We start from the raw sequence: 47,318 nt of genomic DNA, 5'->3' as shown, positions 1-47,318 counted from the left end.
TAGGTGGCCCTGCCCAGCAGCAGCGTGTCCGCCTCGGCCTGGATAGCCATGACCGCTGCGCCCATCTCCTCGTTCATGTAGGGGAAGTGCCACGTCTCGGGCGATTCCACGACGCCGTCCAGCGAGACGAACAGCCCGGCAACGATCTTCCTCATGGTTGTGCGGGTGATGGTGGTCATGTTCCTGGTTCCCTTCGTGGCTTTGCCTACGCGTCGTTCCAGCGATGTGACAGGGAACGCAGGAGGCTAAGGCCCAGGCCGGGGTGGCCAGCCCGTCTACTGAGCCGGCTCGGCCTCGTCAGCCGGTCTGCTCGTCGCGGAACACCGCCTTGACGAGCTTCTGCTTCACCATCTCGAACGCCTCGGACATGGCGACCATGTCGAGCTCGGCTTCCCCGGTGGTCACCGAGGCGGTCATGGTCCTGCTGCCGTCGGGCGTGCTGTACATCAGCGCCGCCCAGCCCCAGAAGCCGCCGTTGTGATGGAAGAGGGTGCCGCCACCATCGGTGTCCTCCACGAACACCCCCAGGCCGTAGCCGATCGTGGGGTCGGGCTTGCGCATCTCGGCCAGCAGCGGGGCCGGCAGGAGCCTGCCGGAGTTCAGCGCGGAGAAGAACGTGTGGAGATCCTCGGTGGTCGAGATCATGTCACCGGCGGCGGAGATCCAGGAGGGGTTGAAACGGGTGGTGTCGACCGTCTTCCACTCCTCGCCGTCCTGGTAGCGGTAGTAGCCGTGGGCATGCGGTTCGGGGATGTCCGGCGAGGCGTCCGGCACCACCGTGCCCGACAGGCCGAGCGGGCGCAGGATCCGCGCCTGCATCTCCTCCGCGTACGCGCGGCCGGTGACCTTCTCGACCAGGAGTCTGGCCAGCACGTAGTTGGTGTTGGAGTAGCTCCAGCCGGTCCCCGGCTCGAACCGCGGCGGCTTGGACAGCGCCAGCCGTACCAGTTCCTCCGGCTGGTAGGTGTGGAACTGGTTGTCCACCACCCACTCCTTGCCCAGTCCGGGGATTCCCGGCGCGAACGTCCCGTCGGGGTAGTACTCGCCGGTGAAGTTGAACAATCCGCTGGTGTGCTGCAGCAGCATCCGCGCGGTGATCCGCCGGTCCAGCCCGAACTCGGGCAGGTGGTCGTCCACCGGGGCGTCCAGCTCGATCTTGCCCTCGGCCACCAGTTGCAGCACCAGGGTCGCGGTGAAGGTCTTGGTGGTGCTGCCGATCCGGAACAGTCCGTTCGTCGCCGGCTTGGCGCTCTGGCCCAGCTCGCGCACCCCGGCGCTGCCGACCCACTCGCCCTGCTCGTCGTTCACGCGCAGCTGCACCCCGGCGGCCAGACCGGAATCGACGAACTCCTGGATGGCCTTCTGCAGCTCCGGGCGAGCCTGGTCGGTCGTGGTCATGGTGGTGCTCCTTCGAATCTGATACTTCGGTTGAACGGGCGGATGCCGGCGTGCCGTCAGGCGGCGTCGAGGGCGGCGGTGATCTTGCGGATCATGTCGGCCAGGGTGGGGCTGGGCTCGCCCTGGTGAATCCGGGCGGCTGCCTCGATGGCGACGATGACGGTGTCGCGGAAGTTGCCGGCCTCGGCCGGGTCCTGCTTGTTGAGCAGGTTCATGGATGCGGTCAGGGCCGGCAGCACCTGGTCGGCGAGCTCGGCCACCGACTTGCCGTACAGGTCGATGTCCTTGCTCTTCGCGGCGAGGACGTGCCCGACCAGGCCGGTCGCGGAGGACAGAGCGATGGAGCCCTGAGTGGCGGCCTTGTGGGGCGAGCCGGCGACATCGGCGGCGGCCATCAGCGAGACGGCGCCGTAGGCGGCGGTGCGCAGGGTGGCCTTGTCCTGGTCGGTGAGGGTGATCGACATGGTGGTGTGCTCCTTCGGGAGTCTGTGTCGGGAGTCGGTCTTGCTTGTGCTCAGAGCATTGCCAACCGCCCTGATACGGGGTCGTTGCCGGGCTGACACGGCCGCTGACACGGTGCCTGGAGGCGGTGACGAGGGTCTGTGGCACGCCGGCGGTGTGCGCCCACCTTGCGCCCGCGCAGCAGGAGCAGAGTCAGTACGGCGGCGCCGAGGGGGAGATCGAGGGCATGGCGATTGTGCTGGGTGAGACGGGAGTCGACGAGCTGAGCGAGGTCGTGGGCGTGCTGCGGGAGTGGCAGTACGACGGGGCGTCGATACAGCTGCATCCGGGGGACCTGGGCTGGTTCTGGCGGTTCGGTGCGGAGGCGACGGCCGCGACGGTCCGGACGTGGAGCCGGGACGGACAGACTCTCGCCGTCGGACTGCAGGACCATCCCAAACTGTTGCGGCTGACGATCGCGCCAGACGCTCAGCGGGACGAGGAGCTGGCGCAGCAACTGGTTGAGGACGTGACCAAGCCGACGGTTTAGAGACGGTCGGGGGGGTGCGCATCCCCGCCGCCCCAGCGGTCACGCAGGGCACGGATCAGTACGGGCATGGCGGCCAGCAAGGCGATCCCTCGGAGCACCCCCGCAACGGGATAGGGGGCGCGCAACCCGAACGCGTGCGCCACCAGTCCGCCGGCCAGCGCCCCGAGCGGGATCAGTCCCCAGCCGAGCATCCTGTAGATGCTGTTCACCCGGCCGAGCATCTCGGACGGCACGATCTGCTGCCGGATACTGACGGTCACGATGCTCCAGAGCGTGATGACGAAGCCATTGATGGCCAGCAGGACGCCGAGCACCATCGCGTTCGGACTCAGCCCGATACCGACGAAGATGACGACGTTCGTGGCGAGCGCGGTGAGCAGCGCGGGAAGTGCGCCCACCCTCTTGACGACGCGCGCACTGACCAGGCCGCCGAGCAGGCTGCCGATCGCGGCGCCGGCAAGCAGCAGGCCGTAGCCGGGCGCGTCCAGGCGCAGTGTCTGAGTCGCCAGCAGGACGAGTGTGACGTTACCGAGTTGCCAGCAGAAGGTGTTGACTCCGAGAAGGACTGCGAGGGTGCGTAGCAGCCGGTGACGCGCCAGCCAGCGCAGGCCGTCCGCGATCGCCGTACGCATCGATGGGTGCTCGACCTGCCGGCGCGTACGCCTGGGTAGTGTCGCCAGCAGTGCGGCGGAGAGGGCGAACGAGGCGGCGTCCATCCCGAACGGCAGCGCCACGGCGACCACGAAGAGCAGGCTGCCGAGCGGTGGTCCTGCGAACTGCAGGCCGATCGTGGTGATCGTCTGCTGGTAGCCGTTCGCCTTGTGCAGCAGTGGTTTCGCGACGATGTCCGGCAACACCGCCTGCGCGGCATTGGCGAAGACGACCGCGCACGCCCCCAGTCCGAAGGCCATGATCGCGAGCGCCGGGATGCCGATCTGGCCGAACGCGGCAAGGACTGCGATGACGCTGACGATCACTGCCTGGATCGCCTGCGTACGCCACATGAGGCCGACACGGTCGTGCCGGTCGACGAGCGCGCCCGCGGGGAGAGACAGCAGCAACCAGGGCAGGTACGTCGCCGCCGATACGACCGACACGAGCCGGGGGTCGCGCGTGACCGTGACGGCCAGCAGCGGAACAACCGCGGCGAACGCCCCATCACCGATGCTGTTGATACCCGTCGACCACCACAGCCGCCAGTAGGCCGCAGACAAGCGCGGCCCGGCGTCGGTCTGCGTCAGCTCCCGTTTCATGCCGGGATCCTCCGGCGCCGGGCACCGTCACGACAGTATTGAGGCCATCGCTACATAGTGGATCCATGGCTTTGACGATCGATCTCGGAGTGGCCGAGCTGGCGGCGACGCGATTCGCGATCTCGCCGCTGTCCGAGACAGTGTCCAGCCTGCAGCAGCTGGGTGATATCGATCGGCACCCGATCAACCTGCGGTGGCTGCGGTGGGCGGCGGACGAGCTCGCCAGGCATCCACTCGATCTCTCACGTACCTTGCCGCTGCTCGTGAGCGGCCGACCGAGCTGGCCGGAGTTCCTCGTTCCCGCCCCGCTCGGCGCAGCGGCATCCATCGAGGACGACCTGGCAGCGTTGCAAAGGACGACTGCTCCTCAGGTACGGGCCAGCCTCCGGCGCGTGTTCGGCGAAGAACTCCCTGACGCCGTCGCCGCGCTCGCCGCGCAGCCGGCGGCCGGCCTGCGTGCGATCGCCGCGGAACTGCGTGCGGCACACGATCGGCTCATCGCGCCGCACTGGTCACGCATGCGGGCCGTACTCGATGCGGACGTCATCTATCGCGCCAAGCAGTTGGCCGCAGGCGGTGCCGAGAAGTTGTTCACCGACCTGCACCCTGATCTGCGATGGTGCGACGGTCGGCTGATATTGAAGGAAGTACGCTGGCGGACCGAGCGCGTCGTGAATCGCGGTCCGGGCGGGCTGGTCCTCATCCCCGTCGTTCTCGGCTCGCCCTACGTGCTGATCAAGAAGAGCACATCCACGCAGACTACGTTGCGATATCCGGCACGGGGCGTCGGGGCGTTGTGGACAGCGGGGAAGCAGGCGCCCGCGGATAGCGCGGTCCGGTTGCTCGGTCGGGCGCGGGCCGAACTGCTGGAGGCCCTGCGCTCCCCCGCAACGACGACGGACCTGGCTCGTGCGCTCGGCGTCACACCCAGCGCGGTGTCGCAGCACCTTGGCGTGCTGCGTGAGAGCGGGCTGGTCGCGCGCGAGCGATCCGGGCGCAACGTCCTGTATATGACGACTGCACTCGGGGTGTCCCTGAGCGGGAGAACTACCTAGTGCCTCCTGCGACTGCGGGCTGATCGATCAACGCACGCATGCGCGCCAACCGGCGGCCCAAAGCCACACCGCGCGGGCCGCGGATCAGCGAAGACCCGGCAGCGCAGATTTCCTTCCCCGCCAGGCTTGACCCTGCCCCTAGGTCAACCTTCGACGATAGCTTCATGACCAACAACGCGCTGCACACCATTGAAACCCCCATCCGCGAGCAGGTCGCGGCCTACTGCGAGGCCAACGGCGTTCCCGGGTTCGTCACCGGGGTCTACCACGCCGGCGAGCAGATCATCGTCACCCACGGCGTCGCGAACGTCGCCACCGGCGCGCCGATGCTCCAGGACACCGGCTTCCTGTTCGGTTCCGTCACCAAGGTCCTGACCACCACGCTGGTCCTCCAGCAGGTTGACCGCGGGCTGCTGGACCTCGACTCGCCGGTCGTGAAGTACCTTCCCGACTTCGCGCTGACTGTGCCGGGCGCCGCGGACAAGATCCTGGTCCGGCACCTGATCGGGCACACCAACGGCATCGACGCGGACCTGTACTTCCCCGATGACAAGGGCCGTGACGCCCTGAATGCCTACGTCAAGGGCCTCGCGAGCAACTGCGGCACCCTGTTCGAGCCCGGCGAGCAGCTCAGCTACTCCAACGGCGGCATGATCATCGCCGGCCGTCTGCTGGAAGTGGTGACCGGCCTGCCCTTCCACGACCTGCTGGCGCGCGAGATCTACGCCCCGGTCGGCATGAAGGACTCCAGCACCTCCGCCGAGCAGGCCATTCTGCGCAGCACGGCGGTCGGCCACTTCGTGGACCTGGAGACCATGGCGCCCAAGCCCACGAACATGTTCACGCTCCCCGACACCTGGGGCCCGGCCGGCGGCACGCCGATCGGCACCATCGCCGACCTGCTCGCCTTCGGGCGTACCCACCTCGCGGGCGGGGTGTCGCCTTCCGGCACGCGCGTCCTGTCGGCCGAGTCGACCGCCCTGATGCAGCAGGTCTCCTACGACATGGACAGCCCCAACACCCCGCCGATCGGCCTGGGCTGGGTGCTGTACCCGTTCGGCGACACGACCGTCCTGGCCATGTCGGGCGCCTCGCCCGGCGGGGTCTCCCTCCTGTGCGTGCTCCCCGAGCACGACCTGGTCTTCACCGCCTATGGCAACAACCCGGGGGCGATCATGCTGCAGGACCAGCTCCTGCAGTGGCTGCTGAGCGAGCATCTCGGCGTCCAGATCCCCAAGCTGGTCACCGAATTCGAGCAGGACGTCGACCTCACCCCCTACGTGGGCACCTACCGCTCCAACCAGCTCCGCGTCGACGTCAGCATCGTCGACGGCCAGCTCGAGGAGCGGACGACCTACGAACCGGCGGACGAATCGCAGGAGCGCATCTTCACCGAGTTCGCCGGCGGCACGACCTCCGCCCCGCCGCAGCGCTACGTGCCGATCCGGCCTGGCCTCTTCGCGCCGGCCGGCTACCCGCTGGAGGCGTTCGACGGGTACCTGCGGCTGCTGCTCGTCTCCTTCCACGACGTCCGCGACGGCCAGGCCCGCTTCCGCAACGGCGGCGGCCGCCTGACCCGCCGGGCGTGACCAGTTCCGCGTGACAGGATGTCCTGCATGCTCACGATTGGCCAGCTCGCGGACTACGCCGGAGTGACCATCAAGGCCGTCCGCCACTATCACGAGCGCGGTCTGCTCACCGAGCCCGACCGCGACTCGTCCGGCTACCGGCGCTACACCGCCGAGCACGCCATCAAGCTCGTGAAGATCAGGACCCTGGCGCACGCGGGTGTGCCGCTGGCCCGCATCAGGGGCCTCCTCGACGCCGAGCCGGAGACGTTCACGGCGGCCATCGCCGAGATCGATCAGGAGCTTGAGGACCGCATCGCGCAGCTGGGACGAACCCGCGACCAGCTCGCCCAGCTGCGCGGCGGCGACCGGCTCTTCGTCTCCCCCGAGGTCGCCGGCTTTCTCGACGACCTGCGCGAGTACGGCGTCAGCGAGCGGGCGATCCGCGTGGAACGTGACGGCTGGATCCTCATGCAGACGGCCTCGCCCGAGGACGCCTCGCTGTGGATCGCCGAGAAGCGCGAGCTCATGGCCGTTCCCGAGTTCCGTGCCCTCTATCTCGACCATGACGCCGCCTACGACTGGTCGCCGGACGACCCCCGCCTGCCCGGCCTCGCGGACCGTACGCGGAAGTGGTTCACCGAACACCCCGGCCGATCCGAGACCGACCCCGTCCAGAACGCGGCTATCGCCCGGCTGGCCAAGCGATCCCAGCCCGGAGCCTCGTCTCCGGCATGGGACCGCCTCGCCCAGCTCATGAACAGCCAGGCCCCGCCGTGAAATGAAGTCAGTGGCCAGGGACGCTGCAGGAGGCCAGCGACCCCAGCAGACCCAGGGCATACGCGGCTGAGCCTCGTCTCTCGGGTGTCGCTCATCAGAGCGTGCAGGGAGTGGCGGTAGAAATCAGGCCCGCCGTACACAGCACGTTGTTATGTCCGTGTTTGGCGTTAAAAGCGCGTATAGGCAGGACAGGTGGTCGCGCAGCCGGGAGCACCATGAGCACGTCATCCCCCATGCGAGGAGCTTGCTCATGACTGTTGTAGAGACCAGACCCGAGGAGCCTGTCGATACCGGTGACAGACATCGATTGTCGGTCGTCGGTGGGCTGGCGGCGTTGTCGCTGGACGCGATGGCCTCTGTGGCGTATGGGCCCGAGGCCATCGTGCTCGTCCTGGCGCTGGCCGGTGGGGCGGGGCTCGGGTTCACCATCCCGGTCACCCTGACCATCGCGGCGCTGCTGGCTGTGCTGACGTTCTCCTACCGGCAGGTCATCGCCGCCTTCCCCGAGGGCGGCGGCGCGTACGGCGTGGCCAAGACGTACCTGGGCCGGCGGGCCAGCCTGGTCGCCGGCGCCTCGCTGGTGATCGACTACGTGCTCAATGTGGCGGTCTCCGTCGCGGCCGGGACTGCCGCGCTCACCTCGGCCTTTCCCGCGCTGCTGCCGTACACGGTGTGGATCTGCCTGGGCGTGCTGGGGCTCGTCACGGCGATCAACCTCAAGGGCATCGCGCGCAGCGCGCACGCGTTCATCGTGCCGACCGTGATCTACGTAGGCGCGATTCTGCTCGTGGTCATCGTCGGGCTCGTCAGAAGCGAGCCGGCGATGGATGTGCAGCACCAGGCGCAGAGCCTGCAGACGGTTGGCGTGCTGCTGCTGCTCAAGGCCTTCGCCAACGGCTGCGCCTCGCTGACCGGGGTGGAGGCCATCGCCAACGCGGTGCCGTCCTTCAAGCAGCCGCGGGTACGGCGGGCCCAGCAGGCGGAGGTGGCGCTGGGCGGGCTGTTGGCGGTCATGCTGATCGGCATCGCCGCGCTGATCGAGAAGTTCGCCATCGTCCCTCTCGACGGTGTGACGGTGCTGGCCCAGGTGACGCAGGCGGCGCTGGGTGACGGATGGCTGTTCTATCTGGTGCAGTTCTCGACCGTGGTGCTGCTGGCTCTGGCCGCCAACACCTCCTTCGGCGGGCTGCCGGTGCTGGCACAACTCCTGGCAACGGACAACAACCTGCCGCACCTGTTCGCCCTGCGCGCCGACCGGCAGGTGCACCGCTACGGCATCGCGTTCCTGACCATCACCAGCGGCGTTCTGATCGTCATCGCGCGTGGCGACATGAACATGCTGGTGCCGCTGTTCGCGATCGGGGTGTTCGTCGGCTTCACCCTGTCGCAGGCCGGCATGGTCAGGCACTGGCTGAAGGACCGGCCGGCCGGCTGGCAGTGGCGGGTCGCGCTGAACGGCTTCGGCGCCTTCCTGACGGGGGTGGCCGCAGTCGTCGTGACCGCCTCGAAATTCACGGAGGGCGGTTGGCTGATCGTGGTCGCGTTGCCTCTCATGGTGGCAGGCATGGAGTGGGTGCACCGGAGCTACGTGCGCATCGGCAGGCGGCTCGAACTCGGCGCCACCCCGGCGCCACCCAGGCCGCGTCGCTCGCTCGTCGTGGTGCCCGTGCACGCCGTCACCCGGCTGACCCGCGACGCACTGGCCGCTGCGCTGTCGCTGGGGGATCGGGTGGTGGCCGTCAACATCACGCATTCCGAGGACGGGAGACAGGCGGACGCCCTCATGGACGACTGGGAGCGGTGGAACCCCGGAGTGAAGCTGGTGCAGCTCTACGACGCTCGCAGGCGGCTGGACGAACCGCTGGTCGACTACCTGGCCCAGGCGCCGGAGGCGCACGTGTTCGTGCTGATCGCCGAGGTCGAGCCGGAGCACGCGTGGCAGCGGGTGCTGCAGAACCAGCGCGGCGCGGTGCTGGCCAGAGCACTGCGCCGGCGCACCGAGGCAGTGGTCTGCCGCATGCGTTTCCGGGTGTCGTGACTGGATGGCCCCGCGTCAGCGCGGCCGAGCCGTACCCAGGACATGGCTGACGCGGCGGAACGCGAACCGCTCCACTCCGTGGACCGCGAAACCGGCATGCTGGATCGCGGCCAAGGTGTCACGGGCTGGATGGCAGCCCCCAAGCGCTCGTGACCACAGCGGGGAGACCAGGTTCTCGCACACCGCGATCACCTGGTTGCCCGGTCGCTGATGCTCATAGAACCGCAGCTCACCTCCCGGCCGTAGGACGCGACGCACCTCCTGCAGGGTCGCGATCGCCGACGGGGAACAGCAGAGGACCAGCGAGCTGACGACCGCGTCGCAGGAGGCGTCGGGAACCGGCAGCCGGGTGAGCCCGCCGTCCAGGACCCGCACCGGAGTCGTGACCAGGTCGGCAGCCAGCTGTGCGGCCGCCCGCAGGAAGGGATCGCCCTCGACCAGGACGATTTCCTCCACGTCCGCTGGATAGCAGGTGATCTTCACCCCGTCACCCGCGCCGATCTCCAGGACCCGGCCGGTCAGTCCGCCGAGCAGCCGCTCCCGCTGCGGCGTCGGCCTGCTCCCGATGCGGACCGGGCGCGGGTGGTGGAACTGCTCCATCCCACGGCCCAGTAGGCGGCGGCTGTCTTGTTGGGTGCTGGGTCCATGAGTAAGCACTGCTACGACTCCTCCCGAAACGGCATTCCCACTATCGGCCGATACCGCGGGAGCAATCGGAAATCCCCACGCGACCCTGACGCGCGAGTCGGCAATCCATACGCCTTCTTGAGACCGGCTCAACGGCTTGCAGCCGGCGCGGCACTACGAGGAGGTCGTCGATGTCCGATTGAACAACCGGCTGGCTCGCCCTCGTTCCGTAGTTGCGGGACTCAGGAGGTGAGGGCTGCCCGGATCGCCGGATCGTCCGGCGTGTGGGCGGGTCCGTCCGAGCGGACCGGAACGTCCACAGGTATGCCGTTGTTCTCGACACAGTGACCGGTCCTGTCGTAGGTCAGCGCCGTACTGACCGTCAGTACCCAGTCCGGGAGCAGGCGCAGCGAGCGGGCGCGTCCGCTGCCGCCTCCACTCGGGCTTCCGATCACCGTGACGTGCTCCAGGCCCTGCAGGCCGAGTAGGAAGTCCTCGCTGGCCGAGTAGGTCAGCGCGTCGGTGAGGACGACGAGCCGCCCCGCCCAGCGACGCTCCGATGAGGGCTCGCCGTGGACGGCGACCCTGGGCCCGAGTCCGCCCACACCGTCGCTGAACCGGCTCCAGCCGAGATGGGTGGTTTCGCGAAGGAACCGGTCGCGGGCGGCGGTGGCCAGCATGAGGCTGCCGCCGACGTTGCCCCGCAGGTCGAGGACCAGGCGATCGCAACCGCTCAGCTCGGACAGGGCCGCGTCGAAGCCCTGAGCCACCTCGCCTTGCCAGATCTTGAGCCGTACATAGCCGGTGTCAGACCCCAGCCGCCGCCATTCGATCAACTCGACGGGATCGCTCTGACCGTCCTCGATCCACTCCGCCCCGTCGACCGCCATGCTCGTGGCTTCATGGACGGCGAGGAGGCGGCGTCCGGCGAGGAGGCTGCGCATGTGCCGGGGAGCCGCGGTCCTTGCATGGCAGTCGTCGATCAGCCGGGTCAGCTCCGGCCCGCTCGCCCCGTTGATCGCGCTGATGCGCCGGCCGGGCCGTACCCCTGCCTCGTGGGCGGGTGTGCCCTCCGGAACCCGGACGAACCGCGCCTCGCCGTCACGGACGGAGACCACGTACGGCAACGGGATCGGCCGGACGGCCGAGTCTATTTTGGTGTGCGCGTCCTGGAGGCGAGCCAGCCAGCGTTGGGCGGCCGCCAGCGGGTCAGGCGCCTCCACGACGGCGTACTCCCGGCAGAGCTCCGGCCAGTCGAGCCCGCGCAGCTCGAAGCCGGGGAAGGTGGCGCCCACCTCGGCGACCGTCCGGTCGACCGCCTCCTGGACACTCCCGCACGGCACGTCCACCTCGCGGAGGGAGCGGGTGCGGGCCATCGTGTGAACCAGTTGCAGGCTGCGCATCACGCCGTCCGCGTCCGCGGCCCGCGAGGTCAGCACCCGCTCACGCGGGTCCCAGTCGAGTACGGCGGGGCCGTCGTGGTCCGGCTCGACGACCAGCTCCCAGCGCGGTCCGCCGACCGGCCCGGGCTCGCGGAACTCGACCGAGGCGCGGAACACCGCCTCCCACTCCGCCTTCTCCGCCCGGAGCAACGCCGAATCGCCACTCAGGGTCGGATCGGCGACGGGAAGCACCACGGGGATGGTTTCAACCCCGAAGTCCGGAAATGCCATGATCGCAATCTAGCGAGTAAAGGGAGCCTTTTGCAGCATCCCGTATCCTTCAAGGGCGTGTCACGCTCCGGCCGGGCACGCTCTTGTCTATCCACTGGATGCTTCATGACCCAGGCGCTCTCCGGCAACGCCACACCCACCGACCTCTTCACCGACGACCCGATGTCCGCGCCGCTGACCTACCCCGGCCGCCTTCCCCAGACGTCGGGGCTCCTGCAGGACGACGGTTTCCTCCCGCTGACCGCGGTGCCCGGCGCGCCTGCCGACGACTGGCACGTCGAGGCCGACGGGCATGCCGTACGGCTCGGCGACCAGCTGGCCGCGCTCGGCGCGGCGCCCATGTCGGCACGTCACGCGGTCGTGGCGGTGGGCTCCAACGCGGCCCCGAGCCAGCTGTACCGCAAGTTCGTCAACAGCGGTCTGCGTCCGGTCGTCCCGATGACGCTGGCCACCGTGCGGGGCATCGCGCCCGGAGTCTCGGCTCACGTCAACCGCAACGGCTACGTGCCCGCCGCACCGATCGCAGTCCCCACCGAGTCGCGGCTGTTCGTGCTGTGGGTCGACGATGCCCAGGTGGCGGCGCTGGACAGGACCGAGCCGAACTACCACCGGCGCGTCCTGCCCGCGCGGACCCATCCCGTCACGCTCGCCTCCGGCGTGGAGGTCCCCCTGGCACACATCTACGAGGGCAGGCACGGATGCCTCGTCGACGGGGAGGGCGAGCCGATGCGGCTCGACGCGCAGGCTCCCCTGATCGCCCGCCTGCTGGCCCGGTCGCCGGAGCTGCGCAGGCTGTGCGGGACCTCGCCGGAGACGTTCGTGCACCAGGTCAGGAAGCCCGCCGTACGGGAGGCCGCCCACCACCTGTTCCGCAGCCTGGGCTTGGCTCGGCGCTCGTTCAGAGGGCTCTCGCCGGCGCAGGCGGGGTGACGATCTCCCGGCTATCCTTGCCGGAGCCGCGCGCAGTGAGGGGGGCCGCTTGTCTCGCGTGACCTTGCGTCCGATCGCCGAGCACGACCAGGACGAGTTCATCGAACTCGTCCTTGCCAGCGCAGATCTGCACCATCCGTGGATGTCCCTGCCCGCCACGCCGCAGGCGTTCAAGACCTACCTCGAACGGTTCACCGACCCGGAGTCGTCTCAGGGCCTGCTGGTCTGCGTACGGGAGACCGGCGCCATCGCGGGAACGGTCAACATCAACACCATCGTCCGCGGGCGCATGCAGGGCGCCTCCCTCGGCTACGCGGCGTTCGCCCCCTCGGCCGGGCAGGGGTACATGACCGAGGGGCTCGGCCTGGTGCTGCGTTACGCGTTCGAGGAGTTGCGGCTGCACCGGCTGGAGGCCCAGATCCAGCCCGACAACCACGCGTCCCTGAAGCTGGTGGAGCGCCTCGGGTTCCGCTACGAGGGCTTCTCGCCGAAGATCCTGTTCATCGACGGCGCCTGGCGCGACCACGAACGGTGGGCCATCATCAACGACGGTGACCCGCACCCGTCGCTGCCCAGCCGCTGAGCCCTCCTGTCAGCCACGCGTCGGCACCAGGTAGCGGCGCTTCGGCCCGGCCATGCCGACGAACCGGCCACCGTTCGCCTCGATCACCCGCCGGGAAGCCGTGTTGGTGTCGTCGCACGTCAGCAGCGCCTCATCGATGCCCAGCGCGTTGGCGATCGGCAGCGCGGCGGCGAGCATCGCGGTGGCGTGCCCCTGGCGGCGCGCGCTGGGCCGTACGTCATAGCCGATGTGACCGCCGGCCCTCTCCAGCGCCGGAGTGAGGCGGTGGCGGATGGCCAGCCTGCCCAGCAGGCGGTCACCCTCGGCCCACCACAGCGTCGTCATCGGCACGAATCCGGCGGGTCTGATGGTCGTCTCCTCGCGCTCGCTCAGCAGGCGCGCGACATAGGCGTCAAAGGCCGACGGGAGGCTCAGCGCCCCGGGATCGACGTCGGTGACGAACCACGGAAGCGGGAAGTCACGATCCGCGTTCCATTCCGCGATCGCGGCCACGAACGACGTCGGATCGATCAGCGTCGCCATCGGTTCAGGTTAGGGCCAGCTTCGAGTAGACGTACATGTCCCGCCGCTCGCCGCCGATCTCCTGCCAGCTCCTCAGCAGCCCCTCGCGCGCGAACCCCGCTCGCTCGGCGGCCTTCCACGAGCCCACGTTCCATGGCTCGACATGCAGTTCGAGCCGAGGGATCCGGAGTTCGGCCAGCCCCCACGCCGAGACCGCCGCCAGCGCCGCGACCGCGACGCCCTGGCCGCGGGCCGATGCCGCGACCCAGTAGCCCACCGTGGCCCGGCCGTGGGCGCCCGGCCACAGGCCGATCTGGCCGACCGCGCGACCCGCCGCCAGGCCCGCGATCGCGAAGGAGTAGCCGGTCCCCGTGGCCGCCCTGTCCCACTGCCGCCGGACGAAGGCCGCGCCCTCCTCCTCCGTGTACGGCGACGGCACGCTCGTGATTAGCGGAATGTAGGGGTCCATCGACGCCTCGCGGACCGCATCGACGTCGCCCAGCTCCCACGGACGCAGCGCGAACCGCTCGCCCGCGCCCAGCCGCGGAACGACGAGCGAATTCATAGGACCACACCACGTTCATCGGGAAACGGTTGCGGCATTCTGTCAGATTTAGAGAGGATCATCGTCTCTTGTCCCCCCTGGAAGGACGCACGTGAGACGCCTGACGCTGGTGGCCGCGATCTCGGTGGCCGGACTCTTAGCCCCCGCAACGGCCCACGCGGCGGACGGGGTGCAGGGAGTGGACGTGAGCAACTGGACCGGCGACATCGACTGGGCCAAGGTGCGCGACGGCGGCGGCAGGTTCGCGTTCGTGCAGGCCAGCGAGGGTGTCGACTACCGCAACCCGCGCTTCGAGGGTCAGTACGGCGGAGCCGCGGCGGCCGGGCTGATCAGGGGCGCCTACCACTTCGCCCAGCCGCACGAGACGGACGGCGCCGCCCAGGCGGACTTCTTCGTCGACAACGGCGGCGCCTGGACCTCGGACGGCCAGACCCTGCCCGGCGTGCTCGACGTCGAGGACAACCCGTACAAGGACAAGAACGGCAAGAACAACTGCTACGACCTGTCCCCCGAGGACATGGTCACCTGGATCGGCGACTTCACCAGGCGATACCGCGAGCGCACCAAGCGCCACGCGATCATCTACACCACCACGAGCTGGTGGAAGACGTGCACGGGCGATTCCAAGAAGTTCGCGAAGAATCCGCTCTGGCTGGCCCGCTGGGGCGCTGAGCCCGGCGAACTCCCCTCGGGATGGAAGAAGCACTCCTTCTGGCAGTCGGCCGACAAAGGCCCCCTCGTCGGCGGCCAGAACTCGTTCAACGGCACGGAGTCACAGCTCAAGGCGCTGGCCAACCCGCCCGCCGAGGTGACGGTGACCGGTGCCGCCAAGAGTAGGAAGCTCTACACGATCACGCTGAAGAACACCGGTGTCCACCCTGTCACCGACGTCCGGCTCGCGGGCCGCACGTTCGGCGGGCAGAAGGTGGTCAAGGCGGGCCCCGGCTGCTCGTTCAGCGGTACGGCGGTGCGATGCCTCATCCCCAAGGTCAATCCGGGACACTCGTTGCGGATCACCATCGCGACCAAGCCCTCGAAAGCCAGGGGCACGGTCGGGGTCAACGTCACGGTCGGCTCGGCCAAGCTCTCGCTCTCGGCGCGTTAGCCGTCCTCCTCCTGGCGGTGCCGGCCTCGATGCCGCTCCGCCAGCTCGCCATGCCGCGCATCGTCCTGCTGGCCTACCTCTACCAGGGGATTCCCTACTCCTGGGGCGGCGGGCACAAGGAGGAGCCCGGGCCGTCGACTGGAACGTGCCAGGGCTACACCGGCAAGATCAAGCCCTGCCCTGCCAAGCGGACGCGAGGGCTGGACTGCTCGGGGCTGACGCGGGCGGTGTACGCCAGGGCGTACGGACACGACGTGCTCGGGCCTGGCAACACCGACGAGCACCTGCGCAGGATGCGCAAGGTCGACGACCCCCAGCCCGGAGACCTGGTGTTCTTCGGCAGGCCGAGGACCAAGCACGTGGGGATCTATCTGGGCGGCGGGCGGATGATGAACGCGCCGGAGACGGGGGCGGTGGTGCGCGTCGACGACGTGGGCCGGCGCAAGGAACTGGTCGGCTACTACCGCCTCTGAAACCGACTTGGTATGGGTGTAACGCGTGGCCACTACCGAAAAATGAGAGACCTGAGGGCTACTCTGTGCCGCTATGGACAGGCGCTGGGTGGGCCCGGAAGGGCTGGAGGTCGTTCCCGCGACGCGCGCGGGGCAGCAGGTTCTCCGCGTCCGCAGGAACGGCTGGCTCGTGGCCGACTGCTTCTCGGTCGAGGCCGTGGCCATGCATGTGGATCTCGCGGATCTGTGCGAAGTGATCGAGTTCGCCGGGCGAACGAGTTCGCGTCATCGCTGAGTGCCGTGTATGGTTACACCTGTCCGCAGCGCCGGAAGGCAGCGCGGACAGGCCCCTATAGCTCAGTCGGCAGAGCGTCTCCATGGTAAGGAGAAGGTCAACGGTTCGATTCCGTTTGGGGGCTCTCAGCGTGAGCGCCCGATTCTCCTTGAGGTCGGGCGTTTCTTGTATGGATTTCAGGTGCGGGGGGTTCCTGAGGCATACTGGGAAGCACCTCACCTGACCCGGTGAAGTCGTGGCATGTTCGTGACTACTCCGAGGGTCGGGTATCCTTCACTGGCCGGGAGTTTCGACCGGCAGCAAGGCGGAGTAGCTCAGTCAGGCAGAGCAAACGGCTCATAATCGTTGTGTCGCCGGTTCAAGTCCGGCCTCCGCTACTACCCAAACCCGAGTGCAACGCTCGGGCACGGGTGTGTCCCAGTCCCAAACGTAGAAAGGCACTCCCACGTGGCTGCCACCGACGTTAGGCCGAAGATCACGCTGGCCTGCCAGGAGTGCAAGCACCGCAACTACATCACGCGGAAGAACCGGCGCAACGACCCGGATCGGCTTGAGCTGAAGAAGTACTGCCCCAACTGCCGCACCCACCGGGCGCACCGCGAGACCCGCTAGGTCCGCGCGTCGGCGGTGGGTTCTGGGAGTCCAGCCCACCAAGCCCAGGTGTACGGCACGGCAGACGGCCGCCGGGTTCATCGCCCGGCGCTCCTGACGTGAACGAACGAAACGAACGGCGTCCTCTATCGAGGGCGCCTTTCGTCGTTCCCGGAGACATCCACCAGCGACAGCCGAATGTTGTTCTGTTACCGTCGGCTCAACAGCCCAGAACGCACCTAAGGAGCACGGGCACTGATGGCCTTGAACCGTGATTTCGTGGGACGGACCTACAAGTCCACCACCTCGTACGAGGTCAGCCGGGTGAAGATCAAGGAGTTCGCCGCGGCTATCGGTGACAACAATCCCATCTACCGGGACAAGGAGGCCGCGCAGGCCGCCGGACATCCCGACGTGGTCGCCCCGCCGACCTTCCCCATCGTGTTCAGCCTGCAGAGCGGCGGCGACGCGCTCGCCGACCCCGACCTCGGTCTCAACTACGCCATGGTGGTCCACGGCGAGCAGCGCTTCGAGTACACCCGCCCGATCTACCCCGGCGACGAGCTCGTCACCACCTCGACGATCACCGAGATCCGCAGCGCCGGCCGTAACGAGCTGCTGACGATCAGGAGCGACGTCACGACGGTCGCGGGCGAGCCGGTCTGCACCACCTACAACACGATCGTCGAGCGCGGAGGGGCGGGCTGAGATGACGGCCACGGTGAAGTACGACGAGGTCGAGGTCGGCCAGGAGCTCGCGCCCGCCGACTACCAGGTGCGCCGCGTCAACCTGGTGATGTACGCGGGTGCGTCGGGCGATTTCAACCCGATCCACTGGAACGAGCGCTTCGCCAGGACGGTCGGCCTGCCCGACGTCATCGCGCACGGCATGTTCACCATGGCGCAGGCCGGCCGGTTCGTCACCGACTGGGCGGGCGACCCCGGCGCGGTCGTCGACTACGGGGTGCGCTTCTCCTCGATGGTCGTCGTCCCCGACGACGACACGGGCGCGACGATCACCGTCAGCGGGGTCGTGGAGGAGAAGCTGGACGACAACCGGGTGGTCATCGGCCTGACCGCCAAGGCCACGGACGCGCGCGTGCTGTCCAAGGCCAGGGCGGTCGTCCAGCTCGCCTGAGGAGCGAGGCCCGGGGCACGAGCCACGAGGCCCGAGGAGTCACGAGGGACGCAGCACCCGGGTGGCGCCCGCGATCAGCGCCGTCGCCAGGATCCAGCCGGAGGCGATCAGCACGTAGGCCAGCCCCTGCGTCCATCCCGCGGGGTCGAACAGCTCGCGCTGCCCGAAGGTGGGGATCGGCAGCAGCAGGTCGAAGGTGTAGGCGAACGACTCGAACGCCGGGCTCTCGGCCGGCTTCAACGCCCTGGGCGGCACCAGGCCGTACACCACGGTCCCCACCACCAGCAGCAGCCCGAACCACAGCGCGGCCAGCCACGGGCGGTAGCCGTACCCGACGGTGAGGTCGAGCAGGCGGCCCCACAGCCGCCCGCCGGCGCTGAATGTGCGGCGGCGGGCGCGCTGTTTGGCGAGCAGGGTACGGCGGGCGAGCGTGTCGTTGCCGGTGCGCAGGTACCAGGCGGCCAGCTGCTCGTACGGCTGCGGCAGGAACCCGTACGGCTCACGCTCGACCCACTCGACCCGGCGGTCGACCCCGCCGCCCCGCAGGTTCTCGTAGACGAGGCCGTTCAGCCGCAACTTGGCCGGCCAGGTCGCGGGGTCGTCGTTCAGCGTGCCGATGCGGGAGTGGGCGAGGCTGACGACGCCTTCGACCGGTTCGGCGTACCTCAGGTAGACCTCGCGCGCCTCGAGGTGGCCGGCGTGCAGCGCGTAGGTGGTGTCGGGGCTGCGCAGGACGCCGCTGATCGACAGGTTGCCGTTGACGCGGGCGCCGCGCAGCCTGACGCAGCCCAGCGCGGTGAAGCCGTCGCCGCACTGCATGACGTCCTCGACGACCATGCTGTCGCCGGTCAGTGCGTCGGCGCCGGGGTTGCGCAGCGTCGCGCCGTTCAGGAACAGCCCGCCGTTCAGCCGCGCGCCGACCAGCCTGAGGCCGCCGGTGATCTCGGCGTTCTCCAGGTAGTAGCCCGCGTCGACGGTGAGGGCGCCGGTGTGGATCCCTCCGTCGATCTTGGTGCCGCCCATCCACAGGCCGTTCTCGAACGTCGCGCGGGCCAGCCGTACGGTGCCGGTGACGTGCGCCCCCGACAGGCTGAGGTGTCCGGCGACGCGCGTGCCGCCGCCGTTGAAGCCCGGCATGTGGCAGTCGGTGAAGCGCATCGTCCTGGTGACACTTCCCCCGAAGTCGGGCGCCTCGTCGAGGTAGCAGCCGCTCAGCGCCAGCTCGTAGTCCACGGTGCCGCCGCGCAGCTCCAGCCGTCCGGTGATCCGCGCGCCGCGCAGCCGTACCGCTGGCACCGCCCCCACCCCCGGCTCGCGCGCGCCCAGCAGCAGCGCCACGATCACCTGCGCTCTGACCGTGCGCTCGGGACCCCACGTCGCGCCGTCGGCGGGCGCGTTCTCTCCCGCGGTACGGCCGATGCCGACCGGATTGTCCCCCAGCTGAACCTGCGTGCCCGAGTGGAAGGCCCGCCACAGCCTTCGTTCCGCCTGGGTCAGGCGCAGGCGTAATCCGTTCTGAACGACCATGGCCTGATTGTTACGCAACCTTTGGCCGACCTGCCGCATCTACCTCTGTGACGAGAGGACGAAGGATGAACCGGTTGCGCGGGTTCGCGCTGCTCGCGGTGGCCACCGCCGCCTCGGCACTGATGGTCACGCCCGCCCAGGCGGCGGGGAAGAACGAGGTCAGGTACGGGTGGGTCGGCTCCTGCGCCAAGAAGGACTACACGATCCCGTGCGGCCCGTGGCATCTGGCGCTCGGCGGCGGCAAGGACGTCGTCCTCAAGGACGCGGTCGTGTATCCCACGGCGGCGGGCGGAAAGATCGATAAGGAGTCGAGCGCGCCGATCTCGATCAGCGGAGACGGTCGGTTCGTCGGCTACTTCCGCGCGAGCGACCGCAAGCTCGTCGTCCGTGACATCGCGTCGGGCTCGGTCAAGGCCCTGCCGGGCAAGGCCGCGGTGGCGCCCAAGAGTGTCGGCATGGTGAACGTCGACCCCACCTTCTCGCCCGACGGCCGCCGCGTCGTCGTCGACTACTACGACGACGACTCCAAGCTCCCCTCGCTGCTGGTCGACCTCGCGACCGGCGCCGTCCACCGGATCCCGGGCAACGAGACCGTCCAGGGCTTCAGCCCCGACGGCTCGCACCTGCTGACCACGCGTGGCACCGACGACAACACCACGGAGATGGCCGTCTACGACGAGTCGGGCGCCGAGGTGCGGAGCAAGGTCGTGCCGCAGGTCGTGGCCAACAACGCGCCGATCGCGCTGGCCGACGACGGTGTCACGGTCGGTCTGGTGATCGTCAGCCCGCAGACGAACGGCAAGACGCGGCTGCGCACCTACGACCTGTCGACCGACGGGGTCTCCGACGCGGTCACCCTGCGTCTGCCCACCGGCGAGTCGCCGACCAGGCTGGTGTGGAGCGCCTCGGGCGAGGCCACGCTCTGGACGCTCAAGTCGGACGCCGAGGGCAACACCAACCAGGCCGTCAAGCGATCGCTCAACACCGGGACGGGAGCGACCGCCGTGCGCGACTCGTTCCGCATCAAGTCCGGCATCTGGACCTGGTGGTTGCCCGGCGACTGATCACAGTTATCGTGATTTATGGGGAAAATCTACGAAAGACTGACAGATCGGCTGCGTGAGTTCATTTCCACGCAGCCGGTCTATTTCGTGGCCACGGCTCCGGAATCCGGCGGGCACGTCAACGTCTCACCCAAGGGTTACGCCGACACCTTCAGCGTCCTTGACGACCTCACCGTCGCCTACCTCGACCTCGACGGCAGCGGCGTCGAGACCATCGCCCACCTGCGCGAGAACGGCCGCGTCACGGTGATGTTCTGCGCGTTCCAGGGCCCTCCCAAGATCCTTCGTCTGTACGGCACCGGCCGCGTCGTCACGCACACCGACCCGGAGTTCCCCGACCTGCTCACGCGCTTCGGGCCGCATCCCGGCGTGCGGTCGATCATCGTGGTCAGCTGTGACCGGATCTCGGACTCGTGCGGCTACGCCGTACCCTTCATGGCTTTCGAGGACGACCGTGCGCTGCTGGACCAGTGGTCGGAGCGCAAGGACGTGATCCAGAAGCGCGCCTACCGCGCGAAGAACAACCGGGAGAGCATCGACGGCCTCCCCGCACTGGAGCCCGCGGAAACGGATCCCGTCTCCACTCACTCGTGAATTCCAACCTCGGGCCCCTCAACGGAGTTGTAAAGAGGCATGGACCGTTATGAGGGGTTCCGGGAGTTCGTGGACGCGCGCCAGCAGTCGCTGATGCGCACCGCCTACCTGCTCACCGGCGACGCCCACCAGGCCGAGGACCTCCTGCAGACGGTCCTCGGCAATGTCGCCTCGCACTGGGCCAAGCTCGGCAAAGGCGGCAACCCCGAGGCGTACACCCGCAAGGCGCTGATCAACCAGCACCTCTCCTGGCGCAGACGCCGCGCCTTGGCCGTCGTCACCGGACTCGACGTGCCCGACCGCGGCGAGTCCCATGACGACGCCACCCTGCGCCGCCTGGCGTTACGGCAGGCGCTGACCAAGCTCACCCCCCGGCAACGCGCGGTGATCGTGCTGCGCTTCTACGAGGACCGCTCCGAGCAGGAGACCGCGCAGCTCATGGGGTGCTCGGTCGGAACCGTCAAGAGCCAGACCCACTACGCGCTGTCCAAGCTGCGCGCGCTCGCCCCCCAGGAGGTGTACTGATGAACGATCTGCGAGACGACCTGCGCGACCTCGCGCGCGAAGCGCCTTCGGTGGATCTGGCCACGCGGGCGATGTCGCTGGCTCGGCGGCGGCGTGCCGTACGGCTGGCCGTGACCGTGGCCGCGGCGGTGGCCGTCGTGACGGGCAGCACCGCCGTACTGACACGTCTGCCTGAACAACACGCCGTCGTCGTCACCCCACCCAGCCCGTCGGCGACCTCGGTACTGCCGCTGCCGGAGCAAGGGGTGGGGGCGCTCCAGCAGGCGTACCAGGAGGACGGCGAGTGGCGCCTGGTCACCTGGCAGGGCGAGGTCTACGACGCGAGCGAGCTCGTCAAGGGTGAGGTGGTGCCGGCGATCACCCAGGACGGGCGGCGCATCGCCTACTTCGACGGCGAACTGCGCACCATCGTGCTGCGCGACCTGGAAAGCGGGCAGGTGTGGGAGGCCCCGCTCACGCTGCCGGCCGGGGTCTTCGACACGGAGTACGCGATCCGCCTCTCCCCCAGCGGGAAGCGGATGATCGTCGCAGGCTGGGGAACCTCCCAACCGCGCCACGTGCTCGTCGACCTCGATGCCGGGACGGTGAAGGACCTCAACAAGGCGTGGTTCCCCGTGAGCGTCAGCGACTCCGGCGAGGCGGTGCTGATCAGGCCGTTCGACGACGTCACGAGGCTGCGGCTCCTCGGACGTGATCCGATCACGCTGCCCGACTTCACGCACTACTTCAGCGCGCTCGGACCCGACGGCCGCACCATCGCCCGGCTCGGCCAGACCCACGACCCGGACCGCGAACCCCAGATCCAGGAAGACGGAACGATCGTGCTCACCGATGTGATCAGCGGCGTCGACCAGGCCAAGGTGCCGCTGTCCGGAATTCCCGACACCCTGCATGTCGTACGGCTGGGCGGCTGGCGGAACAAGGAGGAGATCACCCTTTTCGCGGCCCCCGAGTCCGCATGGAAGGGGCCTGCCGGCGTGGTCTACGCGGTGAACGTCCACACCGGACAGGCCAGGGCGGTGTTCGAGGCGGCCCCGGCGCAGAGGAACCTCATTCCGGGGCTGGTCTGGTAGACCGGCCGACGCCGCCTGGGCGCCGCGCTCGCATCCCGGCTGCACGCTGTGAACAGGATCGGGCCTATGGCACGCCGACGCGTGTCGACCTCCACATCGGCGGCCTGTGCGCCTGATGAACCCCAGGGCCTGGCTTCATCACCGGCTGCCGGTGGGATCGGCGGCGTCAGGCTCAACGCCAATAGGACGCTTTGGGCTCCAGCGGGGCCACCCGTTCCGCCGTAGACGGGTGGGTGAAGCGGAGGCGACACACCGGCTCCGCTTCACGAGACCCGCACACCCGACGGCCGAGACGACCCCGCACCTCACCCACCCGGCCGGGCGGGGCCCAGCATCGGTAGCCACCATGCGCTCCAACCGAGCGAGGCTCAAAGCTGGCACCCGCCACGCGCTCCAACCGAGCGCGGCTCAACGCCAGTATCCCGCCACACGGATCCCGACCAAGCGGCACTCCACACCGGCACCCGCCACGCGCTCCAACCGAACGAGGCTCAACGCCGGTAACCCGCCATGCGCTCCAGCCGGGCGACCCGTTCCGCCGTGGACGGGTGGGTGGAGAACATCCGGCCCAGCCCGCTCCCACTGAACGGGTTGGCGATCATCATGTGGGACGCCGATGCCAACCGGCTGTTCTCCGGCAACGGCAACCGCCGGGCCCCCATCTCGATTTTCCGCAGGGCCGACGCCAGCGCCAGCGGTTCGCCCGTCAGCCGCGCCCCCGACTCGTCGGCCTGGAACTCACGCGACCGCGAGATCGCCATGTGCACCATGCCCGCCGCCACCGGCCCGAGCAGCATCAGGAGCACCGCGCCAAGGAACCCTGGCCCCTCGTCGTCGTCCGAGCCACCGAAGAACACGGCCACGTAGCTCAGCCAGGTGATCATCGTCGCCAGCGCTCCAGCGACGGACGAGATCAGAATGTCCCTGTTGTAGACGTGTGAGAGCTCGTGCCCGACCACGCCTCTCAGCTCCCGCTCGTCGAGCAGCCGCGTCAGCCCGTACGTCACGCACACCACGGCGTTGCGCGGGTTGCGTCCGGTCGCGAAGGCGTTGGGCTGGACCGTGGGCGACATGTACAGCCGCGGCATCGGCTGCCTGGCCTCGGTGGAGAGCTCGCGCACGATCCGGTAGAGAGTGGGCTGTTCGACCTCGCTCACCGGTCTCGCCCGCATGGCGGACAGCGCGATCCGGTCGGAGAAGAAGTAGGCGACGGTGTTGCCGGCCAGGGCGAGCACGACCGCGAGCTGTACGCCTGTGCCCCCGCCCAGCCACGCCCCCACCGTGATGATCACCGCGGAGAGCAGCCCCAGCAGGAGCGCCGTACGCAGACCGTTGTGATGCAAGGGTTCCCCCCTTCCGTGGTGCGGGCTTACCTGTATCAACGTCGATGCCCTCGCCCAGCGTTCCCGGCGATGGTGACCTGTGGGAATGGAGGGATTACAGCGCTGCTATAGCGAAGACCAACTGGGGCGCGACGGAGAAGACCAACGCCACGGCGAAGGTGACGCCGATGGCCACCCACACAGCCGTCCATCGGCCACCACCAGGCTGGTGCGCGTCTGCCCCCCCAGCGGAGGTGACGATGGTGCGAGCCCGCTCGACTGAGCCGGGGACGGCCCCGGCGGCACCTACCGGCTCACCGGAGGCGGGCCCAACGGCGTGGCCTGCTCGCTCAGCGGAGACGGCGATGGCGCCGGTGGCGGCCCCTGCCCGCTCGGCGGAGTCAGGGACGGCACCTGCCCGTTCTGCGGCCGGTACGGAGCCGGGAACGGCACCCGCCCGCTCAGGGGAGACGTGCCCAGGGGCGGGGCCTGCCCACTCGACGGGGGCAGAGGCGGAGGCGGGAGTGGCGCCCGCCCGCTCAGGGGCGGCGGGGGCGGCACCTGCTGGCTCGGCGGAGGTGGGTCCCAGGGCGGGGGCTGGATGCTCGGCCAAGCCGGGGGCGGGGGCTGCCTGGTCGGGGGTGGGGGCGAAGAGTCGGGAGGTCCATACGACGTAGTAGTAGAGGCCGATGACGGTGTTGATCGCCATGACGACGGCGAGCCAGCCGAGGCCGCCGTTGACGATCTCGCGGAAGACGACGACCTTGGCGAACAGGCCCGCCAGACCAGGAGGGAGGCCCGCCAGGCAGATCAGGCTGAACGCCAGCGCGAGCGCCGCGACCGGACGTCTGAATACCATCCCGCGGTAGTCGTCGAGCTCGTTGCCGCGGCTGGTCCTGGACACGAGCATGACGACGGCGAACGCGCCGAGGTTCATGGCCGCGTAGAACACGAGGTAGGCGACCGATGCTCCGGCGGCCTGCCCGCGCTGCCCCGCCTCGGTGAACACGGCGAGCGGAGCGAGGATGTAGCCGGACTGCGCGACGGACGACCAGGCCAGCAGCCGTACGGCGGAGCGCTGCCGCATCGCCAGCAGGTTGCCCACTGTCATCGTGAGCGCCGAGACGATGGCGATGATCGGCGCCCAGGTTTGCGCCTGCGCGGGCAGCGCGCTCAGCAGGACGAGGATCAACCCGGCGAAGCCCGCCGCCTTGGAGACGACCGAGAGCAGCGCGGCCACGGGAATCGGCGCGCCCTGGTAGACGTCGCCGGCCCAGGAGTGGAACGGCACTGCCGCGATCTTGAAGGCGAATCCGGCCACCACGAGCACGACGCCGACGGTCACCACCATGGGCAGGTCCGTGGCGACCGGCAGCACGGAGGTGTAGGCATCGGCGACAGGCCCCTGGCCCGACACCGCTGCCGACCCGCCCAAGGCCTCGCCCAGGCGCGACGCGCCGCCAACCGTTGCCGAACCGCCCAGGGCCTCGCCCAGGCGCGAGAGGTAGACGGTGCCGCTCATGCCGTACAGCAGGGAGACACCGAACAGCATGATCGCAGTGGAGACGACGGAGACGAGGAAGAGCTTGACGGCCGCCTCGGAGGCCCTGCCGTCGTAGCGTTTGAGCGCCGTCAGCGCGAACACCGGCAGCGAGACCAGTTCGAGGGCGACAACGAGCATGATCAGATCGCGTGAGGCCGGCAGGGTGGTGGCCCCGACGAGTGTGCAGAGCAGCAGGAAGTGCCATTCGCCCACCGGGATGCCGCCGCCCGCCAGCTCGGTCATCGACAGGAGCACCACCACCGCGCCCGCCAGGATCGCGAGCCCCGCGAGGACGAGCGTGAACCTGTCGACCACGAACGAGCAGAGCGGAGGGCCTTGACCTGCCAGGTCTGCTGGGACGCAGAACGTCCGCATGGTGCGGCCTGCGACGGCCTGGGCGACGACGAACCCGAACGCGACGGCGAGACCGGCGAGCGACACGAGGCCGAGCGCGGTCCGCACCGACGCGGAACGCGGCAGGAAGACGTCGAGCAGCAGCACCAGCCCCGCGACCAGCGCCAGGACCACCGGTGGCGCGATGGCGAAGTAGTCGATCGTCTGCGTCATGACACCCCGGCCTTCGCCCGGCGAGCTGAACGAAGGGCCGTTGCCTTCGTCCTCCGGCCGCAAGATCCCTCAGACAAGGTCTGCCGGGCCCCGAGCGCAACCCGCCCTGGTGTCATCCGCCAGACCGTGGACCCTTCTGCGGAAGCCTGCCGGGCCTTGCCTGCGGCCCCTCCAGGCAAGGCCCGCCGGGCCGAGACCCTCGGCGAAGCCTTCCGGGCCCAGGCCGCAGCCTCTCCGGGCACGGCCCGCCGGACCGGCGATGTCCCAGGGGCAGCCGTAACCCCCGCGCCTCCCTGCGCGGTCCGGCTGACGGGAGGAACTCCGGGAGAGCTCACGCAGACCCGTGGCGTTCCGGGAGCGAACAGGCGGACAGGCGCGCTGCCCGGGGGTACACCAGGGAAACTCCCGCGGATACGTGGCGTGCCCGGAGCGAACAGGCGGACAGGCGACCTGCCCGGGGGCACTCCAGGGAAGCTCCCGCGGATACGGGGCGTGCCGGGCACGAACACGCGAACGGGCGACGCTTCACGGCTGCGCCTAGGCACCCCAGGAAAGCTCGCGTGGATACGTGACGTGCCGGGCGCGAATACGCGGGAAGGGCTGGCCGGAGGAGACAGGGCGGTCATGGCGTGCCCCCCAGGAGCGTCTGTACGGCAGGCGTGGTCAGCGCCAACAGCGCCTTGGGCCAGAGCCCGAACACGAGGGTCAGCACGACGAGCGGCACCCACGCCACGAGCTCGTATCCCCGCACGTCGAGCAAACCCCGGTCGAGGGTGGCGACAGCCGTGTCGCGATCGCCGCGTGTGTTCGCCACCGCCACCGGCACGCCGTGCGTGATCCTGGACAGCATGGTGAGGAAGTAGGCGGCGGTCAGCACCGCGCCGAGCCCGCCGATCGCCATGAACGCCAGGAAGAGCGGCCTCGACAGCCCCGGCGCGGGCTGGAAGGCTCCGAGCAGCGCCAGCATCTCGCCCCAGAACCCGGCCAGGCCCGGCAGTCCGAGCGAGGCGATGGACGCGAACGTGAGCAGCGAGCCGAGGTGGGGATAGCGGGCGAGCATGCCGCCGCCGAGGGTGGGCATGTCGGCGGTGCCGTACCTCTCCTTGATGGCGCCAGCCAGGAAGAACAGCAGGCCGGTGATCAGGCCGTGGGCGACGTTCGCGAACAGGGCGCCGTTGACGCCGACAGTGGTCAGCGTCGCGAAGCCGAGCAGGACGAAGCCCATGTGGCCGATGGAGGAGTAGGCGATCATCCGTTTGAGGTCGCTCTGGGCGAGGCAGGCCAGCGCGCCGTAGACGATGCCGACCACGGCGAACGCGCCCAGCCAGGGGGCGATCGCGGCGGCGCCTTCGGGCAGGATCGGGATGGCGATCCTGGCGAAGCCGTACGTGCCCATCTTGAGCAGGACGCCCGCGAGCAGCACCGAGCCGACCGTGGGGGCCTCGGTGTGGGCGTCGGGCAGCCAGGTGTGCAGCGGCCACATCGGGGTCTTGACCGCGAGGCCGATGCCGATCGCGACGAAGGCGAGGATCTGCACCGAACGCGACAGGCCCGCGCCGCGGGCCCGGGTCAGGGTCACGATGTCGAGGGTGCCGGTCTGCGCCCAGATCAGCAGCAGGCCGAGCAGCAGTACGACGGAGCCGAGCAGGGTGTAGAGGATGAACTTGATCGCGGCGGCGCGGCGGCCCTGACCGCCCCAGATGGCGATCAGGAAATACATCGGGATGAGCACGACCTCGAAGAACACGAAGAACAGCAGCAGGTCGAGCGCGAGGAATGTGCCGATCATGCCGACTTCGAGCACGAACAGCGTGAACAACATGGCCCGGGGGCGGGCGGGCAGATGGCCCGGGCTCCAGCAGAGGTAGACGAAACACAGGAACGTCAGCAGCGCCGTCAGCACGACCAACGGCAGGGAGATGCCGTCGACACCCAGGTGGAAGCGCAGGCCGAGGCCGGGAATCCACGGCTGGTCGACGACGAACTGGGGCCGCGCGGCCTGGCCGTACTCGAAGGTCGCGGCGAGCACCACCGCGAGCGCGAGCGTGAGCCCCGAGACGGACAGGCCGATGGGTCTGAGGTGGCTCGTCGTGGCGGGTGCGAGCAGCGCGCAGGCGCCGAGGAGTGGCACCACGAGCAGCGCGAGAGACAACCAGGTCATCCGAGCACCACCGCCCCTACCGCGATCAGCAGGACACCCGCGAGGACTCCGCTGACGTAGAGCTGCACGTTGCCGTTCTGCGCCAGGCGGAGCAGGCCGGAGGCCCCTTGTGTGGTACGGCCCGAGCCGCGCACCGCGCCGTCGACGACTCTGTCGTCGGCTCGCACGACCACCCTGGCCAGCGCCAGCACCGGCCGGACGAACAGTGCGCTGTAGACGGTGTCCACGTAGAACGCCCGCTCGCTCGGCACCCTGAGCGGGCCGAGCACCCTGGCGGGATCCGCGAGCGGGTCACCGCGCCACACCGCGTAGACGATCGCGGCGCCCAGCAGCGCGAGCGCGACGCTGATCGCGGCGACGCCCCAGCTGATGTGGCCGAGGCCGAAGACGCCGAGCCCCAGCGCGGGTACGGCGAGCACCACGATCGGGCCGAGCATGGACGGCGGCGCCTCGCGCGAGTCGACGATGTGGGCGGTGCCCGGCTGAGGTTCGGGCAGCGCGACAGGCCGCTCCGGCCCGAAGAAGGTGCGCAACCAGGCACGGGTGGCGTAGGCGCCGGTCACGGCGACCGTGGCGAGCGCGCAGGTGTAGAGGAGCAGGCCCGCGGCGTCGGTCAGCGTGCCCGCGCCGAGCGCCTGCTCGATGGCGGCCAGCACGCCGTCCTTGCTGAAGAAGCCGCTGGCGGGCGGCAGGCCCATGAGCGCGGCGAGGCCGATCGTCATGGTCACGAACGTGACGGGCAGCCCGCGGCGTAGCCCGCCCATCTGGCTCATCAGGTTGGAGCCGACATGGTGGATCACCGCGCCCGCGCACAGGAACAGCAGCGCCTTGAACGCCCCGTGCGTGAGCAGGTGGAAGATCGCCGCCGTGTCGGAACCCGCCGCGAGCGCGCCGGCCATATAGGCGAGCTGGCTGACGGTGGAGTAGGCGAGCACGCGTTTGAGGTCGTCCTGGGCAAGGGCGGCCAGCGCCGCCCCGAGCATGCCGAGCGCGGCGAGCACGGCCAGGACGTCGAGGGTGGGCGGAGCGGCCAGGAACACAGGGAAGAGCCTGGCGACCAGGAAGATCCCGGCCGCGACCATCGTGGCGGCGTGGATGAGCGCACTGATCGGCGTCGGGCCCGCCATCGCGTCGGGCAGCCAGGTGTGCAGCGGCACCTGCGCGCTCTTGCCCGCGACGCCTGCCAGCAGCAGCATCGTCGCGGTGACGACGGTCGCGGTGGGCAGCTCGGGCACTTTCGCGATCACGTCGTCGATCGTGAAACTGCCGGCCGACAGGCCGAGCACGAAGATGCCGAACAGGAAGCCCACGTCACCGAGCCTGGTGACCAGGAAGGCCTTGACCGCCGCCCTGGAGTTGGCGCGATCCTCCCACCAGTGGCCGATCAGCAGATAGGAGCAGAGCCCCATGATCTCCCAGCCGACGTAGAGGAGCAGCAGGTCGCCCGCGTAGACGACCAGCAGCATCGCGCTGGTGAACAGGCTGATGAACGCGCTGTAGGACGGGTAGCGGGGGTCGTCCTTCAGGTAGCCGACCGAGTAGACCTGGACGGCGAGCGCGACGATCGTGACCAGGACGGCGACGATCGCGGAGAGCTGGTCCGCCTGGAGGATCAGCGTAATGGGGACGCCGCCGGTCTCGATCGTGCCGTAGGAGGCGCCGGCCACGGCGGTCCGGGCCTGCGGAGCCTCTTCGGCCAGGCGCTGGAAGAAGGCGAATCCCTGGCTTGCTGCCAGCCAGCAGGCGAGGACGGCCGAAACGGTGGCGGGAAGCACCGCGAACCAGGCGGCTCTGCGGTTGGCCTTGGGGTCGGCGCTCTCCAGTGCTGGGTCTACGGCAGCGCCGTGGGGCAGAACGGCTCGGCCCATCACTGAGTAGGGGACGCGCGACCTGGGCCAGCGTGACAGCAGCAGGCCTGCCGCCGCTGCCAGGAACGGCAGGAGGATGACGAGTGCGGGGAAGGCGTCGACGTAGGTACGGCTCACTGGGCGCCCCTTCGGCTCGCACGCTCTGTCGCCCTGGCCGCTGCGGCCGTACCGTTCTCTGTGGGCGGCGGTGCCCCGGTCTCCGTGGGTGGCGGCGCCCCAGCCGATGCGCCTGACGCGTCGGGCCCGCGCTCGGCGAGCTCCTGGGGATCGGGCTCCGTGACGTATTCCTCTTCGGACAGATCGCGGAGCCTGTCGATGTCGACCGTTCTGCGGTTGCGGTAGACGGCCAGGACGATGGCCAGCCCCACCCCGAGCTCGGCGGCGGCGATCACGATGACGAACAGCGTGAGCACCTGCCCGCCGTGGAGCCTGTCGCGGAGCCAGACGTCGAAGGCGACCAGGTTGAGGTTGACCGCGTTGAGCATCAGCTCGACCGACATCAGCACCAGGATGGTGTTGCGCCGGGCGAGCACGCCGTACACACCGATGGAGAAGAGCAGCGCGGAGACGACGGCCGGGTAGACGATGTGCACTACTTCCCCCTGCTCTCAACGGTCGGGGGCGAGTCGTCTGACGTGATGTCGGTGCGCGACAGCACGATGGCCCCGATCAACGCGGCGAGCAGCAGGACCGAGAGCGCCTCGAACGGCAGCACCCAGGTGCGGAAGATGCTGGCGCCGAGCTCCCCCGCCGCTCCCCCGCCGGGCTGGAGCGGGGTGTAGGCGGTGCGGAAGCCGTCGATGACCACCGCGACCAGCACGCCCGCCGTCGCCAGCGCGACCACGGCGGCGACGAGCCTGTTGCCGCTGTCGAGGTCGGCGGACCTGCCGATGGGCGCCCGGGTGAGCATGATGCCGAACAGCAGCAGCACCACGACCGCGCCGACGTAGATGAGCACCTGGACCCACGCGACGAACTCGGCGGTCAGCACCAGATAGCAACCGGCGAGCGCGCCGAAGGAGACCACGAGCCAGAGGGCCGCGTGAACGAGTTGTTTGGTGGTCACGACGAGCAGTGCCGAGCCGACCGCCACCGCGCCCAGGAGCAGGAAGACGATTTCTTGCCCTGTGGGGGACAGGTAGGAAGGCACCGCCGCGGTCACTAGTCCTCCTCGGGCTCCGGTGTCTGGTGACGCTTCAGCCCGCCCGGCGGACGGATGGAACGCGGGTCGGCCATCCGTCGCCTGCGCGGCTCGGTGGCAGAAGTCTGCTCCTCCGGTTCGGGCGGCGATGACGACGCGCCCGAACCTGTGGAAAACTCTTCGCCCGACGGCCGGCCTGTGGACAACTTCTGGTCCGGCGCCCGGCCCGTGGGCGACTCTCGGTCTCCCGGCCCATCTGCGGACGCCTCACGGTCCGGCGGCCCGCCTGCGGACTGATCTTGATCTGGTGGCCTACCTGTCGGCGGCTCGCGGTCTGGTGCGCGGCCTGTGGACGGCTCGCGGTCCGGCGGGCTGCCTGTGGATGACCCTGGTCGCGGGGTCGCCGGGGGTGTGGGCAGTGCCCCTGGCGGGCGGATGCCGCGCACGTTGCCCATCCGCGGAGTGCGGGCGCGCGGCTGGCGTTCCCGCTTCTCCTCGGTACGGCCGGGGCCGGGCGCGCTCTCCCGTGCGGGCCTGTCCTCCTGACCCTTCTCTTCGTCGCGAGTGGGCGCTCCCCCAGGCGTCCTTTCCCGACTTTCCCCAGGCGCGCTCTCCCGAGCCGCGGAGTCCTCAGGCGTCCTCTTCCGGGTTTCCCCAGGCGCGCTCTCCCGGGTGGCGGCGTCTCCACGCGTGGCCTCCTGGGTCTCTCCAGACGTGCTCGCTCCGGCGGCTGCCTCCCCCGGCGCGCCCTCCCTGGTTGTCCCCGGCCTCTCCTGGGCGGCGTCCCCAGGCGTGCTCTCCCCGCCGGTAGCCGCCGGAGTCATCGCGCCAGCCTGGTCTTCCGCGCCCTCTGACACCCGTGTTGTCGTCTGGGGTGGCGCGGCGGCACCGCTCGCACCCCTCTCAGTGCGACCGGGCGCGGCCGTTCCGCTCGCGCCCCTGTCCGCGCGGCCGGGGGCAGCGGTTCCGCCTGCGGCCCTCTCTGCGCGGCCAGGCGGTGCGGCCCTTTCTCCGGTACGGCCGGCAGCCGTACGGGCAGGCCGGACCTCGGCCGCGAGCTCCTTCGGCGGCTCGGCTCCCACCTCGTGCGCGGGAGGCGGCGGCACGGACTCCACCCAGCCGCCCAACCGGTCCTTCTCGTGCAGCAGGTTCCTGATGTCGCCCTCGGCGTACTCGAACTCCGGCGCCCAGAACAGCGCGTCGAACGGGCACACCTCGATGCAGATCCCGCAGTACATGCACAGTGCGAAGTCGATCGCGAACCTGTCGAGCACGTTGCGCTGCCTGGCCCTGCCGCCCTCGGGCGCGGGCAGGGTCTCCTTGTGCGAGTCGATATAGATGCACCAGTCGGGGCACTCGCGGGCGCACAGCATGCAGGAGGTGCAGTTCTCCTCCACGAGCGCGATGACGCCGCGGCTACGGGCGGGAAGGTCGGGATGCACCTCGGGGTACTGCTGCGTCACGGACCGGCGCAGCATGTGGCGAAGGGTGACCGAAAGCCCCTTCACCAGCCCTACTCCAGGTATCCGTGCCATGGTTCAACATCATGACGCACTATGCGTCGCAGGTGAATGCACCAGTCCTTTGTCCCCAGGTTTTCCACAGTCATCCACAGGATACGTCGAGGTTATCCACAGGCGCCGTCCACAGCCTGCTTCCGCCGCCACAACCGGATACTCTCTCGCCCATGCCGCACCGCCACCCCCACCGACCCGGCGCCGGAGCCTGGACTGCCGCCGTCGCCTGGGCCGTGGTTCCCTTGCTCACGTGCGGCCTGGCGACCCCGTTCACCATCGGGTTCGCCGCGTTCCGGCTGCAGAGCAAGTGGCTCGTCATCTCCGCCGCCCTGTACGGCGCGTGCGTGAGCGCGTTCGTCATCGTGGCCGTCAGCTACGAAGACATCAACCTGGCTCCCGACTGGCTGTTCGGCCTGGTCGGGGCGGGGTTGGTCGCGAGCTGGCTGGGCGGCGTCATCCACAGCGGCATCCTCGTCCCCATGCTGGTCAGGGGCCGGCCCAGGCCGGTGACCCAGTCGCCGCCCATGCTGGGGCACGACCACACCCCCCATGGGCCGATGTCGCCGGCCAAGCGGGCGCACGACGGCACCACCCACGGCCCGGTACCTCCCATGCGGAGGCAGGATCACACCCCCTCTGGGCCGATGCCACCGGCCAAGCGGGCGCACGACGGCACCACCCACGGGCCGGTACCGCCCATGCGGGGGCAGGACCGCACACATGGGCCGGTGACCCCGCAGTCACGGGTGAATGACCGGGATACCCAGGGGTCGGTAACCCCGGGGCCTCGGGTGCACTACCGCACCACCCATCCCTCGGGCGGGGCGCGCCGCGTGGGAGAGCCCGAATGGATCGGCCACTACCGCGTGCTGCGTCTCCTCGGCCGCGGCGGGCAGGGCGCGGTCTATCTGGCCGCTGCGCCCAACGGCGCCCAGGTGGCCGTCAAGGTGCTCCACGATCTGGGCAACGAGGTCGCGCGCACCAGGTTCGCCCGCGAGGTCGACGCCGCGCGCAGGGTCGCCACGTTTTCCACAGCCAGGGTGCTCGACGTCAGCATCGCCCCCGACCAGGCTTACATCGTGAGCGAGTTCGTGGCGGGCCCTTCGCTCGAGCAGCTCGTCCGCGAGCGGGGTCCGCGCGACGAGGACAGCCTCACCAGGCTCGCGCTGGCCACGGCAGGGGCGCTGGCCGCCATCCACAAGGCGGGCATCGTCCACCGCGACTTCAAGCCCAGCAACGTCCTGATCGGCTCCGACGGGCCGCGCGTGATCGACTTCGGGATCGCGCGCTCGCTCGACCACTCGACGATGTCCGGCAAGGTGTCAGGCACTCCGCCCTACATGTCGCCCGAGCAGCTGTCCGGCTTAACCGTCGGCCCGCCGTCCGACGTCTTCAGCTGGGCGGTGACGATGACCTTCGCGGCGACGGGGCGTCCCGCGTTCGGCGAGGACACGGTGCCCGCCGTCTTCAACAGGGTGCTCAACCTGCATCCCGACCTGTCGCCGCTGCCGCCGTCGTTACGCGGCATCGTGGGCACCGCGCTGGCCAAGTCTCCCGACGACCGCCCATCCGCCGCCGAGGTCATGCTGGCCATCGTCCACTGAGCCCAGCCGCCCGGCGAGCCCGGCCGCCCAGCGAGCCCGGCCACCCGGCGAGCCCGGCCGCCCGGCCAGCCCGGCCGCCCAGCGAGCCCGGCCACCCGGCGAGCCCGGCCTGCCTCGCCTGCCTCGCCTGCCCGGCCGACTGGTCCATGCTCACGTTGGCCGTTGCCCAGCCAGCCCGATCTGCCCAGCCTGCTCCGCCAGCCGATTCATGCGCGCTCTCAACTCCGCTTCCCTGCGCGCCGCCGCCACCCGTACCTCGTGGTCGCTGCCCCTCGATCTCGTGCCGTACCCGGCGAGGCGACCCATCAGGGTCCCCGACGGTCAGGCGGTCACCCGGCCAGGACCTTCACCACGCCGGTGATGGCCAGCTGCACCAGGGCCAGCGGCACCAGCCCCACCCAGGCGAGCCGTTGCAGCTGGTCCTCCCGCAGCCGGGGGAAGCTGACCCGCAGCCAGATCACCACGAACGCCAGCGCGAACACCTTGACGAACGTCCAGACCACACCCGGGAGCAGCGGCCCGTGCCAGCCGCCCAGGAACAGCACGGTCGTGAGGAACGCCAGCACCACGATGCCGACGTACTCCGACAGCATGAACAGCGCGAACCGCATGCCCGTGTACTCGGTCATCGGGCCCATGATGATCTCGGACTCGGCGATCGGCATGTCGAACGGCGGGCGGCGCAGCTCGGCGAGCCCGGCCAGGAAGAAGACCACCCCGCCGATCGCCTGCCAGGGCAGCCACCACCACTGCCAGGCCTCGACGATGCCGGGAAGGGACAGGGTGCCGGCCGCCATCGCCACCGACGAGGCCGCCAGCACCAGCGGCAGCTCGTAGGACATGAGCTGGGCGGCCGCGCGCATCCCGCCGAGCACCGAGTACTTGTTGGCCGAGGCCCACCCCGCCATGATCGCGCCGAGCACGCCGATGCCCATGACCGCGAGCACGTAGAACAGGCCGAGGTCGAGGTCGACGCCGACGAGCCCGGGACCGATGGGGATGACGATCAGCACGAGCAGGTACGGCACCAGCGCGACGCCCGGCGCGAGCTGGAAGACGCGCCGGTCGGCGGCGGCCGGGATCACGTCCTCCTTCTGGGCGAACTTCACGCCGTCGGCGATGAGCTGCGCCCAGCCGTGGAAGCCTCCGGCGTACATGGGGCCGAGGCGGGACTGCATGTGGGCCATGACCTTGTGCTCGGTCTGGCCGACGATCAGCGGCAGGAGGAGGAAGACGAGCAGGATGACGACGAAGCGCAGGACGATGTCGAGGACTTCACCCATCGGGCTCCTCCACAGGCGCGGGGGGGACGGCGGACGACGACTCCGGGGGATTCGCGACGGGCGGCGCGGCGGCCGACGGGTCGGGTGTGGGCGGGGCGGCGGGGGTGTTTCCCCAGTCGGCGGGGACGCCGGGCGGGAGCGTCTTGCGGCGGCTCGGCGCGCCGTGCCCCGACTCGCCGGGCTCTTTCGCGCCAGGCCACGGTTTGGCCACCCGCGCCGCCAGCACGAAGTCCTTGCGCAGCGGGTGTCCCTCGAAGCCGTCCGGCAGCAGCAGCGGCACCAGATGGGGGTGGTCGTCGAAGACCACGCCGAACATCTCGAACGTCTCCCGTTCGTGCCAGTTCGCGCCCCGGTACACCCCGACGGCGGACGGCAAGCGCGGGTCGGCGCGGGAGACCGTCGTCCGCAGCAATAGCCGATCACGCGTGGCCGGGTTGTAGACGTGCGCGACGATCCCGAACCCGTCAGGAGGCTCGTCCACGCCGGTCAGCCAGTCGAAGAACACGTAGCCCGCGTCTCTGCAGAAGGTCAGCAGCTCGATCCAGTCGGCCGCGGCGACCTCGACGGTGCGCTCACCCCATGACTCGCTGACCTGCGCCCTGTCCCCGAAGTGCGCCTCCAGGCCGGTCGTCACGCGTCCTCCCCGTGGGAGCGCGACCAGATGTAGCGGTCGCTCAGCCGTTCCCCGGCGATCTGCTCCTGGAGCTTCATGATGCCGTGCAGGAGCGCCTCGGGCCTGGGCGGGCAGCCGGGGACGTAGACGTCGACGGGGATGATCTGGTCGACGCCCTTGGTGACGCAGTAGGAGTCCCAGTAGGGGCCGCCGGAGTTGGAGCACGCGCCGAAGGAGATGACGTACTTGGGGTCGGGCATCTGCTCGTACAGGCGCTTGACGGCGGGGGCCATCTTGTCGGTGACGGTGCCCGAGACGATCATCAGGTCCGCCTGCCTGGGGCCGTTCGCGAACGGGATCACGCCGAAGCGGATGAAGTCGTGCCTGCTCATCGAGGTGGCGATGAACTCGATGGCGCAGCACGCCAGCCCGAAGTTGAAGACCCACAGGGAGTAGCGCCGCCCCCAGTTGAGCACGAAGCGCATCGGCTTCGGCGCCAGCCGGGAGACCGGCCCCACAGTCGGCATCGGAAGATCGGCCATGACGCCATTGTCCAACGCCGGCGGCCCGAGGAGTAGAGGGGGCGTCATGTCCAGGTGAGGACGCGCTTGCGCCAGGCGTAGACGATGCCGAGCGCGATGAACCCCAGGAAGACGAACATCTCCACGAGCGTCGTCATTCCGTAGCCGGGGGCCGCGAACACGATCGCCCACGGGAACAGGAACACCGCGTCGACGGCGAACACCACGTAGAGGTAGGTGAAGACGTAGTACCTGATCTGCGACTGCGCCCACCCCTCGCCGACGGGGTCGACGCCGCACTCGTAGGTGGTGAGTTTCTCGGGCGTCGGGCGGGTGGGGCGCAGCAGGCGGTTGGCCATGAGCGCGCCGGCCACGATGGCCACGCCGATGACGAGCAGCGCGAAGACCAGTGCGTAGGAGCCGAAGTAGCCACCCATGTGCTGATGGTAACCCGGGCCAAAACCTCTGTCCTCTTAGTCCAAAATCGGGGCAAAACACGATTAAGCCCCCATAATCTGGCACGCATGCTCAAAAGGCGATTCTTCGGAGGAATCGCGCTGATAGCCGCCGTCACCACCGGCTGCGGCATGGCGACCGCCTCCCCCGAGCGGGACCTGCGCGTTCCCGCTGAGCCCACGATGATCGGCTTCGTCCACCCCGCCGACGTACCAGGCCTGACCACCAGGACCCTCACCAGGGGCGACGCAGGCGACAGGGACGTGCACATTGTCTATCCGCAACTGAAGGACGCCCCCGCTCTCAACCACCGGCTCAACTCGCTCGCCGAGAGCCAGTTGCGCCGCTTCATGCGGAACACGAGCCCCGCGGCCGCCCAGCCCCGTCCGGAGCTGAACGTGGACTGGCAGCTGACCGCCGCCACCCGCGACATCGTCGGCGTACGGCTGCGCACCGGCGAGTTCGCCGGAGCCAACTGGGCCAACTCCCTCCAAACGATTTGGTACGACAAAGTCTTCGGCAAGGTCGTCGACTCCTCCGGCCTGGTCACGGCCCTGGACCCGCTGGCCGCCATCGTCAGGGCCGAGCTCAGGAAACGCGGCACCGAGGTCGACTACGACGCGGTGAAGGCCGACCCCGAGCTGTTCGACTCCATGGCCTTCAACGGCAAGGGCGACCTCGTCGTCGAGTTCGACGACTTCCAGGTGGGTCCGGGGGCGCTGGGCAGGGTGGCGGTCGCCGTACCGGGCAAGCAGGTCAAACCGCTGCTGTCAGCGGCCGGATGGCGCGCGCGGGCGGCCGCCAAGGACGCTCTGCCCTCGCCCGCGGTCCGCGGGAAGCTAAGCGAGAGCCCGCCCGCCGTGAGCTCAGGGGCGGGGAGCGTGAACTGCGACGAGGCGATGTGCGTCGCGCTGACGTTCGACGACGGGCCCGGCGCCTACACCGGCCGGCTGCTGGACGAGCTGGAGAAGGCCGGCGCGAGGGCGACGTTCTTCACCGTCGGCACCAACGTGCCGGCCAATCGCGGGCTGGTCCAGCGCATGCGCGAGCAGGGGCACCTGGTCGCCAACCACACCTGGTCGCACCTCGACCTGACGAAGCTGTCGAACACCAGGATCGCCGACGCGTTCGCCAGGGGGGAGTGTGCGGTCAAGGCAGCGATCGGGCAGCGGCCTGCCCTGGCCCGCGCGCCGTACGGGGCGGTGAGCAAGGAGGTCAGGGCTGTTGCCCGAAAGATGGGGATCTCTTTGGTCAACTGGGACGTCGACACCTTGGACTGGCGCGACAGGGACGCGCAGGCGGTGGCGCGGCGGGCGATCAGCGGCGCGCACCCGGGCGCGATCATCCTCATGCACGACGTCCAGGAGACGGCGGCCGAGGCCGTTCCGGAGATCGTCCGGCAGTTGACCAAGAAGGGCTATACGTTCGTCACGGTCCCCGAGCTGTACGGCTCGGCCGGGATGAAGCCGGGGCTCGTCTACTCCTCGGGTAAGCAGCCCCTAACGTAGGTAACCCTTCGTGGGCGCATATAGTTAGGCAGCGTGACCCGAACCGTCCTCTTCGCCCGCCTGCACGTGGACCTGTGCCGGCTCGCGGCTGGGCTGTGTCGCCCCTTTCGTTCTCTCGCGTCGGCCTGACTTTCACCGCGTGTACCCGTGACGTGTGTCACGGAAACGTGTGACCCCCGAGGACTTAGCATGGAATTTGAGAACGTGCCACGAGCGCAGTCGAGGAGGACTTCGCTGTGACCAAGCAGGTTCAGCAACTCGACAGAGTTGTCATTCGGTTCGCCGGCGACTCCGGCGACGGAATGCAGCTCACCGGCGATCGCTTCACCGCTGGAACGGCGGAGTTCGGCAACGACCTGTCGACCCTGCCCAACTTCCCTGCCGAGATTCGGGCACCCGCAGGGACGCTGCCGGGCGTGTCGAGCTTCCAGCTCCACTTCGCCGACCACGACATCCTGACGCCGGGCGACTCGCCCAACGTCCTGGTCGCCATGAATCCGGCGGCGCTGAAGGCCAACCTGGGCGACCTGCCCAAGGGCGCCGACATCATCGCCAACACCGACGAGTTCACCAAGCGCAACCTGCAGAAGGTGGGCTACGACGTCAGCCCGCTCGAGGACGACTCGCTCAGCGAGTGGCGCGTCCACGCGGTGCCGCTGACCTCGCTCACGGTGAAGGCGCTCGAAGGCTTCGACCTGTCGAAGAAGGACGCCGAGCGGTCCAAGAACATGTTCGCCCTCGGGCTGCTGAGCTGGCTCTACCACCGGCCGACCGAGCACACGATCTCGTTCCTTGAGCAGAAGTTCGCCAAGAAGCCCGAGATCGCCAAGGCCAACATCGCGGCCTTCCAGGCGGGCTGGAACTACGGCGAGACGACCGAGTCGTTCTCGGTCTCCTACGAGGTCAAGCCGGCCAAGCTGGCGCCGGGCGTCTACCGCAACATCTCGGGCAACCAGGCGCTGGCCTACGGGCTGATCGCGGCCAGCGTGCAGGCGAAGCTCCCGCTGTTCCTCGGCTCCTACCCGATCACCCCGGCCAGCGACATCCTTCACGAGCTGTCCAGGCACAAGCGCTTCGGCATCCGCACCTTCCAGGCCGAGGACGAGATCGCGGGCGTCGGCGCGGCGCTCGGCGCCGCCTTCGGCGGGGCGCTCGGCGTGACGACGACCAGCGGCCCCGGCGTGGCGCTGAAGGCCGAGACGGTCGGCCTCGCGGTCATGACCGAGCTGCCGCTGATCCTGGTCGACGTGCAGCGCGCCGGGCCGAGCACCGGCATGCCGACCAAGACCGAGCAGACCGACCTGCTGATGGCGATGTTCGGCCGCAACGGCGAGTCGCCGGTGCCGATCGTGGCCCCCTCCTCGCCGAGCGACTGCTTCGACGCGGCGATCGAGGCCGCGCGGATCGCGGTGAAGTACCGCACGCCGGTCTACCTGCTGTCCGACGGCTACCTGGCCAACGGCTCGGAGCCGTGGCGGCTGCCCGAGGTCTCCGACCTGCCGGACATCTCCACCGAGTTCGCCACCGTGACGGACGAGGAGTTCCTGCCCTACAAGCGTGACGCCGAGACCCTGGCCCGCCCGTGGGCCATCCCCGGCACCGCGGGTCTCGAGCACCGCATCGGCGGCATCGAGAAGGCCGACGGCTCGGGCAACATCTCCTACGACCCGAACAACCACGACCGCATGGTCAGGCTCCGCCAGGCCAAGATCGACGGCATCGACGTTCCCGACCTCGAGGTCGACGACCCGACGGGCGACGCCAGGGTGCTGGTCCTCGGCTGGGGCTCCACCTACGGGCCCATCGCGGCGGCGGTGCGCCGCATCAGGAAGGCGGGCGGCAAGGTCGCGCAGGCGCACCTGCGCCACCTCAACCCGCTGCCCGCCAACACCGGCGACGTGCTCAAGAGCTACGACAAGGTGCTCCTGCCCGAGATCAACCTCGGCCAGCTGGCGCTGCTGCTGCGCGCGCGCTTCCTCGTCGACATCATCAGCTACAACCGCGTGCGCGGGCTCCCGTTCAAGGCCGAGGAGCTGGCCGGAGTCATCCAGGACGTGATCGACGCTTCAGGGAGCGGACAGTGACTGAACTCGTCAACGGCAAGGGCCTGGCCCTGGTCCCCAAGACCGAGGGCAAGCAGACCCTGAAGGACTTCAAGTCCGACCAGGAGGTCCGCTGGTGCCCCGGCTGCGGCGACTACGCCATCCTGGCCGCGGTCCAGAGCTTCCTGCCCGAGCTGGGGCTCAAGCGCGAGAACATCGTGTTCGTCTCCGGCATCGGCTGCTCGTCGAGGTTCCCGTACTACCTGAACACCTACGGCTTCCACTCCATCCACGGCCGCGCTCCGGCGATCGCGACGGGGCTGGCGGCCAGCAGGCCCGACCTGTCGGTGTGGGTGATCACGGGTGACGGCGACGCGCTGTCGATCGGCGGCAACCACCTGATCCACGCGCTGCGCCGCAACGTCAACCTGAACATCCTGCTGTTCAACAACAGGATCTACGGTCTGACCAAGGGCCAGTACTCCCCCACCTCCGAGATCGGCAAGATCACCAAGTCGACCCCGATGGGCTCGCTGGACAAGCCGTTCAACCCGATCTCGCTGGCGCTCGGCGCCGAGGCGTCGTTCGTGGCCCGCACGATCGACTCCGACCGCAAGCACCTGCAGTCGGTGCTGCGCGAGGCCACCGCCCACCGGGGCACGTCGCTGGTGGAGATCTACCAGAACTGCAACATCTTCAACGACAACGCCTTCGAGCAGCTCAAGGACCCCGAGGTCCGCGACGACATCACGCTGCGCCTGGAGCACGGCCAGCCGATCGCCAGCGCGTCCAAGGCCGTGGTCAGGTCGGCGGGCGGCGGCATCGAGGTGGTGCCGCTGGCCGAGGCGGGCGACCGTGTCCTGGTGCACGACGCGCACAATCCCGACCCGTCGGTGGCGTTCGCGCTGTCCAGGCTCGACGAGCCCGCGTTCGAGCACGTGCCGATCGGCATCTTCCGGCAGGTCGACCGGCCCGCCTACGACACACTGATGGCCGAGCAGCTCGAGGAGGCCGTGGCGCAGAAGGGTCCCGGCGACCTGAGCGACCTGCTCATGGGCGGCGACACCTGGCGCATCGGCTGACCGTCGGAGAGGGAGCCGCTGCCACCCGCGTGCTGGTCACCGGCGGCGCGGGGTTCATCGGCTCCCACTTCGCGGACCTGATGGGTGAGGCGCGGGTCACCGTACTCGACAAGCTCACCTATGCGGGCGACAAGGACAACGTGCCGGGCCACGCCGACCTGGTCGTCGGCGACATCTGCGACCGCGAGCTGCTGAGGGCGGTCGTCCCTGGCCACGACCTGGTGGTCAACTTCGCCGCCGAGTCGCACGTCGACCGCTCGATCGAGGATCCCGCGGCATTCGTGCGCACGAACGTGCTGGGCGTGGAGTCGCTGATGCGCGCCTGCCTGGAGGCGGGCGTGCCGAGGGTGGTGCACGTCTCCACCGACGAGGTCTACGGCAGCATCGACAGCGGCTCGTGGACCGAGGACGCCCCGCTGGCGCCCAACTCGCCCTACGCGGCGTCGAAGGCGTCCGGCGATTTGATCGCGCTCTCCTACTTCCGCACGTACGGCCTGCCCGTCATGATCACTCGCGGCGCGAACACGTACGGCCCCAGGCAGTACCCCGAGAAGATCATCCCGCTGTTCCTGAAGCTGCTGCGCAACGGCGAGCCCGTGCCCCTGTACGGCGACGGCGCCCACGTGCGCGAGTGGCTGCACGTCGAGGACCACTGCAGGGCCGTCAGGCTGGTCGCCGAGCGCGGCGAGCCCGGCGAGGTATACCACGTCGGCGGCACCACCGAGCTCACCAACAGGCGGCTCACCGAGCTGCTGCTGGCCGCCACCGGCCGCGACTGGGATCTCGTACGGCAGGCGCCCGACCGCAAGGCGCACGACCGCCGCTACTCCCTCGACGACGCGAGACTCCGCGCCCTCGGCTACGCGCCCATGGTGGAATTCGCCGAGGGGCTGGAGCGGCTCACTTCTTGACCGGGTCGGCGTCCGGATCCTTGACCACGGGCAGGCTCACCGTGTCGTCCTCGGCGGGCGCGTCCTGCGTCGCCCACGAGGTGGGGACCACCGCCGGCGGAGTGTCGCGCTGGGCGGGGATGACGGCCAGGCCGAGTAGTTTGGCCCCGACCTGCTGCATCTGCCGGGCCCCGTCGCCGATCTCCTCGAAACGGGTGCGCGGCGTCTCCACGGCCATGACGACGACGTCGGCCAGTTCGGCCAGCGCCTGCGCGTCGGCGCCCGAGCGGGTGGACGGCGCCTCGATCACGATGTAGCGGGCACGCTCGCGCAGCTCCCTGACCACCCTGGCCATCCGGTCGCCCTGCAGCATCTCGGAGACGAGGTCGGTGTCGAGGCCCGCGGGCAGGTAGCGGAGCGAGGGCATGGCGGGCGCGTTGACCTCGGCGGCGTCGAGCTCGACGTCGGACATCAGCGCCTCGGCCAGGCCCGGCTGGCGGCGCACGCCGAGCAGCGACTGGCTGATCCGCGACCGTAGGTCGGCGTTGACCAGGAGCACGTTCGACTCGACGCGGGCCAGCGCGGCGGCCACGTTGACGGCCACGATGTTGCCGCTCGGTCCCGGCGTTGCCCCGGTGATGAGGATGACGTGGTTGCCGGGGTCGGAGCTGAGGGTCGCGGTCAGCGAGTGGCACAGCTCGTGGAAGCGCTGGCCGGTGCGGCTGCGCGCGGACAGCAGCCCGAGAGAGCCATCCCTGCGGTTGGCGCGGACCTCGATGAGGACCGGCATGCCGAGCACCCTGGCGACGTCGCGGCCGGTGCGCACCCGCCTGTCGGAGCGGTCCACGAACAGCGCGGCGAGCACGCCGAGCAGCAGGCCGAGCATGAGCCCGCTGGGCAGGTAGGTGATCGGGTCGGGGTCGTCGGGCTTGGCCGGCAGGTACGCCTCGGTGATGATCTCGCCGGAGGCGAGGTTCAGCGTGGCCAGTTTGGCATCGGTGAGCTTGCCGCCCAGCGCCGTCAGCTGGCCGTAGACCAGCTCGCGCTCGGCCCGGTCGGTGGCGGGGATCTTCTTCAACTCGGCCGTCAGCTCGGTGAGCTGGCTCTTGAGGTTGTTGATCTGGCTGTTGGCCCGCTGGACCGCCCGGTCCTTGCGGTTGTCGAGGTAGGCGGCGGCGAAGGCGTGGGCGCCGCGCTGGGCGAGGGCGGCGGAGGGCGCCTGGTAGGCGATGGTGAGGATCGCGGACTCGGCGCTGGCCGTGACGGTGACGTTCTTGGCGAGGGCGACGGGCGACTGGCCGGTGCCCATGGCCTCGGCGGCGCGCTTGGCGACCTCCATCGACCGCACTCGTTGCGATTCGGTATCGATGCTGATACGCGAGGAGGCCCGGTCCATCTCGGTCGGCGACGTCACCAGGACGACCGCTTCCGAGACGAACGTCTGCGGGATGTACAGCACCGCGAGAGCCGCCAGGGACAACCCGGCGGCGGCCGCCGCGACGATCAGCCACCAGCGGCGACGGAGCATTCCGGTGTAGTCGGCGACTTCTAACGAGTCGCGCCCGCCCGCAGAGTCCATGTCCATCCCCCACCGCACCCCGAAACGCTTTCTTCACGATACTCGATCAGCTCATTAGCCGATTTGGTGAGTTTCATCCACAACGTCGTTCCAAGCAAGGGAGCCGGCGGTGCGATTCAAACCGAGGGCGTTCACGCTCAGCATCATCATCCTTCTCCTCACAACAACCACCGCAAATGCCGACTATTCACCACAGGCGCGGTCAAGTTGGGAGCCCAACGGCACGGTCTTCGCGATTCAGCGCGGGACGAGCCGGGTTTTCCTCGGTGGTTCCTTCACCTCGCTCCACAACCGGCGCACCGGGGAAACGGTCGCCGCGACCAGGCTCGCCGCTCTCGACGCCGCCACCGGAGACCTGATCCGCGACTGGCGGCCCACCGCCTCCGACACCGTCTACGACCTGGCCCTGTCCCCCGACGAGCAGCGCCTGTGGGCGGCCGGCCGGTTCACCACGATCAGCGGCACGACCAGGTACCGCCTGGCCGTCCTCGACCCCGAGACCGGAGCCGTCGACGCCGGGTGGACCACCGGCGCCAACAACGCCGTCCGCGCCCTGGCCCTCACCGGGGGACGCCTCTACGCGGGCGGCGACTTCACCAGCGCCGGCGGTACGGCACGCGCCCGCCTGGCCGCCATGGACGCGACCACCGGAGCGCTGGACGCCGCGTGGAACCCGGGCGCGACCAGCACCGTCTACGCGCTCGAACCCACTCCCGACGGGACGGCCGTGCTGGTCGGCGGCCGGTTCAGGACGCTGGGCGGCCAACCGCGCGACCACCTCGGCGCGGTCGACGCCATCTCCGGCGCGGTGACGGGCTGGACCCCTCCCCCCGGATGCGTCAACACCAACAACCCCTGCTTCGTGTGGGACCTGGCGGTGATGGACGGCCGCGCCTTCGCCGCCGTCTCCGGTCCCGGCGGGCGGCTGCTCGGCTACAGCCTGTCCTCCGGCGCCCGGCTCTGGCAGGTGTACGCCGACGGCGACGTGGAGTCGGTGTCGGCCCTGGACGGCAAGGTCTACGCGGCAGGCCACTTCGCGCCCGCGTTCGGCACCACGACCAGGTCGGGCCTGGCCGCGGTCGACGCCGTGACGGGCGCCGTCGACCCGTCCTTCGCGCCCCGGCTGAGCGGCACGCTGTCCACCTACGCCGTCGACGCGGGCCCTGACTTCCTGCGTGTGGGTGGAGCGTTCCAGCAAGTCAACTCGCAGGCCAAGACCCGTTACGCGGAGTTCCCCGTGCTGCCGCCGCTCACCGTCGTGGTGCCCGCGGGCGCCACCTGGCGCTACGACGCCTCCGGCGCGGACCTGGGCACGGCGTGGCGGGAGGAGGCGTTCGACGACTCGGCCTGGCAGGGTGGGCCCGCGCAGCTCGGGTTCGGCGACGGTGACGAGGCCACGGCCCTGCCGTTCGGGCGGATGACCTACTACCTGCGGCACACCTTCTCCGTCGCCGACCCAGCGGCGCTGACGCAGGCGACGGTGGACCTCGTACGGGATGACGGCGCGATCGTCTACGTGAACGGGGTGGAGGTGTTCAGGTCGAACCTGCCGGCCGGTCCGGTGACCGCCTCGACGCCCGCGTCGGCGACGGTGGGCGGCACGGACGAGTCGGCCTGGCGCACGCAGCCGATCAGCCCCTCGCTGCTGCACGCGGGGGTGAACACGATCGCAGTGGAGGTGCACCAGGCCGCGGCCAACTCCTCCGACCTCTCCTTCGACGCCCGCTTGAGCGTCCGGTAGGACCCCTTCCCGGGGCCGTTACGTGTAGCGGCCCCGGCCGCGGCGGGCGTAGACGAGCACCAGCACGACCGCCACCAGCCCGCTGCTGCCCGCGATCACCAGCATGACCAGGTCACGGCTGGTGTCCCTGATCGACACCGGGAGCGGGTCGGGCGCGGTCGCGGTGTCGGCCGCGGCGGGCAGCGGGACCGACCAGACGGGCTGCTTGGGCCCCTCGGAGTTCACCAGCAGGGCGTGGCCGTCGGCAGTGAAGCTCACGCCCTCCCCCTGCCGCTGCACGGGCAGGGCGATCTCCACGGGCTTGCTGGTGAACGCCCCGGCCACGTCGTTGCCCTTGACCCGCCACACCCACGCCTTCGTGGCGTTGCGAATCACGATCCGGTCGCCCGTGGGAGAGAACGCGGCCCCCGACGCCTGGAGCACGCCGACGTCGGCAACGAGCCTGGTCAGCTTGTTGACGCCCGTGGCGTTCAGGGTGGGCGGCGCGGCCCACAGGACCGGCTTCTGCGGCGCCTTCTCCGCCTTGCTGATCACGTAGATCTGTCCCGTCACCGGGTGGACGAGCATCGCCTCGCTGTTGCGGGCGATCCGGTCGTCGTACTCGACGGGGTAGCTCACCACGCCGGTGGCGGTGATCCGGCCCTTGGCGGTGGCGGGCGGCTCGTCGAGCGTGACGATCCTGAACGAGGCGCGCGGCTTCTGGCCGGCGGCCTGCCGTACGACCCAGGCGTCGCCGAGGTCGGCGAGGTAGATGCGGCCGCGGACGGTCGCGATGTCCTCCCAGTCCTCGTTGAGCCCCGCGGGCATGGCCACGGTCGCCCGCGTCCCACCACGCTCGTCGAGCACGTAAACCTCGTCGCCCCCACGGGCGTCTTCGGTCACGTGGTATCGGGCGCCGTCACCGCTGACCGAGATCCCGCTGACCTCGGCCAGTTGGACGTCGGCCACGTTGAACAGGGAGGAAGGATGCGGCGACGGCTGCGGGCCCAGGACTGTCAGGGAGAGCGATAAGACGACGACATCTCGCAGGTTCACGCGCCCAGCCCCCATGGTTGTTGAAACTTCGCCAGAAAAGTAGCATCCAGCGGTATTGATCCGTGATTGCCGCGACGGAATTACGGTCAGCGTGACCGAAAGGGGCCGACCATCCTAAAATCGCCACCCCCCTCCGTGAGCGTGGTCATTGCCACGCGCGACCGGATGGAGCTTCTCCACCATGCGGTGAACGCGGTTTTCGATCAGGACTACCCCGGCCCCATCGACGTCACCGTGGTATTCGACCAGTCCGAGCCGGCCGAAATCACCATAGAGCCACGAGAGAATCGCTTATTACGGACGATCCGGAATAGCAACACCCCCGGCCTTGCTGGTGCCCGTAATTCCGGCATCGCCCAGGCAGACGGCGACTACGTGGCCTTCTGCGACGACGACGACGAGTGGTTCCCCCGCAAGATCAGCGCCCAGCTCGCGGCGATCGAGGCGCATCCCACCGCCGTGGCCGCCGGTTGCGGCATCGAAGTGAGGTTCAACGGGCAGCCGAGCCCGCGTCTCGTG

At 69.6% G+C, this 47,318-nt stretch carries 44 protein-coding genes, 2 tRNA genes and 1 pseudogene (1 of these 47 running past the window's edge); 26 read left to right on the top strand and 21 right to left on the bottom strand.

What is annotated here, in order from left to right:
* Nucleotides 1–297: 297 nt before the first annotated feature.
* Both ACFXJ8_RS32935 and ACFXJ8_RS32930 read right to left on the bottom strand, forming a co-directional pair.
* Nucleotides 298–1,398 (bottom strand): serine hydrolase domain-containing protein, encoded by a 1,101-nt coding sequence (locus tag ACFXJ8_RS32935; protein WP_379647891.1) that lies wholly within the window; start codon nucleotides 1,396–1,398, stop codon nucleotides 298–300.
* A 56-nt stretch (nucleotides 1,399–1,454) separates the two neighbouring features.
* Nucleotides 1,455–1,862, bottom strand: coding sequence for a hypothetical protein (locus ACFXJ8_RS32930; protein WP_379647890.1), 408 nt, complete (start codon nucleotides 1,860–1,862; stop codon nucleotides 1,455–1,457).
* A 125-nt stretch (nucleotides 1,863–1,987) separates the two neighbouring features.
* On the opposite strand from ACFXJ8_RS32930, the gene ACFXJ8_RS32925 reads away from it, so the two are divergent.
* Nucleotides 1,988–2,389, top strand: a complete 402-nt coding sequence (locus tag ACFXJ8_RS32925; protein ID WP_379647889.1) for a hypothetical protein — start codon at nucleotides 1,988–1,990, stop codon at nucleotides 2,387–2,389.
* On the opposite strand, the gene ACFXJ8_RS32920 is transcribed toward ACFXJ8_RS32925, so the two are convergent.
* The gene (locus ACFXJ8_RS32920) at nucleotides 2,386–3,642 is read right to left on the bottom strand and encodes an MFS transporter (RefSeq protein WP_379647888.1); all 1,257 of its coding nucleotides are present in this window, start codon (nucleotides 3,640–3,642) and stop codon (nucleotides 2,386–2,388) included. The genes ACFXJ8_RS32925 and ACFXJ8_RS32920 overlap by 4 nt on opposite strands.
* 65 nt (nucleotides 3,643–3,707) lie before the next feature.
* Here ACFXJ8_RS32920 and ACFXJ8_RS32915 point away from each other — a divergent pair, with 65 nt between their 5' ends.
* The 4 genes from ACFXJ8_RS32915 to ACFXJ8_RS32900 all read left to right on the top strand — a co-directional run bounded on the left by ACFXJ8_RS32915 (nucleotide 3,708) and on the right by ACFXJ8_RS32900 (nucleotide 9,083).
* On the top strand, nucleotides 3,708–4,697 hold the full coding sequence (locus ACFXJ8_RS32915) for an ArsR/SmtB family transcription factor (RefSeq protein WP_379647887.1): 990 nt from the start codon (nucleotides 3,708–3,710) through the stop codon (nucleotides 4,695–4,697).
* Between the two features lie 164 nt (nucleotides 4,698–4,861).
* The gene (locus ACFXJ8_RS32910; protein ID WP_379647886.1) at nucleotides 4,862–6,286 is read left to right on the top strand and encodes a serine hydrolase domain-containing protein; all 1,425 of its coding nucleotides are present in this window, start codon (nucleotides 4,862–4,864) and stop codon (nucleotides 6,284–6,286) included.
* Between the two features lie 27 nt (nucleotides 6,287–6,313).
* A complete protein-coding gene (locus tag ACFXJ8_RS32905; protein WP_379647885.1) occupies nucleotides 6,314–7,045 on the top strand; it encodes a MerR family transcriptional regulator in 732 nt (243 codons plus the stop codon).
* Between the two features lie 250 nt (nucleotides 7,046–7,295).
* Entirely contained in the window at nucleotides 7,296–9,083 is a 1,788-nt protein-coding gene (locus tag ACFXJ8_RS32900) for an APC family permease (protein ID WP_379647884.1), read from the top strand.
* 15 nt (nucleotides 9,084–9,098) lie between these two features.
* On the opposite strand, the gene ACFXJ8_RS32895 is transcribed toward ACFXJ8_RS32900, so the two are convergent.
* The gene (locus tag ACFXJ8_RS32895) at nucleotides 9,099–9,683 is read right to left on the bottom strand and encodes a class I SAM-dependent methyltransferase (RefSeq protein ID WP_379647883.1); all 585 of its coding nucleotides are present in this window, start codon (nucleotides 9,681–9,683) and stop codon (nucleotides 9,099–9,101) included.
* A 269-nt stretch (nucleotides 9,684–9,952) separates the two neighbouring features.
* Nucleotides 9,953–11,383 carry a S41 family peptidase gene (locus tag ACFXJ8_RS32890; protein WP_379647882.1) on the bottom strand — a complete coding sequence of 477 codons (1,431 nt, stop codon included), beginning with the start codon at nucleotides 11,381–11,383 and terminating at the stop codon, nucleotides 9,953–9,955.
* A gap of 105 nt (nucleotides 11,384–11,488) precedes the next feature.
* Between ACFXJ8_RS32890 and ACFXJ8_RS32885 the strand changes: the two genes are divergently transcribed.
* Nucleotides 11,489–12,313, top strand: a complete 825-nt coding sequence (locus tag ACFXJ8_RS32885) for a hypothetical protein (RefSeq protein WP_379647881.1) — start codon at nucleotides 11,489–11,491, stop codon at nucleotides 12,311–12,313.
* A gap of 58 nt (nucleotides 12,314–12,371) precedes the next feature.
* On the top strand, nucleotides 12,372–12,896 hold the full coding sequence (locus ACFXJ8_RS32880; RefSeq protein ID WP_379647880.1) for a GNAT family N-acetyltransferase: 525 nt from the start codon (nucleotides 12,372–12,374) through the stop codon (nucleotides 12,894–12,896).
* Between the two features lie 9 nt (nucleotides 12,897–12,905).
* Here ACFXJ8_RS32880 and ACFXJ8_RS32875 read toward each other — a convergent pair whose 3' ends face one another.
* Nucleotides 12,906–13,418 carry a GNAT family N-acetyltransferase gene (locus ACFXJ8_RS32875; protein ID WP_379647879.1) on the bottom strand — a complete coding sequence of 171 codons (513 nt, stop codon included), beginning with the start codon at nucleotides 13,416–13,418 and terminating at the stop codon, nucleotides 12,906–12,908.
* Between the two features lie 4 nt (nucleotides 13,419–13,422).
* Entirely contained in the window at nucleotides 13,423–13,962 is a 540-nt protein-coding gene (locus tag ACFXJ8_RS32870; protein ID WP_379647878.1) for a GNAT family N-acetyltransferase, read from the bottom strand.
* Between the two features lie 91 nt (nucleotides 13,963–14,053).
* Here ACFXJ8_RS32870 and ACFXJ8_RS32865 point away from each other — a divergent pair, with 91 nt between their 5' ends.
* From ACFXJ8_RS32865 to ACFXJ8_RS32830, 8 genes are all read left to right on the top strand, one after another.
* Nucleotides 14,054–15,067, top strand: coding sequence for a GH25 family lysozyme (locus ACFXJ8_RS32865; RefSeq protein ID WP_379647877.1), 1,014 nt, complete (start codon nucleotides 14,054–14,056; stop codon nucleotides 15,065–15,067).
* Nucleotides 15,068–15,096: 29 nt separating this feature from the next.
* Nucleotides 15,097–15,540, top strand: coding sequence for a C40 family peptidase (locus ACFXJ8_RS32860; protein ID WP_379647876.1), 444 nt, complete (start codon nucleotides 15,097–15,099; stop codon nucleotides 15,538–15,540).
* Nucleotides 15,541–15,613: 73 nt separating this feature from the next.
* Nucleotides 15,614–15,814, top strand: coding sequence for a transposase (locus ACFXJ8_RS32855; protein ID WP_379647875.1), 201 nt, complete (start codon nucleotides 15,614–15,616; stop codon nucleotides 15,812–15,814).
* 51 nt (nucleotides 15,815–15,865) lie between these two features.
* Nucleotides 15,866–15,938 (top strand) — tRNA-Thr (locus ACFXJ8_RS32850).
* 179 nt (nucleotides 15,939–16,117) lie between these two features.
* Nucleotides 16,118–16,191: transfer RNA gene (locus tag ACFXJ8_RS32845), tRNA-Met, on the top strand.
* A 70-nt stretch (nucleotides 16,192–16,261) separates the two neighbouring features.
* A complete protein-coding gene (gene rpmG, locus ACFXJ8_RS32840) occupies nucleotides 16,262–16,426 on the top strand; it encodes a 50S ribosomal protein L33 (protein ID WP_101786011.1) in 165 nt (54 codons plus the stop codon).
* 237 nt (nucleotides 16,427–16,663) lie between these two features.
* A complete protein-coding gene (locus ACFXJ8_RS32835) occupies nucleotides 16,664–17,113 on the top strand; it encodes a MaoC family dehydratase N-terminal domain-containing protein (protein ID WP_379647874.1) in 450 nt (149 codons plus the stop codon).
* 1 nt (nucleotide 17,114) lies between these two features.
* On the top strand, nucleotides 17,115–17,543 hold the full coding sequence (locus ACFXJ8_RS32830) for a MaoC family dehydratase (protein ID WP_379647873.1): 429 nt from the start codon (nucleotides 17,115–17,117) through the stop codon (nucleotides 17,541–17,543).
* Between the two features lie 39 nt (nucleotides 17,544–17,582).
* Here ACFXJ8_RS32830 and ACFXJ8_RS32825 read toward each other — a convergent pair whose 3' ends face one another.
* Entirely contained in the window at nucleotides 17,583–19,070 is a 1,488-nt protein-coding gene (locus tag ACFXJ8_RS32825) for a hypothetical protein (RefSeq protein WP_379647872.1), read from the bottom strand.
* Nucleotides 19,071–19,135: 65 nt separating this feature from the next.
* Here ACFXJ8_RS32825 and ACFXJ8_RS32820 point away from each other — a divergent pair, with 65 nt between their 5' ends.
* From ACFXJ8_RS32820 to ACFXJ8_RS32805, 4 genes are read left to right on the top strand one after another with little or no spacing between them, the layout of a single operon-like run.
* On the top strand, nucleotides 19,136–20,134 hold the full coding sequence (locus ACFXJ8_RS32820; protein WP_379647871.1) for a TolB family protein: 999 nt from the start codon (nucleotides 19,136–19,138) through the stop codon (nucleotides 20,132–20,134).
* An 18-nt stretch (nucleotides 20,135–20,152) separates the two neighbouring features.
* Complete coding sequence (locus ACFXJ8_RS32815) at nucleotides 20,153–20,728, top strand: pyridoxamine 5'-phosphate oxidase family protein (RefSeq protein WP_379647870.1); 576 nt, start codon at nucleotides 20,153–20,155, stop codon at nucleotides 20,726–20,728.
* A 39-nt stretch (nucleotides 20,729–20,767) separates the two neighbouring features.
* The gene (locus ACFXJ8_RS32810) at nucleotides 20,768–21,253 is read left to right on the top strand and encodes a SigE family RNA polymerase sigma factor (RefSeq protein ID WP_379647869.1); all 486 of its coding nucleotides are present in this window, start codon (nucleotides 20,768–20,770) and stop codon (nucleotides 21,251–21,253) included.
* Nucleotides 21,253–22,326 carry a hypothetical protein gene (locus ACFXJ8_RS32805; RefSeq protein WP_379647868.1) on the top strand — a complete coding sequence of 358 codons (1,074 nt, stop codon included), beginning with the start codon at nucleotides 21,253–21,255 and terminating at the stop codon, nucleotides 22,324–22,326. Before ACFXJ8_RS32810 ends, ACFXJ8_RS32805 begins: the two co-directional genes overlap by 1 nt.
* 491 nt (nucleotides 22,327–22,817) lie before the next feature.
* Here the strand turns inward: ACFXJ8_RS32805 and htpX are convergent, their stop codons facing one another.
* The 7 genes and pseudogenes from htpX to ACFXJ8_RS32770 form a co-directional block, all read right to left on the bottom strand.
* Nucleotides 22,818–23,669, bottom strand: coding sequence for a zinc metalloprotease HtpX (gene htpX / locus ACFXJ8_RS32800; protein WP_379647867.1), 852 nt, complete (start codon nucleotides 23,667–23,669; stop codon nucleotides 22,818–22,820).
* 94 nt (nucleotides 23,670–23,763) lie between these two features.
* Nucleotides 23,764–25,758, bottom strand: coding sequence for a proton-conducting transporter membrane subunit (locus ACFXJ8_RS32795; RefSeq protein ID WP_379647866.1), 1,995 nt, complete (start codon nucleotides 25,756–25,758; stop codon nucleotides 23,764–23,766).
* 622 nt (nucleotides 25,759–26,380) lie between these two features.
* The gene (locus ACFXJ8_RS32790; protein WP_379647865.1) at nucleotides 26,381–27,919 is read right to left on the bottom strand and encodes a NuoM family protein; all 1,539 of its coding nucleotides are present in this window, start codon (nucleotides 27,917–27,919) and stop codon (nucleotides 26,381–26,383) included.
* A complete protein-coding gene (locus ACFXJ8_RS32785) occupies nucleotides 27,916–29,904 on the bottom strand; it encodes an NADH-quinone oxidoreductase subunit L (RefSeq protein ID WP_379647864.1) in 1,989 nt (662 codons plus the stop codon). Before ACFXJ8_RS32785 ends, ACFXJ8_RS32790 begins: the two co-directional genes overlap by 4 nt.
* Nucleotides 29,905–30,095: 191 nt before the next feature.
* A pseudogene (gene nuoK / locus ACFXJ8_RS32780) lies at nucleotides 30,096–30,380 on the bottom strand (NADH-quinone oxidoreductase subunit NuoK); the annotation flags it as partial.
* Nucleotides 30,380–30,949: an NADH-quinone oxidoreductase subunit J gene (locus ACFXJ8_RS32775; RefSeq protein WP_379647863.1), complete on the bottom strand. Its 570-nt coding sequence runs from the start codon at nucleotides 30,947–30,949 to the stop codon at nucleotides 30,380–30,382. The pseudogene nuoK and the gene ACFXJ8_RS32775, both read right to left, overlap by 1 nt.
* Nucleotides 30,949–32,406 (bottom strand): 4Fe-4S binding protein, encoded by a 1,458-nt coding sequence (locus tag ACFXJ8_RS32770; RefSeq protein ID WP_379647862.1) that lies wholly within the window; start codon nucleotides 32,404–32,406, stop codon nucleotides 30,949–30,951. The genes ACFXJ8_RS32775 and ACFXJ8_RS32770 overlap by 1 nt, the downstream gene beginning before the upstream one ends.
* Before the next feature lie 209 nt (nucleotides 32,407–32,615).
* On the opposite strand from ACFXJ8_RS32770, the gene ACFXJ8_RS32765 reads away from it, so the two are divergent.
* Complete coding sequence (locus ACFXJ8_RS32765; protein ID WP_379647861.1) at nucleotides 32,616–34,049, top strand: serine/threonine-protein kinase; 1,434 nt, start codon at nucleotides 32,616–32,618, stop codon at nucleotides 34,047–34,049.
* Nucleotides 34,050–34,378: 329 nt separating this feature from the next.
* Here the strand turns inward: ACFXJ8_RS32765 and nuoH are convergent, their stop codons facing one another.
* Genes nuoH through ACFXJ8_RS32745 form a run of 4 tightly spaced genes read right to left on the bottom strand, consistent with a single transcriptional unit; the run spans nucleotide 34,379 to nucleotide 36,903 of the window.
* A complete protein-coding gene (gene nuoH / locus ACFXJ8_RS32760; RefSeq protein WP_379647860.1) occupies nucleotides 34,379–35,332 on the bottom strand; it encodes an NADH-quinone oxidoreductase subunit NuoH in 954 nt (317 codons plus the stop codon).
* Nucleotides 35,325–35,966 carry an NADH-quinone oxidoreductase subunit C gene (locus ACFXJ8_RS32755; RefSeq protein ID WP_379647859.1) on the bottom strand — a complete coding sequence of 214 codons (642 nt, stop codon included), beginning with the start codon at nucleotides 35,964–35,966 and terminating at the stop codon, nucleotides 35,325–35,327. Before ACFXJ8_RS32755 ends, nuoH begins: the two co-directional genes overlap by 8 nt.
* Nucleotides 35,963–36,472: an NADH-quinone oxidoreductase subunit B gene (locus tag ACFXJ8_RS32750; protein WP_379647894.1), complete on the bottom strand. Its 510-nt coding sequence runs from the start codon at nucleotides 36,470–36,472 to the stop codon at nucleotides 35,963–35,965. The genes ACFXJ8_RS32755 and ACFXJ8_RS32750 overlap by 4 nt, the downstream gene beginning before the upstream one ends.
* 59 nt (nucleotides 36,473–36,531) lie before the next feature.
* Entirely contained in the window at nucleotides 36,532–36,903 is a 372-nt protein-coding gene (locus ACFXJ8_RS32745; protein ID WP_379647858.1) for an NADH-quinone oxidoreductase subunit A, read from the bottom strand.
* A gap of 87 nt (nucleotides 36,904–36,990) precedes the next feature.
* On the opposite strand from ACFXJ8_RS32745, the gene ACFXJ8_RS32740 reads away from it, so the two are divergent.
* The 4 genes from ACFXJ8_RS32740 to ACFXJ8_RS32725 all read left to right on the top strand — a co-directional run bounded on the left by ACFXJ8_RS32740 (nucleotide 36,991) and on the right by ACFXJ8_RS32725 (nucleotide 42,465).
* Nucleotides 36,991–38,430: a polysaccharide deacetylase family protein gene (locus ACFXJ8_RS32740; protein ID WP_379647857.1), complete on the top strand. Its 1,440-nt coding sequence runs from the start codon at nucleotides 36,991–36,993 to the stop codon at nucleotides 38,428–38,430.
* 236 nt (nucleotides 38,431–38,666) lie between these two features.
* Nucleotides 38,667–40,514, top strand: coding sequence for a 2-oxoacid:acceptor oxidoreductase subunit alpha (locus ACFXJ8_RS32735; RefSeq protein WP_379647856.1), 1,848 nt, complete (start codon nucleotides 38,667–38,669; stop codon nucleotides 40,512–40,514).
* Nucleotides 40,511–41,554: a 2-oxoacid:ferredoxin oxidoreductase subunit beta gene (locus ACFXJ8_RS32730; RefSeq protein WP_379647855.1), complete on the top strand. Its 1,044-nt coding sequence runs from the start codon at nucleotides 40,511–40,513 to the stop codon at nucleotides 41,552–41,554. The genes ACFXJ8_RS32735 and ACFXJ8_RS32730 overlap by 4 nt, the downstream gene beginning before the upstream one ends.
* A gap of 29 nt (nucleotides 41,555–41,583) precedes the next feature.
* The gene (locus ACFXJ8_RS32725) at nucleotides 41,584–42,465 is read left to right on the top strand and encodes a dTDP-glucose 4,6-dehydratase (protein WP_379647854.1); all 882 of its coding nucleotides are present in this window, start codon (nucleotides 41,584–41,586) and stop codon (nucleotides 42,463–42,465) included.
* Here ACFXJ8_RS32725 and ACFXJ8_RS32720 read toward each other — a convergent pair.
* Nucleotides 42,455–44,029: a Wzz/FepE/Etk N-terminal domain-containing protein gene (locus tag ACFXJ8_RS32720; protein ID WP_379647853.1), complete on the bottom strand. Its 1,575-nt coding sequence runs from the start codon at nucleotides 44,027–44,029 to the stop codon at nucleotides 42,455–42,457. The genes ACFXJ8_RS32725 and ACFXJ8_RS32720 overlap by 11 nt on opposite strands.
* A 103-nt stretch (nucleotides 44,030–44,132) precedes the next feature.
* Between ACFXJ8_RS32720 and ACFXJ8_RS32715 the strand changes: the two genes are divergently transcribed.
* Nucleotides 44,133–45,764 (top strand): hypothetical protein, encoded by a 1,632-nt coding sequence (locus ACFXJ8_RS32715; protein ID WP_379647852.1) that lies wholly within the window; start codon nucleotides 44,133–44,135, stop codon nucleotides 45,762–45,764.
* An 18-nt stretch (nucleotides 45,765–45,782) separates the two neighbouring features.
* On the opposite strand, the gene ACFXJ8_RS32710 is transcribed toward ACFXJ8_RS32715, so the two are convergent.
* Nucleotides 45,783–46,799, bottom strand: coding sequence for a hypothetical protein (locus ACFXJ8_RS32710; protein WP_379647851.1), 1,017 nt, complete (start codon nucleotides 46,797–46,799; stop codon nucleotides 45,783–45,785).
* Between the two features lie 135 nt (nucleotides 46,800–46,934).
* On the opposite strand from ACFXJ8_RS32710, the gene ACFXJ8_RS32705 reads away from it, so the two are divergent.
* Nucleotides 46,935–47,318, top strand: the beginning of a protein-coding gene (locus ACFXJ8_RS32705; protein ID WP_379647850.1) for a glycosyltransferase family 2 protein. It continues 513 nt past the right edge of the window; the window shows 384 of its 897 coding nt (coding positions 1–384); it begins with the start codon at nucleotides 46,935–46,937; its stop codon lies beyond the right edge, outside the window.

Origin of the sequence: Nonomuraea sp. NPDC059194 (assembly GCF_042754765.1) — a bacterium.
GTDB lineage: Bacteria > Actinomycetota > Actinomycetes > Streptosporangiales > Streptosporangiaceae > Nonomuraea.
The sequence above is the reverse complement of the archived record's forward strand: the minus strand, read 5'-3'. Positions and strand labels throughout refer to the sequence as shown.

Excerpts from the sequence above, each read along its gene's own strand:
- nuoH (WP_379647860.1), bottom strand. The coding sequence starts at position 35,332 with ATGGGTGAAGTCCTCGACATCGTCCTGCGCTTCGTCGTCATCCTGCTC.
- ACFXJ8_RS32750 (WP_379647894.1), bottom strand. The coding sequence starts at position 36,472 with ATGCCGACTGTGGGGCCGGTCTCCCGGCTGGCGCCGAAGCCGATGCGC.
- ACFXJ8_RS32935 (WP_379647891.1), bottom strand. The coding sequence starts at position 1,398 with ATGACCACGACCGACCAGGCTCGCCCGGAGCTGCAGAAGGCCATCCAG.
- ACFXJ8_RS32805 (WP_379647868.1), top strand. The coding sequence starts at position 21,253 with ATGAACGATCTGCGAGACGACCTGCGCGACCTCGCGCGCGAAGCGCCT.
- ACFXJ8_RS32890 (WP_379647882.1), bottom strand. The coding sequence starts at position 11,383 with ATGGCATTTCCGGACTTCGGGGTTGAAACCATCCCCGTGGTGCTTCCC.
- ACFXJ8_RS32885 (WP_379647881.1), top strand. The coding sequence starts at position 11,489 with ATGACCCAGGCGCTCTCCGGCAACGCCACACCCACCGACCTCTTCACC.
- ACFXJ8_RS32875 (WP_379647879.1), bottom strand. The coding sequence starts at position 13,418 with ATGGCGACGCTGATCGATCCGACGTCGTTCGTGGCCGCGATCGCGGAA.
- ACFXJ8_RS32870 (WP_379647878.1), bottom strand. The coding sequence starts at position 13,962 with ATGAATTCGCTCGTCGTTCCGCGGCTGGGCGCGGGCGAGCGGTTCGCG.
- ACFXJ8_RS32920 (WP_379647888.1), bottom strand. The coding sequence starts at position 3,642 with ATGAAACGGGAGCTGACGCAGACCGACGCCGGGCCGCGCTTGTCTGCG.
- ACFXJ8_RS32795 (WP_379647866.1), bottom strand. The coding sequence starts at position 25,758 with ATGACGCAGACGATCGACTACTTCGCCATCGCGCCACCGGTGGTCCTG.
- ACFXJ8_RS32820 (WP_379647871.1), top strand. The coding sequence starts at position 19,136 with ATGAACCGGTTGCGCGGGTTCGCGCTGCTCGCGGTGGCCACCGCCGCC.
- ACFXJ8_RS32825 (WP_379647872.1), bottom strand. The coding sequence starts at position 19,070 with ATGGTCGTTCAGAACGGATTACGCCTGCGCCTGACCCAGGCGGAACGA.
- ACFXJ8_RS32745 (WP_379647858.1), bottom strand. The coding sequence starts at position 36,903 with ATGGGTGGCTACTTCGGCTCCTACGCACTGGTCTTCGCGCTGCTCGTC.
- ACFXJ8_RS32855 (WP_379647875.1), top strand. The coding sequence starts at position 15,614 with ATGGACAGGCGCTGGGTGGGCCCGGAAGGGCTGGAGGTCGTTCCCGCG.
- ACFXJ8_RS32810 (WP_379647869.1), top strand. The coding sequence starts at position 20,768 with ATGGACCGTTATGAGGGGTTCCGGGAGTTCGTGGACGCGCGCCAGCAG.
- ACFXJ8_RS32835 (WP_379647874.1), top strand. The coding sequence starts at position 16,664 with ATGGCCTTGAACCGTGATTTCGTGGGACGGACCTACAAGTCCACCACC.
- ACFXJ8_RS32900 (WP_379647884.1), top strand. The coding sequence starts at position 7,296 with ATGACTGTTGTAGAGACCAGACCCGAGGAGCCTGTCGATACCGGTGAC.
- ACFXJ8_RS32815 (WP_379647870.1), top strand. The coding sequence starts at position 20,153 with ATGGGGAAAATCTACGAAAGACTGACAGATCGGCTGCGTGAGTTCATT.
- ACFXJ8_RS32860 (WP_379647876.1), top strand. The coding sequence starts at position 15,097 with ATGCCGCTCCGCCAGCTCGCCATGCCGCGCATCGTCCTGCTGGCCTAC.
- ACFXJ8_RS32910 (WP_379647886.1), top strand. The coding sequence starts at position 4,862 with ATGACCAACAACGCGCTGCACACCATTGAAACCCCCATCCGCGAGCAG.
- ACFXJ8_RS32765 (WP_379647861.1), top strand. The coding sequence starts at position 32,616 with ATGCCGCACCGCCACCCCCACCGACCCGGCGCCGGAGCCTGGACTGCC.
- ACFXJ8_RS32830 (WP_379647873.1), top strand. The coding sequence starts at position 17,115 with ATGACGGCCACGGTGAAGTACGACGAGGTCGAGGTCGGCCAGGAGCTC.
- ACFXJ8_RS32720 (WP_379647853.1), bottom strand. The coding sequence starts at position 44,029 with ATGGACATGGACTCTGCGGGCGGGCGCGACTCGTTAGAAGTCGCCGAC.
- ACFXJ8_RS32895 (WP_379647883.1), bottom strand. The coding sequence starts at position 9,683 with ATGGAGCAGTTCCACCACCCGCGCCCGGTCCGCATCGGGAGCAGGCCG.
- ACFXJ8_RS32740 (WP_379647857.1), top strand. The coding sequence starts at position 36,991 with ATGCTCAAAAGGCGATTCTTCGGAGGAATCGCGCTGATAGCCGCCGTC.
- ACFXJ8_RS32930 (WP_379647890.1), bottom strand. The coding sequence starts at position 1,862 with ATGTCGATCACCCTCACCGACCAGGACAAGGCCACCCTGCGCACCGCC.
- ACFXJ8_RS32915 (WP_379647887.1), top strand. The coding sequence starts at position 3,708 with ATGGCTTTGACGATCGATCTCGGAGTGGCCGAGCTGGCGGCGACGCGA.
- ACFXJ8_RS32770 (WP_379647862.1), bottom strand. The coding sequence starts at position 32,406 with ATGCTGCGCCGGTCCGTGACGCAGCAGTACCCCGAGGTGCATCCCGAC.
- ACFXJ8_RS32790 (WP_379647865.1), bottom strand. The coding sequence starts at position 27,919 with ATGACCTGGTTGTCTCTCGCGCTGCTCGTGGTGCCACTCCTCGGCGCC.
- ACFXJ8_RS32905 (WP_379647885.1), top strand. The coding sequence starts at position 6,314 with ATGCTCACGATTGGCCAGCTCGCGGACTACGCCGGAGTGACCATCAAG.